Source organism: Arthrobacter cupressi, assembly GCF_900099975.1.
GTDB classification, from domain to species: domain Bacteria; phylum Actinomycetota; class Actinomycetes; order Actinomycetales; family Micrococcaceae; genus Arthrobacter; species Arthrobacter cupressi.
Genome location: NZ_FNEI01000014.1, coordinates 56,040 through 112,977 on the forward strand (window position 1 = coordinate 56,040; position 56,938 = coordinate 112,977).

53 protein-coding genes (2 of these 53 only partly in view) are annotated in these 56,938 nt (G+C 67.1%); 36 read left to right on the top strand and 17 right to left on the bottom strand.

What is annotated here, in order from left to right; genetic code table 11:
• Nucleotides 1-1,689, bottom strand: the 5' portion of a protein-coding gene (locus tag BLP88_RS15080) for an AMP-dependent synthetase/ligase (protein ID WP_074590513.1). It extends 123 nt beyond the left edge of the window; the window shows 1,689 of its 1,812 coding nt (coding positions 1-1,689); its start codon is at nt 1,687-1,689; its stop codon lies off the left edge, out of view.
• 202 nt (nt 1,690-1,891) lie between these two features.
• Between BLP88_RS15080 and BLP88_RS15085 the strand changes: the two genes are divergently transcribed.
• The gene (locus tag BLP88_RS15085; protein WP_084111273.1) at nt 1,892-3,013 is read left to right on the top strand and encodes an ROK family glucokinase; all 1,122 of its coding nucleotides are present in this window, start codon (nt 1,892-1,894) and stop codon (nt 3,011-3,013) included.
• Nucleotides 3,014-3,033: 20 nt separating this feature from the next.
• On the opposite strand, the gene BLP88_RS15090 is transcribed toward BLP88_RS15085, so the two are convergent.
• Genes BLP88_RS15090 through BLP88_RS15100 form a run of 3 tightly spaced genes read right to left on the bottom strand, consistent with a single transcriptional unit; the run spans nt 3,034 to nt 5,149 of the window.
• Nucleotides 3,034-3,555, bottom strand: coding sequence for a hypothetical protein (locus tag BLP88_RS15090; RefSeq protein WP_074590514.1), 522 nt, complete (start codon nt 3,553-3,555; stop codon nt 3,034-3,036).
• On the bottom strand, nt 3,552-4,364 hold the full coding sequence (locus BLP88_RS15095; RefSeq protein WP_074590516.1) for an alpha/beta hydrolase: 813 nt from the start codon (nt 4,362-4,364) through the stop codon (nt 3,552-3,554). Before BLP88_RS15095 ends, BLP88_RS15090 begins: the two co-directional genes overlap by 4 nt.
• Nucleotides 4,361-5,149: an alpha/beta hydrolase gene (locus BLP88_RS15100; protein WP_074590518.1), complete on the bottom strand. Its 789-nt coding sequence runs from the start codon at nt 5,147-5,149 to the stop codon at nt 4,361-4,363. Before BLP88_RS15100 ends, BLP88_RS15095 begins: the two co-directional genes overlap by 4 nt.
• Before the next feature lie 109 nt (nt 5,150-5,258).
• On the opposite strand from BLP88_RS15100, the gene BLP88_RS15105 reads away from it, so the two are divergent.
• Both BLP88_RS15105 and BLP88_RS15110 read left to right on the top strand, forming a co-directional pair.
• Nucleotides 5,259-5,972, top strand: a complete 714-nt coding sequence (locus BLP88_RS15105) for a lysophospholipid acyltransferase family protein (protein ID WP_074590519.1) — start codon at nt 5,259-5,261, stop codon at nt 5,970-5,972.
• 95 nt (nt 5,973-6,067) lie between these two features.
• The gene (locus BLP88_RS15110; RefSeq protein ID WP_074590521.1) at nt 6,068-7,438 is read left to right on the top strand and encodes a class II 3-deoxy-7-phosphoheptulonate synthase; all 1,371 of its coding nucleotides are present in this window, start codon (nt 6,068-6,070) and stop codon (nt 7,436-7,438) included.
• Between the two features lie 67 nt (nt 7,439-7,505).
• On the opposite strand, the gene pknB is transcribed toward BLP88_RS15110, so the two are convergent.
• Complete coding sequence (pknB, locus tag BLP88_RS15115) at nt 7,506-9,581, bottom strand: Stk1 family PASTA domain-containing Ser/Thr kinase (protein WP_074590523.1); 2,076 nt, start codon at nt 9,579-9,581, stop codon at nt 7,506-7,508.
• A gap of 80 nt (nt 9,582-9,661) precedes the next feature.
• Nucleotides 9,662-10,978 carry a lytic transglycosylase domain-containing protein gene (locus tag BLP88_RS15120; RefSeq protein WP_074590524.1) on the bottom strand — a complete coding sequence of 439 codons (1,317 nt, stop codon included), beginning with the start codon at nt 10,976-10,978 and terminating at the stop codon, nt 9,662-9,664.
• A 271-nt stretch (nt 10,979-11,249) separates the two neighbouring features.
• On the opposite strand from BLP88_RS15120, the gene BLP88_RS15125 reads away from it, so the two are divergent.
• Nucleotides 11,250-11,603, top strand: a complete 354-nt coding sequence (locus BLP88_RS15125) for an Rv2175c family DNA-binding protein (RefSeq protein WP_074590526.1) — start codon at nt 11,250-11,252, stop codon at nt 11,601-11,603.
• Between the two features lie 83 nt (nt 11,604-11,686).
• Here the strand turns inward: BLP88_RS15125 and BLP88_RS15130 are convergent, their stop codons facing one another.
• On the bottom strand, nt 11,687-12,778 hold the full coding sequence (locus BLP88_RS15130) for a polyprenyl synthetase family protein (protein WP_074590527.1): 1,092 nt from the start codon (nt 12,776-12,778) through the stop codon (nt 11,687-11,689).
• Nucleotides 12,775-13,272: a hypothetical protein gene (locus BLP88_RS15135; protein ID WP_074590529.1), complete on the bottom strand. Its 498-nt coding sequence runs from the start codon at nt 13,270-13,272 to the stop codon at nt 12,775-12,777. Before BLP88_RS15135 ends, BLP88_RS15130 begins: the two co-directional genes overlap by 4 nt.
• Nucleotides 13,273-13,469: 197 nt before the next feature.
• On the opposite strand from BLP88_RS15135, the gene dinB reads away from it, so the two are divergent.
• The 24 genes from dinB (at nt 13,470) to dnaE (ending at nt 41,167) form a co-directional block, all read left to right on the top strand.
• The gene (gene dinB / locus BLP88_RS15140) at nt 13,470-14,687 is read left to right on the top strand and encodes a DNA polymerase IV (RefSeq protein ID WP_074590599.1); all 1,218 of its coding nucleotides are present in this window, start codon (nt 13,470-13,472) and stop codon (nt 14,685-14,687) included.
• A 235-nt stretch (nt 14,688-14,922) separates the two neighbouring features.
• Nucleotides 14,923-15,285 carry a DUF3040 domain-containing protein gene (locus BLP88_RS15145; protein ID WP_074590531.1) on the top strand — a complete coding sequence of 121 codons (363 nt, stop codon included), beginning with the start codon at nt 14,923-14,925 and terminating at the stop codon, nt 15,283-15,285.
• 317 nt (nt 15,286-15,602) lie between these two features.
• On the top strand, nt 15,603-16,034 hold the full coding sequence (mraZ, locus tag BLP88_RS15150) for a division/cell wall cluster transcriptional repressor MraZ (RefSeq protein ID WP_074590532.1): 432 nt from the start codon (nt 15,603-15,605) through the stop codon (nt 16,032-16,034).
• Between the two features lie 175 nt (nt 16,035-16,209).
• Nucleotides 16,210-17,208, top strand: coding sequence for a 16S rRNA (cytosine(1402)-N(4))-methyltransferase RsmH (gene rsmH / locus BLP88_RS15155; RefSeq protein ID WP_074590534.1), 999 nt, complete (start codon nt 16,210-16,212; stop codon nt 17,206-17,208).
• Nucleotides 17,205-17,897 (top strand): cell division protein FtsL, encoded by a 693-nt coding sequence (ftsL, locus tag BLP88_RS15160; protein WP_074590536.1) that lies wholly within the window; start codon nt 17,205-17,207, stop codon nt 17,895-17,897. The genes rsmH and ftsL overlap by 4 nt, the downstream gene beginning before the upstream one ends.
• Before the next feature lie 122 nt (nt 17,898-18,019).
• Complete coding sequence (locus tag BLP88_RS15165) at nt 18,020-19,738, top strand: peptidoglycan D,D-transpeptidase FtsI family protein (protein WP_139163411.1); 1,719 nt, start codon at nt 18,020-18,022, stop codon at nt 19,736-19,738.
• 201 nt (nt 19,739-19,939) lie between these two features.
• A complete protein-coding gene (locus BLP88_RS15170) occupies nt 19,940-21,577 on the top strand; it encodes a UDP-N-acetylmuramoyl-L-alanyl-D-glutamate--2,6-diaminopimelate ligase (protein WP_074590601.1) in 1,638 nt (545 codons plus the stop codon).
• A 6-nt stretch (nt 21,578-21,583) separates the two neighbouring features.
• Entirely contained in the window at nt 21,584-23,071 is a 1,488-nt protein-coding gene (locus tag BLP88_RS15175; RefSeq protein WP_074590540.1) for a UDP-N-acetylmuramoyl-tripeptide--D-alanyl-D-alanine ligase, read from the top strand.
• Nucleotides 23,068-24,177, top strand: coding sequence for a phospho-N-acetylmuramoyl-pentapeptide-transferase (gene mraY, locus BLP88_RS15180; RefSeq protein WP_074590542.1), 1,110 nt, complete (start codon nt 23,068-23,070; stop codon nt 24,175-24,177). The genes BLP88_RS15175 and mraY overlap by 4 nt, the downstream gene beginning before the upstream one ends.
• Nucleotides 24,159-25,766 (top strand): UDP-N-acetylmuramoyl-L-alanine--D-glutamate ligase, encoded by a 1,608-nt coding sequence (gene murD, locus BLP88_RS15185; RefSeq protein WP_074590543.1) that lies wholly within the window; start codon nt 24,159-24,161, stop codon nt 25,764-25,766. The genes mraY and murD overlap by 19 nt, the downstream gene beginning before the upstream one ends.
• Before the next feature lie 2 nt (nt 25,767-25,768).
• Nucleotides 25,769-27,037: a putative lipid II flippase FtsW gene (gene ftsW / locus BLP88_RS15190; RefSeq protein WP_074590544.1), complete on the top strand. Its 1,269-nt coding sequence runs from the start codon at nt 25,769-25,771 to the stop codon at nt 27,035-27,037.
• Nucleotides 27,038-27,043: 6 nt separating this feature from the next.
• Nucleotides 27,044-28,180 carry an undecaprenyldiphospho-muramoylpentapeptide beta-N-acetylglucosaminyltransferase gene (gene murG / locus BLP88_RS15195; RefSeq protein ID WP_074590546.1) on the top strand — a complete coding sequence of 379 codons (1,137 nt, stop codon included), beginning with the start codon at nt 27,044-27,046 and terminating at the stop codon, nt 28,178-28,180.
• Nucleotides 28,177-29,547: a UDP-N-acetylmuramate--L-alanine ligase gene (murC, locus tag BLP88_RS15200; protein ID WP_074590548.1), complete on the top strand. Its 1,371-nt coding sequence runs from the start codon at nt 28,177-28,179 to the stop codon at nt 29,545-29,547. Before murG ends, murC begins: the two co-directional genes overlap by 4 nt.
• The gene (locus BLP88_RS15205; RefSeq protein WP_074590549.1) at nt 29,540-30,397 is read left to right on the top strand and encodes a cell division protein FtsQ/DivIB; all 858 of its coding nucleotides are present in this window, start codon (nt 29,540-29,542) and stop codon (nt 30,395-30,397) included. The genes murC and BLP88_RS15205 overlap by 8 nt, the downstream gene beginning before the upstream one ends.
• A 224-nt stretch (nt 30,398-30,621) precedes the next feature.
• Nucleotides 30,622-31,866, top strand: a complete 1,245-nt coding sequence (ftsZ, locus tag BLP88_RS15210) for a cell division protein FtsZ (protein WP_074590551.1) — start codon at nt 30,622-30,624, stop codon at nt 31,864-31,866.
• A gap of 18 nt (nt 31,867-31,884) precedes the next feature.
• Entirely contained in the window at nt 31,885-32,574 is a 690-nt protein-coding gene (locus BLP88_RS15215) for a purine nucleoside phosphorylase YfiH/LACC1 family protein (protein WP_074590553.1), read from the top strand.
• Complete coding sequence (locus BLP88_RS15220) at nt 32,567-33,322, top strand: YggS family pyridoxal phosphate-dependent enzyme (RefSeq protein WP_074590555.1); 756 nt, start codon at nt 32,567-32,569, stop codon at nt 33,320-33,322. Before BLP88_RS15215 ends, BLP88_RS15220 begins: the two co-directional genes overlap by 8 nt.
• A gap of 85 nt (nt 33,323-33,407) precedes the next feature.
• Complete coding sequence (locus BLP88_RS15225) at nt 33,408-33,941, top strand: cell division protein SepF (RefSeq protein ID WP_074590557.1); 534 nt, start codon at nt 33,408-33,410, stop codon at nt 33,939-33,941.
• A 103-nt stretch (nt 33,942-34,044) separates the two neighbouring features.
• On the top strand, nt 34,045-34,332 hold the full coding sequence (locus tag BLP88_RS15230; protein WP_074590558.1) for a YggT family protein: 288 nt from the start codon (nt 34,045-34,047) through the stop codon (nt 34,330-34,332).
• A gap of 161 nt (nt 34,333-34,493) precedes the next feature.
• Nucleotides 34,494-35,216 carry a DivIVA domain-containing protein gene (locus tag BLP88_RS15235; protein WP_074590560.1) on the top strand — a complete coding sequence of 241 codons (723 nt, stop codon included), beginning with the start codon at nt 34,494-34,496 and terminating at the stop codon, nt 35,214-35,216.
• A gap of 95 nt (nt 35,217-35,311) precedes the next feature.
• Nucleotides 35,312-35,947, top strand: coding sequence for a signal peptidase II (lspA, locus tag BLP88_RS15240; protein WP_084111276.1), 636 nt, complete (start codon nt 35,312-35,314; stop codon nt 35,945-35,947).
• On the top strand, nt 35,940-36,866 hold the full coding sequence (locus BLP88_RS15245) for an RluA family pseudouridine synthase (protein ID WP_074590561.1): 927 nt from the start codon (nt 35,940-35,942) through the stop codon (nt 36,864-36,866). The genes lspA and BLP88_RS15245 overlap by 8 nt, the downstream gene beginning before the upstream one ends.
• A 110-nt stretch (nt 36,867-36,976) precedes the next feature.
• Nucleotides 36,977-37,585 (top strand): hypothetical protein, encoded by a 609-nt coding sequence (locus tag BLP88_RS15250; protein ID WP_074590563.1) that lies wholly within the window; start codon nt 36,977-36,979, stop codon nt 37,583-37,585.
• A gap of 24 nt (nt 37,586-37,609) precedes the next feature.
• Complete coding sequence (gene dnaE, locus BLP88_RS15255) at nt 37,610-41,167, top strand: DNA polymerase III subunit alpha (protein ID WP_074590603.1); 3,558 nt, start codon at nt 37,610-37,612, stop codon at nt 41,165-41,167.
• 46 nt (nt 41,168-41,213) lie between these two features.
• Here the strand turns inward: dnaE and BLP88_RS15260 are convergent, their stop codons facing one another.
• Entirely contained in the window at nt 41,214-41,717 is a 504-nt protein-coding gene (locus tag BLP88_RS15260) for a flavin reductase family protein (RefSeq protein ID WP_074590564.1), read from the bottom strand.
• 134 nt (nt 41,718-41,851) lie between these two features.
• Here BLP88_RS15260 and BLP88_RS15265 point away from each other — a divergent pair, with 134 nt between their 5' ends.
• The 3 genes from BLP88_RS15265 to nrdR all read left to right on the top strand — a co-directional run bounded on the left by BLP88_RS15265 (nt 41,852) and on the right by nrdR (nt 44,466).
• Complete coding sequence (locus BLP88_RS15265) at nt 41,852-42,412, top strand: hypothetical protein (RefSeq protein ID WP_139163412.1); 561 nt, start codon at nt 41,852-41,854, stop codon at nt 42,410-42,412.
• A gap of 9 nt (nt 42,413-42,421) precedes the next feature.
• Nucleotides 42,422-43,795 carry a histidinol dehydrogenase gene (gene hisD, locus BLP88_RS15270; RefSeq protein ID WP_074590568.1) on the top strand — a complete coding sequence of 458 codons (1,374 nt, stop codon included), beginning with the start codon at nt 42,422-42,424 and terminating at the stop codon, nt 43,793-43,795.
• A gap of 161 nt (nt 43,796-43,956) precedes the next feature.
• Complete coding sequence (nrdR, locus tag BLP88_RS15275; RefSeq protein ID WP_074590570.1) at nt 43,957-44,466, top strand: transcriptional regulator NrdR; 510 nt, start codon at nt 43,957-43,959, stop codon at nt 44,464-44,466.
• Nucleotides 44,467-44,531: 65 nt separating this feature from the next.
• Here the strand turns inward: nrdR and ppgK are convergent, their stop codons facing one another.
• Both ppgK and map read right to left on the bottom strand, forming a co-directional pair.
• Nucleotides 44,532-45,335: a polyphosphate--glucose phosphotransferase gene (ppgK, locus tag BLP88_RS15280; protein ID WP_074590572.1), complete on the bottom strand. Its 804-nt coding sequence runs from the start codon at nt 45,333-45,335 to the stop codon at nt 44,532-44,534.
• Between the two features lie 74 nt (nt 45,336-45,409).
• Nucleotides 45,410-46,288, bottom strand: coding sequence for a type I methionyl aminopeptidase (gene map / locus BLP88_RS15285; RefSeq protein WP_074590574.1), 879 nt, complete (start codon nt 46,286-46,288; stop codon nt 45,410-45,412).
• A 156-nt stretch (nt 46,289-46,444) separates the two neighbouring features.
• Between map and BLP88_RS15290 the strand changes: the two genes are divergently transcribed.
• On the top strand, nt 46,445-46,609 hold the full coding sequence (locus BLP88_RS15290) for an SPOR domain-containing protein (RefSeq protein ID WP_139163413.1): 165 nt from the start codon (nt 46,445-46,447) through the stop codon (nt 46,607-46,609).
• A 20-nt stretch (nt 46,610-46,629) separates the two neighbouring features.
• On the opposite strand, the gene panB is transcribed toward BLP88_RS15290, so the two are convergent.
• Nucleotides 46,630-47,568 carry a 3-methyl-2-oxobutanoate hydroxymethyltransferase gene (gene panB, locus BLP88_RS15295; protein WP_074590576.1) on the bottom strand — a complete coding sequence of 313 codons (939 nt, stop codon included), beginning with the start codon at nt 47,566-47,568 and terminating at the stop codon, nt 46,630-46,632.
• Between the two features lie 192 nt (nt 47,569-47,760).
• Here panB and glnA (BLP88_RS15300) point away from each other — a divergent pair, with 192 nt between their 5' ends.
• Together glnA (BLP88_RS15300) and BLP88_RS15305 are read left to right on the top strand one after the other, a co-directional pair.
• The gene (glnA, locus tag BLP88_RS15300) at nt 47,761-49,101 is read left to right on the top strand and encodes a type I glutamate--ammonia ligase (protein WP_074590578.1); all 1,341 of its coding nucleotides are present in this window, start codon (nt 47,761-47,763) and stop codon (nt 49,099-49,101) included.
• A gap of 9 nt (nt 49,102-49,110) precedes the next feature.
• Nucleotides 49,111-52,122: a bifunctional [glutamine synthetase] adenylyltransferase/[glutamine synthetase]-adenylyl-L-tyrosine phosphorylase gene (locus BLP88_RS15305; protein WP_074590579.1), complete on the top strand. Its 3,012-nt coding sequence runs from the start codon at nt 49,111-49,113 to the stop codon at nt 52,120-52,122.
• 24 nt (nt 52,123-52,146) lie between these two features.
• Here the strand turns inward: BLP88_RS15305 and BLP88_RS15310 are convergent, their stop codons facing one another.
• Together BLP88_RS15310 and BLP88_RS15315 are read right to left on the bottom strand one after the other, a co-directional pair.
• A complete protein-coding gene (locus BLP88_RS15310; RefSeq protein ID WP_074590581.1) occupies nt 52,147-52,632 on the bottom strand; it encodes an NUDIX domain-containing protein in 486 nt (161 codons plus the stop codon).
• Nucleotides 52,633-52,646: 14 nt separating this feature from the next.
• Nucleotides 52,647-52,973, bottom strand: a complete 327-nt coding sequence (locus tag BLP88_RS15315) for a hypothetical protein (RefSeq protein ID WP_074590583.1) — start codon at nt 52,971-52,973, stop codon at nt 52,647-52,649.
• A gap of 98 nt (nt 52,974-53,071) precedes the next feature.
• Here BLP88_RS15315 and BLP88_RS15320 point away from each other — a divergent pair, with 98 nt between their 5' ends.
• Nucleotides 53,072-53,287, top strand: coding sequence for a death domain-containing protein (locus BLP88_RS15320; protein WP_074590585.1), 216 nt, complete (start codon nt 53,072-53,074; stop codon nt 53,285-53,287).
• A 108-nt stretch (nt 53,288-53,395) separates the two neighbouring features.
• On the opposite strand, the gene glnA (BLP88_RS15325) is transcribed toward BLP88_RS15320, so the two are convergent.
• Nucleotides 53,396-54,820 carry a type I glutamate--ammonia ligase gene (gene glnA / locus BLP88_RS15325; RefSeq protein ID WP_074590586.1) on the bottom strand — a complete coding sequence of 475 codons (1,425 nt, stop codon included), beginning with the start codon at nt 54,818-54,820 and terminating at the stop codon, nt 53,396-53,398.
• Between the two features lie 318 nt (nt 54,821-55,138).
• On the opposite strand from glnA (BLP88_RS15325), the gene BLP88_RS15330 reads away from it, so the two are divergent.
• Nucleotides 55,139-55,576, top strand: coding sequence for an RDD family protein (locus tag BLP88_RS15330; RefSeq protein ID WP_074590588.1), 438 nt, complete (start codon nt 55,139-55,141; stop codon nt 55,574-55,576).
• 80 nt (nt 55,577-55,656) lie between these two features.
• Here the strand turns inward: BLP88_RS15330 and BLP88_RS15335 are convergent, their stop codons facing one another.
• Nucleotides 55,657-56,412, bottom strand: a complete 756-nt coding sequence (locus tag BLP88_RS15335; protein WP_074590590.1) for a DUF4191 domain-containing protein — start codon at nt 56,410-56,412, stop codon at nt 55,657-55,659.
• A 76-nt stretch (nt 56,413-56,488) separates the two neighbouring features.
• Nucleotides 56,489-56,938: part of a lipoyl synthase coding region (lipA, locus tag BLP88_RS15340; RefSeq protein ID WP_074590592.1), annotated on the bottom strand (this coding region is incomplete at its 5' end). 510 nt of the annotated region lie beyond the right edge of the window; the window shows 450 of its 960 annotated nt.

Below are 56,938 nucleotides of genomic sequence, written 5' to 3' on the forward strand. Positions count from 1 at the left end.
GACAATGCGGAAGGACTTAATGGCCTCCGCCTGGGACACGGACTGGTTTGCCTTGCTGATCAGCTCCTGCACCGCAGCCCGGACCACGGGATTGCCGGCGGCCTCCTGGAGCGAGGTGCCCGCGGGCAGCCCGTGGCGTTCCAGCCAGCCCGGGAGGGCTTCCTCGTCCAGAGTCACCAGGGCGCCGATGAACGGCCGGTTGTCGCCGAGCACCACCACCTGGGAGACGAGGGCGTCGGCGCGGATCTGGTCCTCCAGCAGCGCCGGGACCACGTTCTTGCCGCCGGCGGTGACGATGATTTCCTTCTTGCGGCCGGTGATCTTCAGGAAGCCCTGCTCATCCAGTTCCCCTATGTCGCCGGTGCGGAACCAGCCGTCCACGAAGGTCTCGTCCTGCAGGTCTTCCCGCTTGTAGTAGCCCTTCATGACGCAGACGCCCTTGGCGAGGATTTCGCCGTCGTCCGCGATCCTGACCGCGTTGCCCGGCAGGGGAGCGCCCACGGTGCCGATCTTGATCAGGGACGGGGTGTTCACGGAGACGGGGGCCGTGGTTTCCGTCAGGCCGTAGCCTTCGAGGATCTGCAGGCCGATGCCCTGGAAGAAGTGGCCCAGGCGTTCGCCCAGCGGGCCGCCGCCGGAGACGGCGTGGGTGACCTGTCCGCCCATCGCTGCCCGGAGTTTGCCGTAGACGAGGCGGTCGAACAAAGCATGCTGGAGCCGCAGTCCCAGGCCGATGGAACCGGTCTGGCGTGCCTTCGAGTAGGCGATCGCGGTGTCGGCCGCTTTGTGGAAGATGCCGCCCTTGCCGCCGTCTTCGGCCTTGCTCAGTGCGGAGTTGTACACCTTTTCGAAAACCCGCGGCACGGCCAGGATGAAGGACGGCTTGAAGCTCTGCAGGTCCGCCAGCAGGTTCTTGATGTCCGGGGTGTGGGCCACCTGCGCGCCGGCGGCGACGGCCAGGACCGAGATGAAGCGGGCGAACACATGGGCGAGGGGCAGGAACATGATGGTCCGGGCACGTTCGTTGACCACGTCTCCCAGGGAGGCCAGGGCGTTGTCTGACAGTTCCACGAAGTTGCCGTGCGTCAGTTCGCAGCCCTTGGGACGTCCGGTGGTGCCCGAGGTGTAGATGATGGTGGCGGTGTCCGCCAGGACCGCCTTGCTGCGGCGGGCTTCCAGTTCCTCGTCGCTGACGCCGGTGCCCGCGCTGCGCAGCAGGTCCAGCCCGCCGCCTTCGAGCTGCCAGACGTTGGCCACGGTGCCCAGGTCCTGCCCGGCCACGGCCTGCCGAATGATGTCCTCGTGGTGGGCGGCTTCGGCGAAGGCCGCCACGGCGCCGGAATCTCCGAGGTTCCAGGCGACCTGGGACGGGGATGACGTCTCGTAGATCGGAACCGAGATACCGCCGGCGAACCAGATGGCGAAATCCACCAGGGCCCATTCGTAGCGGGTGCGGGACATGATGCCCACGCGGTCACCGGCCTGCACGCCGTTGGCGATCAGGCCTTTCGCCAGGGCGGAGACGTCGGCAAGGAACTCGCGGGCATGGATGTCCTGCCACTGGCCGGCCCCGTTCAGCTTGGCAAAGAGCGCGGGGTTGGAAGGCTTGTCTGCCTGCCGGATCACGAGGTCCGTGATGTTGGTTTCAGGGGCGACATTTACAAGGGGCGGGACACTGACTTCACGCACGATAGCTCCTTTGATATCAACAGACCAATGCAGGGCTGCTCTAACTCTAATACGCCCGCCGTCCGGGTGTGTCGCAGTTCACCTACTGGCGAGTAACTTTACGGTGCAGCCCGGAAAACCGCCAACGGACGGGCGTTTCGAAGTGTGGCGTCCCGTTCCGTGGATCTCCGCGCCTGCCCTGCCGCCGGAATAGGATGGCGGGATGCTGAGAACCACACCGACGGCTGACGCGAAGACACGCAAGGCGTCCTGGTCAGCCTCTGCCGCCCGACGCCGCGTTCCCCTGCGCCACGCCACCGCGTCCTGGACTCCCGGGGCGGGAAGCCGGCTGGCGGCGTCCGCGGGACGCTCCCGGTTGGGGCGGCGCGGCCTGGCCATCGGGATCGACATTGGCGGCACCAAGGTGGCCGCCGGCGTCGTCGATGCCGAAGGGCGGGTCCTGGACGAACGGCGCCGGGCCACGCCCGGCAGCGATCCCCGCGCCGTCGAGCGTGTGATCGTGGACCTCGTGCGGGAACTGGGCGAAAACCACCGGATTGCCTCGATCGGCATCGGCGCGGCCGGCTGGATGGACCTCGACGGCGGCACGGTGCTGTTCAGCCCGCACCTCGCCTGGCGCAACGAACCGCTGCGGGACAACCTCCAGAAGCTGCTCCGCCGACCCGTCCTCCTGGCCAACGACGCCGACGCCGCCGCCTGGGCGGAATGGCGCTTCGGTGCGGGGCGGGGCGAGAGCCGCCTGGTGTGCATCACCCTGGGCACAGGCATCGGCGGGGCGATGGTGATGGACGGCCGCCTGGAACGCGGACGCTTCGGAGTCGCGGGGGAGTTCGGCCACCAGGTGGCCGTTCCGGGCGGCCACCGCTGTGAGTGCGGCAACCGGGGCTGCTGGGAACAGTACGCTTCGGGGAACGCCCTGGGCCGCGAAGCCAGGGAGCTCGCACGCCGGAAGTCTCCGCTGGCCTACGAACTGCTTAAGGCCAGCGGCGGGGTCGCCGATGACATCACCGGTTTGACCGTGTCGCAGTTGGCCAAGTCCGGCGATCCGGCGTCGAAGGAACTGCTGGAGGAGGTCGGGCAGTGGCTCGGCCTTGGCCTGGCGAACCTGGCGGCGGCCCTGGATCCCGGAACGTTCGTGATCGGGGGCGGATTGTGCGACGCCGGCGAGCTGCTGGTGGGCCCGGCGCGGCAGGCCTTCACCCGGAACCTCACCGGCCGCGGCTTCCGCCCCCCGGCGGCGATCAGGCTCGCCGAACTCGGCCCGCGGGCGGGGATGATCGGCGCGGCCGATCTCTCACGGGTCAGCGGCAGGCTACAGGGTTAGGCGACCGGAACAGCGGGCACCTAGATGCGGGCGCCGTCGTCGTGGTCGTCCTTCTCGCGGGGAAGCCGCATGATGAGGTAGACCACCGCGGCGAGGAACGCCGCCACCATCCCGAGGACAGCCGGCAGCGGTGCCGAACGCCAGAACATCGCGGTGAACAGCAGGGCCAGCGGGCCGCCCACCGCACCCACCCATGCCAGCATCAGCATCGGTTCGGTCCCGGCGAGGCTGGGCGGCTCCTCCGGAACAAAGCCCCCGTCGTCCTCGGCCGCCTCGTAGTCGCGCGGCCCGGTGCCGGGCGCGGCGTCGCCGGCGTCCGTCCCGCCGGAAAGGCCGCGGGAAAGTCCCAGCGGGTCGTAGTCGCTGAAGCTGCCCGGCAGGTAGCTTCGGCCGGCCGCATCCGGAATGTCACTGGTAGTGTCGTCGCCGGCGTCCAGGGTTTCGTCCGGCATTGCTTCGAGCCTGGCCACAAGGTCAAGCCAGACGGCGTCGTCGTCCTTGTTCGCGCTCTGGTCCGCGGAGTCGGGCCCCGGCCTGTTCATTGGTGGCGTCCTTCGGGTCCGGAGTCTTCCAGCGCGGGGCGGGAATCCTCCGTGGTGAGTCCGGCTACGGTCTTTCGGATGAACTCCGCGGAGGCCTTGAAGATTCCCGGGGCGTCGTTGTCCAGCGTGGCAACGTGGTAGCTGTTTTCCAGCGCGGTCAGTTCCAGGGGAGCGGTGACGAGGCGGCGAAGTTGTCGGATGCTGGCGTCGGACATCACGTGGTCCACCGACGACCGGAACACGCGCACCGGCGCCGAAATCCGGGGCAGCAGCACCTGGGTGTCCTTGTACAACTTCTTCAGCTCGTGCCCGGCGGCCACCGGGGTGCGCGGGTAGGCGCCTTCGTCCATGCCGGGTTTGCGGATGTCGTTGGCAATGGCGGGCGCGGTCTTCATGACGTACTTGAGGAGGCCCACAACGGCGGAGCGGGGATCATCGATGATCAGGCCCGGGTTGACGACGATGGTCCCGGCCACCGGCCGGGTGGCGGCAATTCGGAGTGCAAGTGTGCCGCCCATGGAGAGTCCGGCGGCGAACACGTAATCGCATTCGGCCTGCAACTCCAAGTAGGCGGAGTCCACGGCGTGGTGCCATTCCTGCCAGCGCCGGGTAGCCATGTCCTGCCAGCTGGTGCCGTGGCCGGGAAGCAGTGGCAGCCGGACCGCGAAACCCTCCTCGGCCAGGTACCGGGCCCAGGGCCGCATGCTGTGCGGACTGCCCGTGAACCCGTGGCACATCACCACCCCGACGCTCGGGCCGGAACCGGTGAAGCTGCTCGCGAACGGCGAAAAATCGGGGACAGTGTTCATGATGACTCCGAGGCTACTCTGTGGGCGGCATGCCGCAGGAAAAATGCAGTGGATTCTTCGAGGATCAGCGGAGCGTCGAGGTCCAGCGTCGCGACGTGTCCGCTGTGCGGCAGGGGCACCACCCGCAGGTCCCTGCTGCCGATGCGTTTGCTGATCATCGCAAGGGAGCTGGGCGGCACCACAGCGTCCTGCGCGGACTTGAACACCAGGGCCGGTGCCGTGATCGCCGGAAGCGAGCGGGAGGCGGAGCGGAACAGTTTCTTGAGTTCATGCACGGCCGCCAGCGGGGTGCGGGAGTAATCGCCGTCGTCGGTGGGCTCCGACGTCGGGTTTTCCTCCTCGATCGGCACCGTGGTGCGCATGACATGCTTCAGCGCTCCGATGTAGCGGACCCGGCGGTCGTAGAAGCTCAGCCCGGGATTCACGACGGCGACCCCCGCCACCGGGTGCCGGGCCGCTGCCCGCAGCGCAACGGCGCCGCCCATGGACAGTCCCGCGACGAAGCAGCGGGAGGTCCGGCCTGCCAGTTCCAGGTAGCTGTGCTCGAACGCTCCGTACCAGTCCTTCCAGGACGTCCTGGCCAGGTCCTGCCAGTGCGTTCCGTGCCCGGGAAGCAGCGGGACCGTGACCGCGAAGCCCTGGGCGGCGAGGTGTTCGGCCCACGGCATGATGCTGAGCGGGCTGCCGGTGAAACCATGGCAAAGGACGATTCCGGTGCGCGCGTTGTCTCCGTGGCCCGCGTACCCGAAGGCCCGGGGACCGCCCGGGACGCTGCTTTCCGTCATGTGTCCATCGTGTCACTGTTCCCGGAAATTCACACAGGAGTAGGGTGGCAATTGAGCGCCGGACGGAGGCGTCCGGCCATATTTACATGCCACCCGGGGAGGAACCACGGTGTTCTATTGGGTCATGAAGCGGATCTTTCTTGGTCCCATCCTCAAACTGCTGTTCCGTCCATGGGTCAAGGGGCTGGACAATGTCCCGGACGAAGGCGCAGCCATCCTCGCTTCGAACCATTTGTCCTTTTCCGATTCGATCTTCCTGCCGCTGATGGTGCGCCGTCCGGTGATCTTCCTGGCGAAGGCCGAGTACTTCACCGGCACGGGCCTCAAGGGCAGGTTGACGGCGCTGTTCTTCCGGCTCACCAAGCAGTTGCCCATGGACCGCTCGGGCGGAGCGGCCTCCGAAGTGTCGCTGGGCGCTGGCAGGGACGTGCTGCTGGGCGGAGGCCTGCTGGGGATCTATCCGGAGGGAACCCGCAGCCCCGACGCGCGGCTGTACCGCGGCAAGGCGGGCGTGGCGAAACTGGCGCTGCAGACCCGCGTCCCTGTGATTCCCGTTGCCATGATCGGCACCGAGAAGGTGCAGCCCATCGGCAAAAGGGTGCCGAACATCCGGCGCATCGGCATGATCATCGGCCAGCCGCTGGATTTCAGCGAGCACTATGGCCGTGAGGAAGACCGCACCGTGCAGCGCACTGTCACCGACCGGGTCATGTACGAGATCATGCGGCTCTCCGGGCAGGAGTACGTGGACGAGTACGCCGCCGACGTGAAGGCCCGGCTCACCGGCCACGACAGCGACGGCGGAACGGGCGGAAAAGTATGACGGAACCGCAGCTGCGGGTTACGGCCGCCGTGTCCCCAAAGCGGGCAGCAGCCCACTAGTCTTGTAGGGTGACTGAGCTAATCCCCGCACCCTCGATGACCGGCCCCATGACCAGCACGGCGCAAAGCGGTGCCGCTGACTATCCGGGACTGGACGACTGGCGCCAACTGCCGATTTCGCAGCAGCCCACCTGGTCGGACCGGGACGTCTTCGACGCCTCCGTCAAGGAACTCTCCGTGCTGCCGCCTCTGGTGTTCGCCGGCGAAGTCGACGTCCTGCGCGAACGCCTCGCTGCCGCCGCCCAGGGCCGTGCCTTCCTGCTCCAGGGCGGCGACTGCGCCGAGACCTTCGAGGGCGCCACCGCGGACAAGATCAGCGCCCGCGTAAAGACCATCCTGCAGATGGCCGTGGTGCTCACCTACGGTGCCGCGATGCCCGTGATCAAGATGGGCCGCATGGCCGGCCAGTTCGCCAAGCCGCGCTCATCCAACGACGAAACCCGCGACGGCGTCACGCTGCCGGCATACCGCGGTGACATCGTCAACGGCTACGACTTCACGCCCGAATCCCGGGCCCACGACGCCGGACGCATGTTGCGGGCATACCATACCTCCGCCGCCACGCTGAACCTGATCCGTGCCTTCACCCAGGGCGGTTTCGCCGACCTGCGCCTGGTCCACCAGTGGAACAAGGGCTTTACCGAGAACCCGGCCCACGCCCGGTACGAATCCCTGGCCCGGGACATCGACCGCGCCATCCGCTTCATGGACTCCTGCGGAGCCGACTTCGAAGCCCTCAAGCGCGTCGAATTCTTCGCCAGCCATGAAGCCCTGCTGCTGGACTACGAGCGCGCCCTGACCCGCATCGACTCCCGCACCGGCCTGCCCTACGACACGTCCAGCCACTTCCTGTGGATCGGAGAGCGCACCCGCGAACTGGACCACGCCCACGTGGACTTCCTGTCCCGCGTCCGCAACCCGATCGGCGTGAAGCTCGGCCCGGGCACCAGCGGCGACGACGCCCTGCGCCTGATCGACAAGCTGGACCCGAACCGCGAACCCGGCCGCCTGACCTTCATCACCCGCATGGGTGCGAAGAACATCCGCGAAAAGCTGCCCGCCGTCGTCGAACGCGTCACCGCGTCCGGCGCGCAGGTGCTGTGGGTGACCGACCCCATGCACGGCAACACCGTCACCTCACAGAACGGCTACAAGACCCGCCGCTTCGACGACGTCATCGACGAAGTGCGCGGCTTCTTCGAGGTGCACCAGGCCCTGGGCACGGTGCCGGGCGGCCTGCACATGGAGATGACCGGCGACGACGTCGCCGAGTGCCTCGGAGGGTCGGACCCGATCGACGAGGACGCCTTCGCCGACCGCTACGAGTCCGTCTGCGATCCCCGCCTGAACCACATGCAGTCCCTCGAAGTGGCCTTCCTGGTGGCCGGGGCACTCGCAAAGCGCTAAACCCGAACGTACAGTTGAGGCCCCAAAACCGCGTGTTTTGGGGCCTCAGCTGTACGCTCGCGCTGAATCAGACCACGCGCAGGGTCACGGTGGACCCTTCCGGGGCCATGGTGTCCACGGGGTCCTGGCTCTGGACCAGGCCCAGGATGCCGCCGAACACGTCGAGCTCCACTTCGAAGCCGAGCTTCTTGAGCTCCCTTTCGGCCTGTTTGGCCGACTTGCCCACGAAATTCGGGACCTCGACCAGCCGTGGCCCCTTGGACAGGGTCAGGGTCACCGTGCCGCCGCGATTCAGGGTCCCGTCCGACGGCGACTGGCGGAGCACCGTGCCAGCCGGAGCCTTCTTGTCAAAGATCTCTTCGGCGGCGACTTTCGCGGTCAGCCCGGCATCGCTGATCGCCTTCACGGCCGCGGCCCTGTCCATTCCGCGTACGTCCGGAACCGGGAGCGGCTGCGGGCCCTTGGACACCACCAGGGACACGGCCGTTCCGTGCCGAACAGGGGTGTCCTTGGCCGGCGCCTGGGACAGGATGGTGCCGGCCGGTGCCTGCTCGTCGTACTTCTCCGAGACCCGGCCCAGCGTCATCTCGGCCCCTGCCAGTGCGTCCTTGGCCTGCTCCAGGCTCAGCCCGTCCAGGTTCGCCAGGGGAAACAGCTGCGGGCCCTTGGACACGAAGAGGGTGACGGGCAGGAACTTGCGGATTTCCACTCCTGCCGCGGGATCGGTGCCCACCGTGTAGCCGGCCTTCACTTCGTCGTCGAAGACGTCCTGGGGCCGGGACTGGAAGCCCGCAGTGCGGAGCAGCTGCTCGGCCTCCTGGGCCGGCCTGTTCTTCAGCGCCGGGATGGTTCCGGGTGAGCCTGGCCCCATCCCGAAGAACCAGCCGGCAGTACCGGCCAGGACGGCAAGCAGCAGGATCACCGAGGCCCAGATGACCGCGCGCCGCCGGACATTGCCCTCCCGGAGCGTCCGGGACGGGGTCGCGGCGGCCCGGGCGCGGTCCTTTTCGGCCTGGCGCGCGGCCCGCTTCTCCTCCCGCGGCGAAAGCTGCGCGGAGGACGCGTCCCGGTCGGTACCGGCGGGCAGTGGCCCCGCCGGCGGCAGCACCGACGTCGGGAAGGCCGCAGCCGAAATCCCCTGCGCCGGCTGCGGCAGCACGGACGTGGGGTGCTGGCCGGACGAGATGATTTCGGTGTGCGCGGCATCGGCGGACCCCAGGACCGTGGTGTCCAGCGACGCCGCCTGTTCCGCCGCTGCCAGGGACGGCCGGGCCGACAGCGGCGCGTAGTCCAGTTGCTCGTCGCTGAGTGTGGTGCGGATGTGCCGCAGTTCGGAAAGGAGGGCGCCCCCGTCGACGGGCCGCTGCTCGGGATCCTTGGCCGTGCACCACTGGACGAGTTCATCGAGGTCGGACACCAGGCCGGGCGCGGCGGCCGAGGGCGCTGGTATTTCCGCGTTGACGTGCTTGTAAGCCACCTGGATGGGTACCTCGCCGGAGTACGGCTGGGTGCCGGTCAGCATCTCGTAGAGCATGACGCCGGCCGAATAAATGTCGCTGCGCGCATCGGCCGCCTCGCCCAGGACGAGCTCGGGCGCCAGATAGGCGACGGTTCCGATCAGCGAACCGGTGCTGGTGGCGGCCGTGACCGCGCGGGCCAGGCCGAAGTCGCCCACCTTGATCCGGCCGTCGTCGGCGATCAGCACGTTTTCCGGTTTCACATCCCGGTGGATGAGGCCGGCAGAGTGGGCGGCGGCGAGGCCCTCGATGACCGGATCGATCAGGGCCAGCGCAAGGCGCGGGGAGAGGCCGCCCTTTTCCTGGAGGACATCCCGGAGCGTGTGCCCCTTGATGTATTCCATGACGAGGTAGGCAATATGGCCGTCCTGGCCCTGGTCGAGCACGCCCACCACATGGGGATGGGAGAGGCTGGCCGCGGCGCGTGCTTCCCGGCGCAGACGTTCCAGGAAGCTGGCGTCGTTCGCCAAGTGCGGGTGGAGGACCTTCAGGGCGACATCGCGGTCGAGCCGCTCGTCGGTGGCCAGGTAGACGGTGGACATCCCGCCGCCGGCGAGCCGGGTACGCACGAGGTACCGTTGGTCCACGAGGGACCCGAGAAGGTGGTCCGAGACTTGTTCCTGCACCCTACGATCCTAAGTGAGCATAGACAACGGGCCCGAATCGTCCGTGCGATCCGGGCCCGTGGCGAACTGTGCCAGGCGTCTTAGAACTGCTTCATCAAGGCCTTGACCGAGGCCACGTACTGCTTCGTATCCGCGTACATTCCGTGCTTGCTGACGGAGTACTGGCCCTGGTAGTAGCCTGCGATCGCCAGGTCAACGGTCTTGCTGGTGCTGACGAGTGCACGGATGATCGCTACGCCGGCGGTGGCGTTGTCGTACGGGTCCAGCAGGTTGAGCTTGCGGCCCACGAGGTCCGAGGCCCATTCACCCGAAGTCGGGATGACCTGCATGGTGCCGATGGCGTTGGCGGGGGAGACGGCGCGCTGGTTGAAGCCGGATTCCTGGTACGCGAACGCCAGCGCCAGCGAGGGGTTGACGCCCATGCGCCGCGCGGTGTCCGCCACGATGGCTTTCATCTGCTCACGGGTCGGAACCGGCGATGCTTCCAGGATGGCCTTGTTCTTGTTCGCCGAACTGACGACCGCGGCCGGGTACGTGTAGCCCAGGAAGGAGCTGGGGACCAGCTGCTTGGGGCTCGAGGCCGCCTGGATCGCGGATCCGCCGGGAATGGCCAGCTTCTGCCCGGGGTAGATGATGGTGGTGGCCTTGAGCCGGTTGGCCGACAGCAGCGCCGACAGGGAGACCTTGTGCCGGTAAGCGATCCCGCCGAGGGTGTCCCCGGCCTTGATCGTGTAGGAACCCGGCGAGGCCGCCTTCGCCGGGGCGGCGGGTGCGGCCTTGGCCGGGGCGGCCGCGGCTGCGGTGCCGCCGAGCTTGATCTTCTGGCCCGGGTAGATGATGGAGTTCGCGTTCAGGCCGTTCCAGCTGAAGACCTTGGACAGGCCCACCCCGTGACGGGCTGCGATGCCGCTGAGGGTGTCGCCCGGCTTCACGGTGTACGTGCGGCTGGGCGCGGCGGCCGATGCTGCAGGACGCGGTGCCGGAGCGGCCGGAGCAGCGCCGGTCAGCTTGATGCGCTGGCCCGGGTAGATGATCGAGGTGGCTGAAAGGCGGTTCAGCTTCAGCACGGCGTTGGTTCCGAGCCCGTGGCGTGCCGCGATGCCGCTGATGGTGTCGCCCGGCTTCACCGTGTAGCCCGAGGGAACCGAACGGAGGGCCGCCGGGAGGGTGGCGGCGACGGACGACGCCGGGATCACGCCGCCGGACGCCTGGGCCGCCTGCGCCTTGATTGCGGCGGCGAGCGTGGCGGGGATGCGTTGCGGCTGGGCAGCGGGCGCGGCGGCAGCCGCGGGCTGTGCCAGGGCCAGCGAGGAGAGCACGACGGCGGGCAACGCTGCTGTAGTGGCCGCAAGCACGGGCATGCTTGTTGTCTTCTTGGACGAGCGTGGGGTCGTCATAGGAAATCCTCATCTCAGCTGCGGGCTTCGCAGGACGCTGCTGCCAGTGATACCAATGTTACTAATGTGCACAAAGTTGCAATTGTGATCAAAGTGAATCTCTCACAGATTTGCAGCAGGCACAAGAAAAGTGCTGCTCATTGGCGCATTAGCTGCTCTCCAGGCAATAAGAATGAACCCGGACGGGTATGGGAATCCACCCGCCCGCGAATCAGGAAACAGCGCCGCCGCCGGCTAGGCGAAGCGGCCGGACCGTGGCAACCTTGTTTTCGTGAGTACTGTAGAAAGCCTCGTTTCCGAATGGCTGCCGCTGCCCGATGTTGCCGAAATCCTCGACGTTCCCATTACCAAGGTCCACGGACTCCTGGACGAGCGTGCACTGGTTGCGCTGCGCGTGGGCGAACGGAAGATCCGCAGCATCCCGGCCCTTTTCATCCAGGACGGCCATGTGCTGGACAGCCTGAAGGGCACCGTCGCCGTGCTCGGCGACGCCGGCTACACCGATGAGGAACTCATCGTCTGGCTCTTCACTCCGGATGAATCCCTCCGCGGCCGGCCGGTGGACGCCCTGCGCGAAGGACGCAAGACCGAGATCCGGCGGCGGGCGCAGTCCCTGGCCTGGTAACCGTCCCAAAACAAGAGGACGACGGCGGCAGGTTACCTGCCGCCGTCGTCCTCTGTTGTTAACCGACTGACCCGCGTGACTGTTCAGGCTGCGCGGCTCACGGCCGCCTCTGCTAGGCCGCGGAGTGCGGACATGGGAAGCTCCGCCAACGGCAGCCGCTCGAGGGCTTCGAAGGCGCGGCCGCTGAGTTCGTCAATCATGGCCTCCGTGGCGGCGAGTGCGCCGCAGTCCACCATGATCTGCCGGATCTTTTCGACTTCGCTTTCGTCCAGGTCCTGGCGGCCGAGCGCGGCATCAAGATACGCGGACACGGCCGGCTCGCTTAGGTTGATCGCGAAACCGACCAGCACGGTCCGTTTGCCCTCGCGCAGGTCATCGCCGGCAGGCTTGCCGGTGGTCCCGGGATCGCCGAAGACGCCCAAGACGTCGTCGCGCAACTGGAAAGCCTCGCCGAGGGGCAGTGCGAACGCCGAATAACCGGCCAACAACACGTCATCCGCACCGGCAAGCGCACCGCCGAGACCCAAGGGGTGCTCGGTGGAGTACTTTGCCGACTTGTACCGGATGATCGAGGTGGCACGCTCCACGGCGCCCGCGCGGTCCCGCACGGGTCCGGCCACCTCTTCGAGGATGTCCAGGTACTGACCGGCCATAACCTCGGCCCGCATCAGGTTGAAGATCCGACGGGCCGCAGTTCCCGACGCCGCGCGCGGGCCGATGCCGGCGAAGGCCTCTTCGCTGAAGGACAGGCAGAGATCCCCGGTCAGGATTGCGGCGGCATGGCCGAAACGTTCCTCGTCCAGCGCCCAGCCTTCGGCCTGGTGGAGTTGGCTGAAGCGGCGGTGAACGCTCGGACCGCCGCGCCGGGTATCGGAGCGGTCGATGATGTCGTCGTGGATCAGGGCAGCCGCCTGGAACAGTTCCAGGGCACAGCCGGCCGCGACGATGTCCGGGTGGGCGGCCTCGCCGCCGGCGCCGCGCCAGCCCCAATAAGCCATCAGGGCCCGGAGCCGTTTCCCGCCGGTAACCAGCTTCGAAATCGAATCCATAAGCGGCGCGACATCCGGGGAGATGCCGGCCATGACGGTCTCCTGTCCGGCCAGGAAGCTGTTGAGTCCGGCGGCGACGTCGGCGATGAATCGGCCCTGCTCGGCGGCGAGCTGCGGCGCGCTCACTTCAGCGACCCTGCAGCCACATTGGCGCCCACGGTGAAGGTGGTCAGCCCGGCTTCCTCGTCAACCGAGATGTTGGCCGTTTCACCGTTGGCCCGCACGAAATCCCGCGACTTGGTTCCGCCCACCTTGTCCCCGGGCGCCGCCTTGAACCCCTGGGCGGTGAGGGCCGAGGTATAGAAGGTGAAGACGGCGGAAGCCGGTGCCGCGATGGTGCCCACGAGGCCGGCGGAGGCAGGGGAGGAGTTCTTGTCGACACTGCTGGACTTGAGGCTCGCCTTGGGCATCAGCGGAATCAGCTTCTGCGGGAACCCCGGCGCCAGGGACGCGACGGCGGCGGCCGTGCCCGGAACAGGGGCAGTCGATGCGGCGAGGGAAGGCGACGACGACGGCGCGGACTGCGTCTGGCCCGCGTGGGCCGGCGTCGGGGTCCCTGGAGACGAGGGAGCGCCGCAGGCGGCGGCGGCCAAAGCGATGCCGGCGGCACAAGCGGCCATGGCTATGCTTTGGCGCCTTCGAAAGAACGTCACAGGGGATTCCTCCTGGGGGAGATGATGCCGGATGCTGCCTACAGTTTAGCCGCCGGGTCCCGGGCGGAACGCCGCAGCCGGTGCCCTGTCCCGCGGGTGCACGTTCCTTGCGGGCATAGGATTTTCCTGTGAGAACAGACGGAGTTTCGGGCGGCGGCGGGCCCATCGACCCGGCAACCTTGAAGGAACTCCGGCGCACCAGCATCCTGCACGTTGACATGGATGCGTTCTTCGTCTCCGTCGAACTGCGTTCCCGTCCGGAGCTGCGGGGCAAGCCAGTCATCGTCGGGTTTCCCTCCGAACGCTCGGTGGTGCTGTCCGCTTCCTACGAGGCGCGAGGAGTCGGTGTGAAATCCGCCATGCCCATGGCCGTCGCCATGCGCTTGTGCCCCACCGCAGTGATCCTCGAGCCTCGCCACCACATCTACTACGAGGTGTCGGCGGAACTCATGCGGATGTTTGAAACCATCACCGAACTGGTCGAGCCACTTAGTGTCGATGAAGCGTTCCTCGACGTCGGTGGAGCGATCCGCCGGCTGGGCCCGCCTGTCGAGATCGCCAAGCTGATCAGGCGGAAGGTGTCCGAGGACCTCGGGATCACCGCGTCAGTGGGGATCGCCGCCAACAAGTTCGTGGCCAAAATCGCCTCGACGCGCTGCAAGCCGGACGGCCTCCTCCTGATCGAGGCGGACCGCACGGTGGAGTACCTTCACAGCCTGCCGGTGAAGGCCCTGTGGGGAGTCGGGGCGAAGACCGCGGAGGTGCTGGCCCGGCTCGGCATCCGGACCGTTGCGGACGTCGCCGCCACGCCGCCGGCCGCCCTGCGGAAGATCCTTGGCGCATCCGGGGAGCACGTCCACCGCCTGTCAATGGGGCTCGACCCGCGTCCAGTAACCCCGGCCAGGCTGGAGAAGAGCATCGGTGCGGAGGAGACCTTTGCCGTCGACACCTTCGATGATGCACTGCTTCACCGGGAACTTCTCCGGCTCTCGCACCGTACGGCCACGAGGCTCCGGGCCGGCGGGATGCTGGCGCGAACCGTGGCGCTGAAGCTTCGCTACGCGGACTTCTCCACCGTCACCCGGAGCAAAACTGTCCACACGCCGGTGGACAGCGCCCAGCTTGTCTACCAGGTGGCCTCCCAATTGCTGGCTTCGCTGGGTGCCAGGCCGATGAGTGTCCGGCTGATCGGCGTACGGCTGGAACAGCTTGAAGCTGCAGGGGGAGCTGCGCTCCAATTGAGCCTGGACCGGCGCGACGACAACTGGCGTTCGGCGGAGCAGGCGCTGGACGAGGTGAGCCGGAAATTCGGGAGCAAAACGGTGCTTCCTGCCCGTCTTCTTGAGCCGGGCACCGAACGCGGTCCCGATGGTGCAGGATAGTACTGGAAAGCGGCTCCGGACGGGCCGGTGTGTCTTTCAGAACGGTGCCCGACAAACTATCCTAGAAATACACAGAATTAGATCGTCTGGACAAAGTGCCTCATCGCGTCTGGTTCCATGGACAAGGATTGGGAACCCTTTTTCGGGCCGGTCCGTTTAGGGAAACAGAGGCGGTGGGTGCCGCCTATCTGGACCCTGGCCGGTTACGAGCCCGGCCAATTACAAGGAGGTCGCGATGCCCCTCTCGGAGCACGAACAGAGGCTTCTCGAGCAACTTGAGAAGCAACTGCATGAGGACGATCCGAAGTTTGCCAATTCCATGGGCTCGGATCCCATACGTGCCTGGTCCACCCGGCACATCATTGTGGGGGTCCTTGGCACCATCGCCGGTGTCCTGCTCTTGTTGGTCGGTGTCTCCCTCCAGAACATCTTCCTGGGCGTGCTCGGGTTCATCGTGATGGGAGCCGGTGTCTATTTCGCCACCCTCCGCAGGATCTCCGGCGGCAAGCTGAAGCCCGGCAAAGCCCGGAAGCCGAAGAGTTCCTTCATGAACAACCTCGAAGAACGCTGGGATGAGCGCCGCCGCGGCGACGACTGACTCCAGCGAAGGAATCCTCCACTTCGCCCCACAGACCCCGCATCTGAAGAAAAAAGACCCGCTCGACGGGTCTTTTTCCGTTTAAGCGCCCCCGCCGGCTCCGTGCAACACCACCGTCCGCCACGGACTCGGGATTTCCCTCCACTTCCCGCCACACCCAGGATTCCGCGCGTCCAAGCGGCGAAATCCACGCTGAGTGGTGCCGAAACGGCCGCGCCTGCGTTGACTGTGGTGCCTTGTGGAGTAAAGTGGAGGACGTAAGAGGGTAGTGGCGGAGCGGGGCGGTACGGCACCTTTCACGGATAGGCGGTGGGCCAATGTTTCTTGGCACCCACTCGCCGCGTCTGGATGAAAAGGGACGGATCATCCTTCCCGCCAAGTTCCGGGAGGAACTTGCAGACGGTTTGGTCCTCACCAGAGGGCAGGAACGCTGCATCTACGTCTTCAGCCAGCGGGAATTCGAACGTATCCACGAGTCCATGCGGGAGGCCCCCATCTCCTCCAAGCAGGCGCGCGACTACATCCGGGTTTTCCTGTCTGGAGCCTCTGACGAGGTACCTGACAAGCAGGGGCGCGTGACGATTCCGCCGGCGCTCCGGGCCTACGCAGGACTCGGCCGGGAACTGGCGGTCATCGGGGCCGGCACCCGGGCCGAGATCTGGGACGCCCAGGCTTGGGAGGAGTACCTCGCCGAGAAGGAAGCCGCCTTCTCGGAAACCGACGACGACAACCTTCCCGGATTCATCTAGACGGATCATTCGGATTCCGGGCGGGACCCGCTTCTTGGACGGGATCTCCAGCCGCCCATTGCTTCGCCAACCTGGCTCACCTTCCCCGGAGCCAGGCGGATGTAGCGATAGGCGCGGATGGGGATCCGGCCCAAGAAGCATTTAAGAGCCAGTGAACGAAACCCGAGGAGGCAGCATGGATGAGCAGAACACGCCGAAGCCGACCTCGGAGCGCCATGTGCCGGTCCTGAAGGACCGGTGCATCAATTTGCTGGCACCCGGATTCGAGGCAGCCCGCAGCCGCGGCGAGGTCCCGGTAGTCATCGACGCGACCCTCGGCATGGGCGGACACTCCGAAGCCATGCTCCAGCGCTTCCCGGACCTGCACCTGGTGGGAATCGACCGCGACGAGGAGGCCCTGGCCCTCGCAGGGGAGCGGCTCAAGCCCTTCGAAAAGCGGACCGACCTCGTCCACGCCGTCTACGACGAAATCGAAGAAGTCCTGGAGGACCTTGGTCTTTCCGAAGTGCACGGCATCCTTATGGACCTCGGTGTCTCCTCGCTCCAGCTGGACGAGCGGGAACGCGGCTTCGCGTACTCCTATGATGCCCCCTTGGACATGCGGATGGACACGAGCCGCGGGCAGACCGCTGCCGACGTCGTGAACAACTACTCCGAAGAGGACCTCGTCCGGATCATCCGGAAATGGGGTGAAGAGAAGTTCGCGGGCCGGATAGCCAACCGCATCGTCGCTGCCCGGGCCGGGAAGCCCTTCACCACCACCGGGGAACTTGTCGAACAGATCCGCAGCGTGGTGCCCGCCGCGGCCGCGAAGTCCGGTGGACACCCGGCCAAGCGGACCTTCCAGGCGCTGCGCATCGAGGTCAACGAGGAACTCGACGTCCTGGAGCGGGCGGTGCCCGCCGCCGTCGACTCAATTGCCCTCGGCGGCCGGGTGGTGGTGATGTCCTACCACTCGCTCGAGGACAAGATCGTCAAGTCGGTCTTCCAGAAGCGGTCCAAGTCCTCCGCTCCGCTGGGGTTCCCCGTGGAGCTTGAAGAACACAAACCCGAACTCAAGACACTGACCAAGGGCACCGAGGTGCCCACCGCCGAAGAAATCGCGGAGAACCCCCGGGCGGCCTCAGCCCGGCTCCGGGCCGTTGAACGAATCAAAGCAAGGAGAAACGCATGAGCACCGCCGCCGCGAAGGCAACGCCGTCCACCGTGGGCAACACTGCGCGCGCCCTGCCGCTGCGTTCTCCCGACGCCGGACGCAGAGTCCGCACGCCCCTCTCCGTGGTCCGCGGCACCCCGGGCAAACGCCGGGTGCCGTTCTTCGTCTTTTGCTTCGGGGTGCTCGCGGCGGCGCTGCTGACCGTCTTGGTCCTCAACATCTCCGTCTCCACCGCGCAATACGACCTGGTCCAGCTGAAGGCGCAGGCCGCCACCTTGACCAAGCAGAACCAGGAACTGACACAGCAACGCCAGGCATTCGAAGCTCCCCAGAATCTGGCCGCCAAGGCTGCACAATTGGGAATGGTTGCTTCCACTGCCAAAGGCCAGATCAATCTGGAGACCCTCGCGATCACCGGCACCGCGACGCCGGCACCCAAGGGCGCAGGCCTTGGTGCCGTCATTGCCGCTCCGGCGATTACCGGCCAGCTTGATGTTGTCCCGCCGGCCAGCACGAAGGATCCATTGGAGAGCCACGCCCCGTCCACGGACGCGGACGCCAAAGCCGATGCGAAGGATGCGAAGGCCGCGGGGAAGGATGACGCCAAGGCGAAGCCTGCTGAGAAGAAGGACGAGCCGAAAGCCCCGGCGGTGAACCTCAACGGAGGTTCGGTGCCGGCTCCGCAGCAGAAGGCGCCCGGGCAGTAAGCCTCCGGCCGAACGGACAGCAAGGCAAGCAGCAAGGAAACGACGTGGCGCAAAACTCCGCGAAATCGAAAACGAAGAAGGCGTCAACGGCCAGGCGGAGGCTGCGGGTAGGCCTTGCGTTGATGCTGACCTTGCTCCTGGTGGTCGGTGGCAAGCTGTTCCTCGTCCAGGGCCTCGACGTCGGTGGCATGGCCGAAGCCGGGATCAACAAGCGCCTCACACCCGTCGAGCTCCCGGCCGAGCGCGGCCAGATCCTTGATTCCAACGGCACGGTGCTGGCCAGCAGCGTGATCCGCTATGACATCGTGGCGGACCAGAGGGTTAACACCAACACCCCGGAATTCGGGCGCTACAACTCATCCACCGAGAAAGTGGACACCGTCAGCCGCGAACAGGGCATCAAGGACCTGGCCGCGGCACTGGGAACCGACGCGGCGGCGTTGACCACCTCGCTCACGGGGGACAAACCCTATGTGGTCCTGGCCCGCGAGGTGAAGCCGGACCTGGAGGACGTCATCTCGAAGCTGTCCATTCCCGGGGTCGTGTCCAAAGCCATCAGCAAACGCGTGTACCCCAACGGCAGCGTGGCCGGCGGTGTCATCGGCTTCCTCCAGGACGGCACCTCCGGCCAGGCCGGCATCGAACAGACGCAGGACGAAGCGCTGCGCGGAACTCCCGGCAAGCGCGTGTTCGAGATCGGCGCCGACGGGCTGCGCATTCCGGTGGCGACCGACGAACTCACGCCCGCCGTCGACGGCAAGGACGTGAAGCTGACGCTCAACACGGACCTGCAGTACTTCGCGCAGCAGGCCATCCAGACCCAGGTGAACAACCTCAACGCGCAATGGGGTTCGATCGTCGTCATGGACGCCAGGACGGGCAACATCATTGTCATGGCCGACACCAACGCTCCCGACCCCAACAACCCGGGTGGCGTCGCCGCTGAGGACCGGGGCGTACGGTCGGTCACGGCGGCCTACGAGCCCGGCTCGGTGGAGAAGATGATCACCGCTGCCGCCGCGATCGAGGAAGGCAAGGCCAGCCCGCTGGACACCTTCACGATCCCGCCGGCGTACACGATCGACGGCGAGACTTTCACCGATGCCTTCGACCACGGCACCGAGAAGCGGACCCTCGCCGGCATCCTGGGCTGGTCGATGAATACCGGAACGGTGATGGTCGGCAGCCGGCTGAGCAAGCAGCAGCGCTACGACTGGCTCAAGAAGTTCGGCATCGGGGAAGCTCCGGACATCGGCCTGCCCTCCGAAGCCAAGGGCATCCTGGCCAAGCCGGACCAGTGGGACAACCGCCAGCAGTACACGGTGCTGTTCGGCCAGGGCGTCTCTCAGTCCACCTTGCAGACCGTCCGGGCCTACCAGAGCGTCGCCAACGACGGCGTCATGCTGCAGCCCCGGCTGATCGACAGCTACATCTCCCCGGACGGCACGGAAGAAAAGGTCCCCGCCAAGGAATCCCGCCGGACCGTCAGCAAGGAAACCGCCAAGAAGGTCCGCGACATCCTCGAGAGCAACGTCACCGAAGGCCAGATCAAGGAAGCCGCGGTGGACGGTTACCGGGTGGGCGCCAAGACCGGCACCTCCCAGGCTCCCCGAGAGGACGGCCTTCCCGGCTTTGACGGCTACACGGCCTCCATGGTGGCCATGGCCCCCATGGACAACCCGCGCTTCATTGTCGAGGTGGTGGTCCAGCGCCCGAAGGGGAACATCTACGGCATCACCAACGGGCCGGTCCTGCGTTCAGTCCTCGGCCAGGTCCTGCGCACCTACAACGTTCCACCGTCCACCGGGACCCCGGCCCGGTTCCCCCAGTTCGCCAAATAAGCCAGTCCGAGAAGTAGCCGCACAGCCCGCCGAGTAAGCTTGTGTGGCAGTTGCCCGGCCACACCCTGAGTCCATTTACACCGATCCATCCGCGCCGCGTAGCGCGGCCGTCCGCCTGAAACATCGGGCCCGGCAGCACGCGGCCAGTTCCACGAGCACCATCGGAGACCCACCTTGCCAGAGCAGAATGACGCCGTTCAGATCCCACCCGGGACCCATACGACGGCGGGAAGCACGGCCGCCGGGCACAGCGGGTTCCGGCCCGCCCGGGTGGTTCCGGTGCCGCTGCGCGAGATCGCCGCGTCGCTGGGAGTCGAGGTCTCCGAGGCGGACGCGGCCGTTACGGTCACGGGCGTCTCCCTCAACTCCCGCGCCGTGGAGCACGGCGACCTGTACCTCGCCTTGCCCGGCGCGAGCCGGCACGGGGCGGAATTCGCGGCGCAGGCGGTAACCGCGGGGGCGGTCGCGATCCTCAGCGACCACGACGGCGCCAAGCGGCTGCTGGCCGACGGCGGCCCGGGCGTTCCGGTGCTGTCCGTCCGCGAGCCGCGTACCGCCGTCGGGCCGGTTTCCGCGCTGGTCTACCGCAGCCAGCCGGCGGGGGAGGACTCGCCGACCCTCTTCGGCGTGACCGGCACCAACGGCAAGACCACCACCACCTACTTCATCAACTCCCTGCTGCGCGCCCTGGGCAAGACACCGGGCCTGATCGGGACCATCGAAATCCTGGCCGGCGCCGAAGCGATCCCCAGCCTGCTGACCACCCCTGAATCCCCGGACGTGCACGCCTTGCTCGCCCTGATGCGGGAGCGGGGGCTGGACGCGGCCTCCATGGAAGTCTCCTCCCACGCGGTGTCCTACCGGCGCGTGGACGGGGTGATGTTCGACGTCGCCGGCTTCACCAACCTCACCCAGGACCACCTGGACCTGCACGGCAGCATGGAGGAGTACTTCCGCACCAAGGCGGAGCTGTTCACCCCGGCACGCTGCCGCCGCGCGGTGGTGATCGTCGACGACGAGTGGGGCCGCACCCTCGCCGCCGAAGCGACGGTTCCGGTCACCACGCTGTCCCTGCAGGGCAAACGCGAGGCGCCGGACGCGGACTGGACCCTTGTCTCCAGCACCCCGCGCGGCCTGGGGAACGGTTTCGTGCTCCGGCACCGCGACGGCGGGGAACTGCGGGCGCGCACGGCCCTGCCCGGGGACTTCAACATCGCCAACGCTGCCCTGGCCACCATCATGGTCCTGGCCTCCGGTGTAGGCCGTGACGCACTCCAGGCCGCTCTCGACGAGCAGGACCCGTTCGCGGTCGCCGTGCCCGGCCGCATGCAACTGGTGTCCGAAGCGCCGGCCTCGGTGGTCGACTTCGCGCACAACCCCGATGCCCTCGCCCGCGCCCTTGAAGCGGTGCGCTCCCGCGAGGAAGGCTCCCGGGTGATCGTCGTCTTCGGCGCCACCGGCCAGCGCGACCAGGGCAAGCGCCCCACTATGGGCGCGATCGCCGCCCGGCTGTCCGACGTCGTGATCATCAGCGACGACGACCCCCACGACGAGGACGCCGCCGCGATCCGCGCCGAGGTGCTGGCCGGCGCTGTCGCCGCCCGGGACGCCGAGCAACTGCGCTGCGAAATCGTCGAGTCCTTCCCGCGCGACGTGGCGATCCGCAAGGCGGTGGAACTCGCCACCGAAAAGGACACCATCCTGGTGGCCGGGCGCGGCCACGAAATCTGGCAGGAAGTCAAAGGGGTCAACCTCGCCCTCGATGACAGGGAGGAACTGAAGGCCGCCTTGACAGCCAGGGGATTCCGGGTTCCAGCAGACGAGCGGATAGAGTCCTAGACCGAGATGATTGCACTGACAGCGGCGGAAATCGCCCACATCACCAATGGAACCCTTGCCTCCGATCCGGGGATTGTCCCCCTTTCTGTGGTGACGGACTCCCGCGAAGCAGAAGCCGGGTCGCTCTACGTCGCCAAGCCGGGAGAACACGCGGACGGTCACAACTTCGTCGGAGCCGCCTTCGACAACGGGGCCGTGCTGGCCCTCTGCGAACGCGAAGTGACCGACGCCGAAGGCCGGCCGTACCCCGCGGTCATCGTCGAGGACGCCGTGCTGGCCATGGGCGCCCTCGCCGCCGAAGCAGTCCGCCGGATCCGCGCCGAACGTGCGGCTGCCGGGGAAGAGTTCACCGTGGTCGGGATCACCGGTTCCGCGGGCAAGACCACCACCAAGGACCTGCTGGCCGGAATCCTCTCCAAGGCCGGGCAGACTGTGGCGCCCAAGGGTTCCTACAACGGCGAAGTCGGCGTCCCCCTGACGGTGTTCACGGCAGACGCCGGCACCCGGTACCTCGTGATCGAAATGGGCGCCACCGGAATCGGCCACATCGAATACCTGGCCGGCATGGTCAAGCCCGATATCGGCGTCGTGCTCGTGGTGGGCACGGCCCACGCCGGCGAGTTCGGCGGCGTCGAGAACATCGCCAAAACCAAGGGCGAACTGCTCGAGGCCCTCGGCACGGACGGCACGGCCGTCATCAACCTGGACGATCCACGGGTTGCCGCCATGGCCCCGCGTACCGTTGCCCCGATCCTGGGCACCAGCTCCGCCGGCGCGCCAGGTGCCGCCGTCGAGGCCCGCAACGCGGACATCGACGCCCTGGGCCACCCGGAGTTCGACCTTGTACTGCCCGACGGCGCCGGGCCACGTCCAGTGCGCAGCAGGCTGATCGGCGCACACCACCTGGGGAACCTGCTCGCGGCCGCGGCTGCCGCCTACGCCGCGGGCATTCCCGGCGACGACATCGCCGCCTCGCTCTCGGAGCAGACCGCCGCGAGCCGCTGGCGCATGGAACGCACCGAACGCGCGGACGGCGTCACCGTGATCAACGACGCCTACAACGCGAACCCGGAATCCATGCGGGCCGCCCTGCGCACCCTGGCGGACATCGGCCAGGGCCGGCGCACCTGGGCCGTCCTGGGTGCCATGCTCGAACTTGGCGAGGACTCGATCCGGGAACACACGGCCATCGGCACCCAGGTGGTGCGGCTGAACATTTCGCGGCTCCTGGTGGTGGGGCGTGAGGCGCGGGCCCTGTACATTTCGGCCATCCAGGAGGGCTCCTGGGGCGACGAATGCGTCTTCACCGAAACCGCTGACGAAGCCTTCGCGCTCCTCCAATCGCAGCTGGAACCGGGGGACCTCGTGCTGTTCAAGTCCTCGAACGGCGTGGGGCTGCGGCATCTGGGGGATCGGATAGCATTAGCCCCACGGGCGGGGACGATCGTGGACACTGCGGCTGTGGCTGCCAATGAAGGGAACGAGCTGCTGTGATTGCACTGTTGATCGGCGCAGGCGTCGCCCTCCTTGTGGCCTTGATCGGCACCCCGCTGTTCATCCGTTTCCTGGTCCACAAAGGCTACGGACAATTCATCCGCGACGACGGGCCCACCTCGCACCACACCAAACGCGGAACCCCCACGATGGGCGGCACCGTGGTGGTCGCGGCGGTGCTCATCAGCTATGCCGTGACCCACCTGATCATGTGGATGATGAACCCTCGGTCGCCCGGTCCTTCCGCCTCCGGGCTGCTCCTGCTGTTCCTCATGGTCGGCATGGGCTTCGTGGGCTTCCTGGATGACTTCATCAAGATCTCCAAGCAGCGCAGCCTCGGCCTGAACGCCAAGGCCAAGCTGATCCTGCAGGCCGTGGTTGGCATCGCCTTCGGCATCCTGGTGCTGCAGTTCCCCAACGCGGACGGCATCACCCCCGCGTCCTACCAGATCTCCCTGGTCCGCGACATTCCCTGGCTGAACCTTGCCTTCGGCGGCACCGTGCTCGGGGCTATCCTCTTCGTGGTCTGGTCGAACCTGATCGTCACCGCGGCCACCAACGGCGTCAACCTCACCGACGGTCTCGACGGGCTCGCCGCGGGTGCCTCCATCATGGTTTTCGGCGCCTACACCCTCATGGGGATCTGGCAGAACAACCAGGCCTGCGGCTCGCCCAGGGAAACAGGCAGCGGCTGCTACCTGGTCCGCGACCCCCTGGACCTCGCGCTGCTCGCAGCCATCATGAGCGCCGCCCTGGTGGGCTTCCTGTGGTGGAACACCTCTCCGGCGAAGATCTTCATGGGCGACACCGGTTCCCTGGCCATCGGCGGCGCCGTGGCCGGCTTCGCCATCCTGTCCCGCACCGAACTGCTGCTGGGCATCATCGGGGGACTGTTCGTGCTGATCACCCTCTCGGTGATCATCCAGGTGGGCTACTTCAAGGTCACCAAGGGTAAACGCTTCTTCAAGATGGCCCCGCTGCAGCACCACTTCGAGCTCAAGGGCTGGGCCGAGATCACCGTGGTGGTGCGCTTCTGGATCCTCTGCGGCCTCTTCGTCGCCGCCGGGCTCGGTATTTTCTACGCTGAATGGGTGGTGCTGCTGTGAACACGAACGACCGGCACGGAAACGACCGGCTCAAAGACCTCACTAGCTGGGACGCGGACTGGCGCGGCCTGCGCGTAGTGGTCACCGGCATCGGCGTCTCCGGATTCTCCGCGGCCGACACCCTGATCGAACTCGGTGCCCGCGTGGTGGTGGTCGACGCCGCCACCACGGCGAAAGCCGAGGCCCAGGCGGACACCCTGAAGATCGTCGGCGCCGTGGACGTCCTCCTCGGACCGAACGCCGTGCTCACCATCCCCGAGATCGACGGCGAGAAACCCGAGCTCGTGGTGACCTCGCCGGGATGGCGGCCGGACCAGGCCCTGCTCGCCGCGGCGAAGCGCGCGCACATCCCGGTGTGGGGCGACGTCGAACTCGCCTGGCGGCTGCGGGAGCGCAAGGGCCGCAAGACGGCGGACTGGCTCACCATCACCGGTACGAACGGCAAGACCACCACGGTGGGCATGACCGAATCCATGCTGCAGGCCGCGGGCCTGAAGGCGATCGCTGTCGGCAACGTCGGCACCCCGATCCTGGACGCCCTGCGCGACCCGGTCGACTACGACGTGTTCGCCGTCGAGCTTTCCAGCTTCCAGCTGCATTGGAGCCACACCCTCTCCCCGGCGGCGAGCGTCTGCCTCAACGTGGCCGAGGACCATGTGGACTGGCACGGCTCCTACGACGCGTACCTGGCGGACAAGGCCAAGGTCTTCGAGAACACGCGGATCGCCTGCATCTACAACGCCGAGCAGATCGAAACCGAACGCATGGTGGAGAACGCCGACGTCATTGAGGGCTGCCGGGCTGTCGGCTTCACCACGGTGACCCCGGCCATCAGCATGCTCGGCGTCGTCGAGGGCCTCCTGGTGGACCGGGCATTCATCCCCGAACGCAAGGACTCCGCCGCGGAGCTCGCCGCCCTGTCCGACCTCGGCCCGGTAGCGCCCCGCCACCTCGTGGCCAATGCGCTGGCCGCCGCGGCGCTGGTGCGGGCCTACGGCGTGGAACCGGCAGCGGTGCGTGAAGGCCTCAAGCACTACCTCCCCGGCAAGCACCGCATCCAGCCCGTCAGCAAGCACGGCGACGTCCTATGGATCAACGATTCCAAGGCCACCAACCCGCACGCCGCTGCCGCAGCCCTCGCCGCCTTCGAGAACGTGGTGTGGATCGCCGGCGGACTGTCCAAGGGCGTCAACTACGACGACCTCGTCAGGGACCAGGCCCACCGGCTCAAGGCCGTGGTGCTCATCGGCACCGACACGGCCGCCCTGGAAGCCTCCCTTCAGCGACACGCAGCGGATGTCCCCGTGATCGGGCAGCCCAGGAGCGAAACTGAAGAGGCGCGGACCTCCGGTACAGATGGATCGGGCAAGGACGTTCCGCCGATCTTCGGGGACACCGTGATGGCCCAGGCCGTCGCCGCGGCCGCCCGGATCGCCGTCCCGGGCGATACGGTGCTGCTGGCACCGGCGGCCGCGTCCATGGACCAGTTCTCTTCCTACGCCCACCGGGGAGACGCTTTCATCCAGGCAGTTCGCGATCTCGTGGAAGGCGATCCCGCGGAAGGCAAGGCACAGACCACCGAGGAGTAGCAATGGTCACCACGCCCACCCGCCAGGCGCCGGCCAGGAAGCCGGCCCGGCAGAGGCCGGGGCTTCGGGACCGGTTCCGGAGGCTCTGGGACGGCATCGAGGGCAAGGGCGCGGTAGCCAACAGCTCCACCTACTACCTGATCCTGGGCTGTACCCTCGCGCTCACCGCGATCGGCATCATGATGGTGCTCTCCGCCTCCAGCGTGGAAGCCATCTCGGTGGGCCGGTCGCCCTACGCGGACGCCATGAAGCAGGCCACCTTCGGCGTGATCGGCGTGATCGCGATGTACCTCATTTCGCGGACCAACGTGACGTGGATGAAGCGGCTTTCGTGGCCGGCCCTGGGCATCGTCATGGTCCTCCTGGTCCTCGTCCAGGTGATCGGCCGCAAGACCCTCGGCAACCAGAACTGGATCGATGTCGGCGGCGTCAGCATCCAGCCCTCGGAAATCGCCAAGCTCGTCCTCTGCGTCTGGATCGCCACGGTCCTGGCCCGGAAGGAGAAACTGCTCCACCGCTGGATGCACGTGATCATCCCGGTGGTGCCGGGAGCCGGCCTGGTTCTTGGCCTCGTCCTGCTGGGCAACGACCTCGGTACGGCCATCGTGGTGATGGCAATCATCGCGGCGGGGCTGTTCTTCGCGGGCGTGCCCGGGAAGATGCTGGCCATCGCGGGTGCGGCCGGGGCGGTCGCGGCCACCGTCCTCACCCTCAGCAGCCCCAACCGCATCTGCCGCATTACCTCCTGGCTTGGCAATGCCTCGGACAGCTGCAAGGCGCAGTTCGACTTTGACTTCCAGTCCACCAACGGGATGTATGGCCTGGCCCAGGGCGGCTGGACCGGCCTTGGCCTCGGCCAGAGCCGGCAGAAATACAACTGGCTCCCCGAAGCCCACAACGACTTCATTTTCGCAATCATCGGCGAGGAACTGGGCCTGCTGGGCACCATCGTGGTCCTGCTGCTTTTCGCGATCCTGGGCATCGCGATCTTCCGCGTGGTGATCCGCCAGACCGATCCCTTCCAGCGCACCCTGGCCGGCTCGATCATGGTCTGGCTGCTGGGCCAGGCAAGCATGAACATGGCCGTCGTCACCCAGCTCCTGCCGGTCATCGGTGTGCCCCTGCCCTTCATTTCCTACGGCGGCTCGGCCCTGTTGATGTCCCTGTGCGGCGTGGGCGTAGTGTTGTCCTTGGCCCGCGCCCAGATCGCGCCAGGCAAACGTCCCGGCCTGTGGCGCCGATCCAACAAAACTGCACGAAAGCGTAAATAGCACTTCATGAATTCCCAGCCCGAGGAAACCCAAACCAGGCGAACACAGCCCAAACCACTGTCCGTGGTGCTTGCCGGAGGCGGAACCGCCGGCCACATCAGCCCGATGCTCGCCATCGCCGACGCCCTGAAGGCCATCCGCCCGGACGCCGCCATCCTCACGGTCGGCACCGCCGAAGGCATGGAGACCCGGCTGGTCCCGGCCGCGGGCTACGAACTGGCCACCATCGGCCGGGTCCCGTTTCCGCGGCGGCCGTCCCTCGCGGCGCTGAAGTTCCCGGCCCGTTTCGCCGGGGCCGTGAAGCAGGCCGGCCGCATCCTGGACCAGGCCCGGGCCGATGTGCTGGTGGGCGTTGGAGGCTACGTGTGTACCCCGATGTACCTGGCCGCCCGGAAACGGAAGATCCCCATCGTCATCCACGAAGCGAACAGCCGCCCCGGGCTGGCGAACAGGGTGGGGGCCCTGTTCAGCCACCACGTTGCCGTTGCCTTTCCCGAAACCAAGCTGAGGCATGCCCGCCACGTGGGCATGCCCATGCGCAAGGCGATCTCGGGCCTGGACAGGACCTCGGCCCGCGCGGATGCCCGCCGCGCCCTGGGCCTGGACGACGAACGGCCGGCCCTGGTCGTGACCGGCGGATCCTCCGGTGCCCAAAGCATCAACCGCACCATCGCGGACGCCCTGGCCGCCCTCGCGGCAGCCGGAGTCCAGACCCTGCACATCACCGGCCGCGGCAAGGAAGTCACGGACGACGCCGGCGCGCCGCTCAGCGCCGAGGGTTACCGGCAGGTCGAATACGTGGATGGCATGGAGAACGTCTACGCCGCCGCCGACGTCCTGCTGGCCCGTGCCGGCGCCGCGACGGTAAGCGAGGTGGCCGCCGTCGGCGTTCCCGCCGTGTTCGTTCCGCTCCCGGTGGGCAACGGTGAACAGGCATTGAACGCCCGGGCGCTGGTGGCGGGCGGCGCCGCGCTCATTGTTGACGACAAGGCACTCACCGCCGGTTGGCTCGAGCGGGAGCTCATCCCGTTGCTGCGCGACCGGCAGCGCCTGGAAGACATGGCCGCCAGGGCCGAAAGGCTCGGCATCAGAAACGCCGATCAGCGCATGGCTGATCTTGTCCTGGAAGCGGTATCGGAATGACCCAGCCCATCGCAGACCTCAGCTCCCTCGGCCGGGTGCACTTCATCGGGATCGGCGGCGTCGGAATGTCCGCCGTCGCCCGGATCATGGTCGCCCGCGGCGTCACCGTCAGCGGCTCCGACGCCAAGGATCTTCCCGTGATGCGCGAGCTGGCCACGGCAGGCGCGCGCATCGCCGTCGGCTACGCGGCGGAAAACCTGGGCGACGCCCAGACCGTCGTGGCAGGTTCCGCCATCCGGGAGGACAACCCGGAACTGCTCGCCGCCCGGGCCGCCGGCCTGCCGGTGCTGCACCGCTCGGAAGGACTTGCCGCCACCATGGGCACAGACCGCGTGGTGGCTGTCGCCGGAACCCACGGCAAGTCAACCACCACCTCGATGGTGACGGTGCTGCTGCAGCAGGCGGGCCTGGATCCCTCCTTCGCGATCGGCGCCAACGTGCCGGCGCTCGGCGTCAATGCCGCCAGCGGCAGTTCCGACATCTTCGTGGCCGAGGCCGACGAATCCGACGCGTCCTTCCTGAACTACCGCCCGTTGATCTCCATCGTCACCAATGTCGAGGCCGACCACCTTGACCACTACGGCACGCCCGAAGCCGTCTTCGCCTCCTTCGACGCCTTCGCTGCGCTGCTGCCGGAACACGGGCTGCTGCTCACCTGCGCTGACGACGACGGCGCACGCGCCCTCGCTGCCCGGGTCCGGGCCGCCGGCACCACGCGGGTCATGACGTACGGGACTGCCGAGGACGCCGACATCCGCCTGGAGGACGAAGGCGCAGGGGGCAGCTGGATCAGCCTGGCGGGCGAAAAGCAGCGCCTCGTGCTGCAGGTCCCCGGCCGCCACAATGCGCTCAACGCGGCAGCTGCTTTCGCCGCCGCCGTCGAGCTCGGGGTTGAACCCGCGGCTGCCGCCGCCGCCCTGGCCCACTTCAGCGGCGCGGCCCGCAGGTTCGAATTCAAGGGCGAAGGCAGGGGAGTGCGGGTCTACGACGACTACGCCCACCACCCCACGGAGGTCCGCGCCGCCCTTTCCGCCGCGCGCACCGTCGCGGCCGGCAACAAGGTACACGTTCTTTTCCAGCCGCACCTGTTCTCCCGGACCCGCGAATTCTCCCGGGAGTTCGCGGAGGCCCTGAACCTGGCGGACACGGCACTGGTCCTGGACATCTATCCCGCCCGGGAGGACCCCATTCCCGGCGTCACCAGCGCGCTGATCACGGAGCACCTGCGCTCCGGCCGGCTCGTCGGCGCCGATGACGCCGTCGGGCAGATCGTCGCCAGGGCAGGGGAGGGCGACATCATCCTCACCGCCGGCGCCGGCGACGTCACGGCCTACGGGCCCCTCATCGTGGAGCGGCTGGGTGGCTAGCACCCGGAAGCCCACCTTCAAGCCGGGCTCCGGCGATAAGGCGGGGGCAAATGCAGGAGCCGGGGTGATCAGTGCCGAGCGGACGGTTGAGACGCCTGCGCCTGGTTCCCCGCCCGCAGCGAAGGACAAATCCGCGAAAGTCCTCGCCTTCCCGGAACCCAAGGGGCGGAAACGGAAACGGATCGTCCTCACCGCTGCCGCCGTGGTGATCGCCCTGGTGGCGGCGCTGCTGGCCGCCGCCGTCTACTCACCCATGCTCGCCGTCCGCACGGTCACCGTGGACGGCACCAAGCTGCTGAAGGCCGACGCAGTGCGGAAGGCGCTCGCCCCGGTGGAGGGGACGCCCCTGCCGCAGATCGACGACGCCGAAATCACCCGGCTGCTCAAGCCGCTGGTCCAGGTGCGTTCCGTCAGCACCGAGGCCCGGCCGCCGTCGACCCTCCTTGTCCACGTCGTGGAACGGGTGCCGGTGGCGCTGCTGAAAAAGGGCGGCAGCTACCTGCTGGTGGACGTGGACGGGGTCCAGCTGGGCTCCACCACGGACCCGGCTTCCGTACCGCTGCCCCTGATCGAGGGCAACGCCGCCAAGGCCGAGCTGTTCACGGCAATCACGGCCGTTCTCGCAACCCTGCCAGCGGACGTCCTGGCGAAGATGGCCAGCGCCTCGGCCAAGTCACCCGACGCCGTCGAGCTCAGGCTCATCGACGGCAAGACAGTTGTGTGGGGCAACGCGGAGGAGAAGGAGCTCAAAGCCCGCGTGCTCGAAGCGCTCCTCAAGGCGCCGGCGGATCCGAAGGTTCCGGTGAACGTCTATGACGTTTCCGCGCCGCGGCACCCGCTGACGAAGTAGCCTTTCGGGGGCGGGAGAGCAGGGCAACGCGCAGGCGGCAGGGGCTAATTTCGGGACTTTCACACGACACGCTGAGCGGGTCATTGAATGTGTGATTCCCAGCCCATACCGTCGCATAAGAGTTACTTGACATAACTATAACCTTCAACTAGAGGGTTAAGGTCCAAGGATTCAAGTTGGACTCGATCAGTTTCGCTATAGGACACAAGCAAGGGGCACGAAACGTGGCAGCACCGCAGAATTACTTGGCCGTCATCAAGGTCGTCGGCATCGGCGGCGGTGGCGTGAACGCAGTCAACCGGATGATCGAGGTCGGCCTTCGGGGCGTCGAGTTCATCGCCATCAACACCGACGCGCAGGCGCTTCTCATGAGCGACGCCGACGTCAAGCTCGACGTCGGACGCGAACTCACCCGCGGCCTCGGCGCGGGTGCCAACCCCGACGTCGGACGCCAGGCCGCCGAAGACCACGCCGACGAAATCGAAGAGGTCCTGCGCGGCGCGGACATGGTCTTCGTGACCGCCGGCGAAGGCGGTGGCACGGGCACTGGCGGCGCCCCCGTGGTTGCCCGCATCGCACGCTCCCTCGGTGCGCTGACCATCGGCGTGGTGACCCGCCCCTTCACCTTCGAAGGCCGCCGCCGCGCCAACTCCGCCGAGAACGGCATCGACGCCCTGCGCGACGAAGTCGACACCCTCATCGTCATCCCCAACGACCGCCTGCTTTCCATTAGCGACCGGAACGTCTCTGTCCTCGACGCCTTCCGCTCCGCCGACCAGGTGCTGCTCTCCGGTGTCCAGGGCATCACCGACCTCATCACCACCCCCGGCCTGATCAACCTCGACTTCGCCGACGTGAAATCCGTCATGCAGGGCGCAGGCTCCGCGCTCATGGGCATTGGCTCCGCCCGCGGCGAAGACCGCGCGGTCAAGGCGGCGGAACTCGCCATCGCCTCCCCGCTGCTCGAAGCGTCCATCGACGGCGCCCATGGCGTGCTGCTCTCCATCCAGGGCGGCTCAGACCTCGGCCTCTTCGAAATCAACGAGGCAGCCCGCCTGGTCCAGGAAGTGGCGCACCCCGAAGCCAACATCATCTTCGGCGCCGTCATCGACGACGCCCTGGGCGATGAAGCGCGGGTCACCGTCATCGCGGCAGGCTTCGATGACGTCAAGGCCACCTCGCCGTCCATGAACCAGCCCGCAGGGCAGTCGGCGGCCCCCGCGCAGCCGGCAGCCCAGCCACAGGCTCCCGCTGCCCCGGAACGCGCGGCCAGCCCGGCCCCGGCCTACCAGGCACCGCAGCACGTTGCCGCCGGCGTCGCCAGCTCCGGCCTGAGCAACTGGGGCCAGCAGCGCCCGGCCGCCCTGCCCGCCGATTCCGGCTTCGACGTCGACCTTCCCGCCGTCGTCGAACCGGACCTGTCCGGCGGCCGCAGCGACGACCTCGACGTCCCCGACTTCCTGAAGTAACCCGGGAGCCAGTCAGCAGTGTTTTGGTGGCGCAATGAAGTGCGGCCCGGATTGTGGGTCGCCTTCACCGATACCGACGCCGGCAACCTCGCCCTGCACGTCGGCGACGACCCGGATGAGGTCCTGGTACGCCGGGCCCGGCTGGAATCAGCAGCCGGGCTCGGCGGCCGCCGCTTCCAGTACATGTCCCAGGTGCACGGCACCACCGTGAGCTTCATCGGGGACGACCCCGAACCGCCCACCGCGGACGCGATGGTCTCCACCGGGCAGCCCCTTGCCGTGATGGTGGCCGACTGCGTTCCCGTGGTCCTGGCAGGTGAAAGTGCCGAGGGGTCGGTCCTGGCCGTGGCCCACGCGGGCAGGCCCGGGGTCGCCTCCGGAATCGTGCCCGCAACCGTCAGGGAAATGCGGCAGCGGGGTGCGGAAGGGATCACGGCATGGATTGGTCCGTCGATCTGCGGGCAGTGCTACGAGGTTCCCGGGGAGCTCCGCGCCGAAGTCGCGGCAGCCGTGCCGGAAAGCTGGGCCGTGACATCCTGGGGCACCCCGGCATTGGACCTGCCGGCAGGCGTCCGTGCTCAACTCGGCGCCCTCGGCGTCGCCGTCGACTACTCGGGCGAATGCACCAGGGAGTCGCCGGGCCTGTTCTCCTACCGGCGCAGGCAGCAGACCGGCCGCTTCGCCGGCCTCGTATGGACCCATGACTGAATCCGGCCTGACAGGGACCGGACGGGAAGGTGAAATGGACGAACGGGCACTCCAGCTCCAGGACAGGCTTGCCGCCGTGCGTGCCAGGATCACGGCAGCGTCCCGGGCTGCGGGCCGCGACGTGGAGCCCGGGCTGATCGTGGTCACGAAATTCCACCCAGCAGCCGATGTCTCCCGCCTGGCCGGCCTCGGAATCCGGGACGTGGGGGAGAACCGCGACCAGGAAGCGTCCGCCAAGGCCGCCGAACTGCCGGGGCTGGGACTGCGTTGGCACTTCATTGGCCAGCTCCAGAGCAAGAAGGCCAAGTCCGTCGTCAAATACGCGCATTCAGTGCAATCCGTCGACCGGCCCCAGCTCGCCGAAGCCCTCGCCAAGGCGATCCTGCGCGCCCAGGAGGAGACCGGCCGGCCGGACCTCGACTGCTTCATCCAGGTCAGTCTCGACGACGACGCCGGCGAGCACCGCGGCGGGGCCGCTCCGGCCGCCGTCGGGCAGCTCGCGGACAGCATCGCTGAGGCCCCCGGGCTCCGGCTCGCCGGGGTGATGGCGGTTGCGCCGCTCGGCGGGCGTCCGGAGGACGCCTTCGAGAGGCTCGCCGGAATTTCGGCGGCGCTGCGCGAAGCCCACCCCGGGGCGGACGCGATCTCCGCGGGCATGAGCCAGGACCTCGAAGCAGCCGTCCTCCACGGAGCGACACACCTGCGAATCGGCTCGGATATTCTCGGTTCCCGTCCCGCCGTGGGGTAGCGTCAAAGTATTGGAAGCGACGGGCCGACGCCTCCATGTCAAGCCACGGGCGGCCCGCCAACTGCAGACACGATTGGAGTCCAGCATGGCTGGCGCATTGCGCAAGACAATGGTTTATCTTGGGCTCGCCGACGGCGATGAGCACTACGAGTCTGAGCACCACCTGCCGCGCAGGGAAGAGGAGCACGCCGGCGCCGCCGAGCAGGAAGAGCGCCGTGCCCCCGCACCTGTCCGGGAAGCCGTCCGTGAAGTACCCCAAGCCGCCGCCGAAGAGGAATACCGCGCCCCCGTGACACCCATCAAGCGTGCGGCCTCGAGCCGCGAAGACAGCTCCGGACTCCGCCAGATCACCACGGTCCACCCCCGCTCCTACAACGATGCCAAGATCATCGGTGAGAGCTTCCGGGACGGCATCCCTGTGATCATGAATGTCACCGACATGGGTGAGGCGGACGCCAAGCGCCTGGTGGACTTCTCCGCCGGCCTGGTCTTCGGCCTGCACGGAAGCATCGAGAGGGTCACCAACAAGGTGTTCCTGCTGTCGCCGTCGTATGTCGAGGTCCTCGGCGACGACAAGAAGGCCAGCGAAGGGCAGGCCTCGTTCTTCAACCAGAGCTGACCGGCAAACCAGCCGAGACAGATGCCAGGCAGGCAACTGCCTGGCATCTGTGTTGGAATAGAGAACATCAGCCGTTTGCGATCGAGGAGAACTGAGCTAAGCCGTGGGCATTGTTTTTGGCCTTATTTACATCGCATTGCTGTTGTTCCAGATTTCCCTCATCATCAGGATTGTCTTTGACCTGGTGCAGATGTTTGCCCGCCAATGGCGCCCGCGCGGTGCCGCCCTGCTCGCAGCCCATGCTGTGTACTCCGTCACGGACCCGCCCATCAAGCGGATCCGCCGCCTGGTGCCGCCCCTGCAGCTCGGCGGGATTTCCCTCGACCTGGCATTCCTGATTGTTTTCATCGTCGTGGTGATTGCGATGGGATTCGTCTGGACGCTGGTGTAGCTTTCTTCTAGGACTTGGACCTTCGGCAGCTCCGGCGGCCCGGCCCGGTTCCCGTGATTAACGCCAAGGGTGTTGAATTGGGGGAATCAGATGATATTTAGGTACCGTAGTTTTGAACGGCCGGAAGGCCTCCTGACTGACTAGACCAACGAGGTGACCAGATGGCTTTGACGCCAGAAGACGTTGTCAACAAGCGCTTTCAGCCGACTAAGTTCCGTGAAGGCTACGACCAGGATGAGGTAGACGATTTCCTTGATGAGATCGTCGTCGAACTGCGCCGTCTGAACCAGGAAAACGACGAGCTCCGCAAGAAGCTCGCCGAGGCCGGAAACCCCGCCGCCGCCAACGCCACCCCGGCACCCGTCGTCGAGAAGGTCCCTGCTCCGGTCAAGGCCGACAAGGACGCCGAAGCCAAGGCCAAGGCCGAAGCCGATGCAAAGGCCGAAGCCGAAGCCAAGGCTGCCGCTGAAGCAGAAGCCAAGAAGAAGGCCCAGGCCGCCGAAGCTGCCGCCCCGGCTCCCGCAGCCCCTGCAGGAACCGCCGCGTCTCCGTCCGCCGAGTCCGCTGCCGGCCTGCTGGCGATGGCCCAGCAGATGCACGACAAGCACGTCGCAGACGGTGAGCAGCAGAAGGAAAAGATCATCGCCGAGGCGCAGATCGAAGCCTCCACGCTCGTCAACGACGCCCAGGACAAGTCCCGCAAGATCCTCGGTGCCCTTGAGCAGCAGCGTTCCGTGCTCGAGCGCAAGGTCGAGCAGCTGCGTGGCTTCGAACGCGACTACCGCTCCCGCCTGAAGGCCTACATCGAAGGCCAGCTGCGTGACCTCGATGCCCGTGGTTCGGTTGCCGCTCCCGAGGTCGGCGAAGCAGCCGCAGAGGTCTAAGCAAGTATTCTGAAAGCCGGTGGCTGAGGACTCCTCGGCCACCGGCTTTCGCTGTTAAGAGCAGCACACCCCACGGCCACCCGGATGAAAGCACTATGAGCGACGAACACTACAGCGGCACCACGGAGCCGGAACGCACTACCCGCCGGATGCGGCGCCCGGCACTGCTCTGGCTTTTCGCGGGCTTCGCGGTCTTCGCCTACGCCTTCGACCAGCTCACCAAGCTGTGGGTCACCGGCACCATGGTGGAGGGGGAACGGATCCCCGTGCTCCCGCCCCTGCTGCACTGGTACTACATCCGCAACTCCGGGGCGGCCTTCTCGATCGGCGAGAACGTCACATGGGTTTTCACGCTCGTCATGGCCGGTGTTTCCGTGGCCATCTTCTTCCAGCTGCGCAAACTCGGCTCGGTCTGGTGGGCCCTGGCGCTCGGCCTGCTGCTCGGCGGCGCCCTGGGGAATCTGACGGACAGGCTCTTCCGCGAACCGGCTTTCGGCATGGGGCACGTGGTCGACTTCATCCAGCTGCCCAACTTCGCGATCTTCAACATCGCCGATTCCGCCGTCGTGAGTGCGGTGACAGTGATCTGCCTGCTGACCCTGCGCGGCATCGGCCTGGACGGCAGGAAGCAGCAGCACGCACCGAAGCACGAAGGCTCCGGGCGGGCCGATGCGGAGCAGGATGACGCAGACCGTGCCGAGAAGGACCGGGGGGCATCCGGCGATGCCTGAGTCGTTCCCCGTGCCGGCGGAGCTGGGCGGCGCCCGCGCCGATGCAGGGCTGGCGAAGCTCATGGACATCTCCCGGTCAGCCGCAGCACTGCTGCTCGCCGAAGGCAATGTCCGGGCAGGCAATGCGGTCCTCGCGAAGTCCGCCAAGCTCACCGCCGGCACCGTCTTGTCAGTAACCATTCCCGAACGCCGGGACCCCTTGGAAGTCGTGGAGGAAGTAGTGGAAGGCCTGAACATCCTGCTGGACGATGAGGACTTTGTCGTCATCGACAAGCCCGTGGGTGTTGCGGCGCATCCTTCGCCCGGCTGGGTGGGACCCACCGTGGTCGGCGGACTGGCAGGTGCCGGCTACCGTATTTCCACTTCGGGCGCGGCTGAACGGGCCGGCATCGTGCACCGGCTCGACGTCGGAACTTCCGGCGTGATGGTGGTGGCCAAAACCGAACACGCCTACACGGTGCTGAAGAGGGCCTTCAAGGAGCGCACCGTGGACAAGGTCTACCATGCCGTCGTCCAGGGTCTGCCCGAGCCGCTCGAAGGAACCATCGACGCGCCGATCGGCCGCCACCCCGGCCACGACTGGCGCTTCGCCGTCATCGAGGACGGCCGCCCTTCCGTGACGCACTACGAGGTCATTGAAGCCTTCGGCAAGGCCAGCCTCGTGGAGGTGCACCTGGAAACCGGCAGGACCCACCAGATCCGGGTCCACTTCTCGGCCCTGCGGCACCCCTGCGCCGGCGACCTCACGTACGGTGCCGACCCTCGGCTGGCCGCAACCCTGGGCCTTACCCGGCAGTGGCTGCACGCACGCAGGCTCGGCTTCAGCCACCCCCGCAGCGGCGACTGGGTAGAGGTCACCAGCCAGTACCCCGCGGACCTGCAGTACGCGCTGGACCTGCTGGCCAGCGGGGACGCCTGAGCCCCGCCCCGCGCAGTCCTGAGGCCACCTTGGTCCGTTGACCCCGTCCCGGGCCGGGGTTACCGTGTGTGCATCATTGGCGTGTCCAGCCGCGAGGCAGGAGGCATGGGGTGCAGACAAAGCAGCGTGGGAGCCTTTTCCGGCCGGCGGCAGCCGCGATTGCCGGAACGGTGGTTTGGTTTGCCGGCATTACGCCGGCGCAGCGCGTGTACACCACCCGGGACGCGGCACTCCGCCTGGCGATCCTTGAGCGCTCCGGGCCGCGATGGGTCGCCGGGCAGCATGTGGCCGCGATGGGAACGGCCGCGGTGCCGGTGGCTTATGCCGCGCTGGCCCGTGGACTTCCCCAAGGGAAGGCCCGTGGCCTGGCGGGGACTGCCGCGGCCGCCCTGCTCGCCGGCGCTCCGATGTTCATCTGGTGCCTGGCGGACCGGGGCAGTGACCTCGAGCGCTTCGCGTACCGCCGCGGGGCCGGCTGGCCGTTCGCCTTCTACGCCTGGTCCCACGTGGCCGCCCTCGCCGCATTGGCCGGCGCCTTCGCCGCCCTGCCCGCTCCGCGCCCCACCCGCACCGCGCTGGCCCTCGCGGGGACGTCGGCCGCGTCCGCCGCCGTGCTGGCCGCCACCGGTGACATCCCACCGTTCGTGTTCTACCTCGCGGAGGGTGCCGCGGCCGCCGTGCTGCTCCGCCGGACAGCCGACGACGGCGGGGACGCCTGAGCCGCTCGACGGTAGACTGACGTGGTGACTTCCAGCAATGCCTCGTTCGTCCACCTGCACACCCACACCGAGTACTCCATGCTGGACGGGGCGGCCCGGCTTGGCGAGCTGTTCAACGAGACCGAACGCCTGGGGATGCCGGCCCTGGCCACAACCGACCACGGTTACCTCTTCGGCGCTTTCGACTTCTGGAAGAAAGCCACGGACAAGGGCATCAAGCCGATCATCGGCGTCGAAGCCTACGTCACTCCCGGCACGGCCCGCACGGACAAGGAGCGCGTGCGCTGGGGCGATGAGAGCCAGCGCAAGGACGACGTTTCGGGTGGTGGCGCCTACACCCACATGACGCTGCTCAGCTACAACAACGCCGGCATGCGGAATCTCTTCCGGGCCTCCTCGATCGCTTCGCTCGATTCGGTTTTCGGCAAATGGCCCCGCCTTGACCGTGAACTGCTGAACACCTACTCCGAGGGCCTCATCGCCACCACCGGCTGCCCCTCCGGCGAGATCCAGACCCGCCTCCGCCTCGGCCAGTACCGCGAGGCTGTCGAGGCAGCTGCCGAGTTCCGGGACATCTTCGGCGCGGAGAACTACTTCTGCGAACTCATGGACCATGGCCTGGACATCGAGCGGCGGGTCACCGGCGACCTGCTGCGCCTGGCCAAGGAACTGAACATCCCGCTGGTGGCCACCAACGACCTCCATTACACGCACGAGCACGACGCCAAGGCGCACGAAGCCCTGCTGGCCATCCAGTCCGGCTCGACCCTGCTGGAACCCACGTACGACCAGGGCGGTTCGCGCTTCGCGTTCTCCGGGAGCGGCTACTACCTGAAGTCACCGCAGGAAATGCGGGAACTGTTCCGCGACCATCCCGAGGCCTGCGACAACACCCTCCTCATCGCTGAACGCTGCGAAGTCTCCTTCAACACGGGCGCCAACTACATGCCGCGCTTCCCCTGCCCGCCGGGGGAGGACGAGACCTCCTGGCTGGTCAAGGAAGTGGCCAAGGGCCTGGAATACCGTTACCCGCAGGGCATCCCGGACAAAGTCCGCAAGCAGGCGGACTACGAGCTCGACGTCATCACCTCGATGGGCTTCCCCGGCTACTTCCTGGTGGTCGCGGACTTCATCAACTGGGCCAAGAACAATGGCATCCGGGTGGGTCCGGGACGTGGTTCCGGTGCCGGCTCCATGGTGGCCTACGCCATGCGCATCACCGACCTGGATCCCCTGGAACACGGGCTGATCTTCGAACGCTTCCTCAACCCGGACCGTGTGTCCATGCCCGACTTCGACGTCGACTTCGATGACCGCCGCCGCCCCGAAGTCATCGACTACGTGACCCGGAAGTACGGCGACGAGCGCGTGGCCATGATTGTCACTTACGGCACCATCAAGACCAAGCAGGCGCTCAAGGACTCCTCGCGCGTGCTCGGCTACCCCTTCAGCATGGGCGAGACCCTCACCAAGGCCCTGCCGCCGGCCGTCATGGCCAAGGACATCCCGCTCGCGGACATCCAGAACCCGCAGGCCAAGCGTTACGGGGAAGCTGGGGACTTCCGGCAGCTGATCTCCACGGATCCCGAGGCCGCCAAGGTCTTCGAGACCGCCCTCGGCATCGAGGGCCTGAAGCGGCAGTGGGGCGTCCACGCGGCCGGCGTGATCATGTCCTCGGACCCGATCATCGACGTCATCCCGATCATGCGCCGCTTCCAGGACGGCCAGGTCATCACCCAGTTCGACTACCCCACGAGCGAAGGCCTCGGCCTGATCAAGATGGACTTCCTGGGCCTGCGGAACCTGACGATCATTTCCGACGCCCTGGAGAACATCAAGCTCAACCGCGGCGTCGACCTGGACCTGGAAACCCTGGCCCTGGACGATGCGGCGTCCTACGAACTGCTGGCCCGCGGTGACACCCTGGGCGTGTTCCAGCTCGACGGCGGGCCCATGCGGTCGCTGCTCAAGCTGATGAAGCCTGACAACTTCGAAGACATTTCCGCCGTGCTGGCCCTGTACCGTCCGGGCCCCATGGGCGCCAACGCGCACACCGACTACGCCCTGCGCAAGAACAAGATCCAGGAAGTCGTTCCCATCCATCCCGAGCTGGCCGAGCCGCTGGAGGACATCCTCGGCGGGACCTTCGGCCTGATCGTGTACCAGGAACAGGTCATGGCCGTGGCGCAGAAACTGGCGGGCTACTCGCTCGGCCAGGCAGACATCCTGCGCCGTGCCATGGGCAAGAAGAAGAAGGAAGAACTGGACAAGCAGTTCGCCGGCTTCTCCCAGGGCATGCAGGACAACGGCTACTCCATGGAAGCGGTCAAGACCCTCTGGGACATCCTGCTGCCGTTCTCCGACTACGCCTTCAACAAGGCACACTCCGCGGCCTACGGCGTGATCTCGTACTGGACGGCCTACCTGAAGGCGCACTACGCGCCTGAATACATGGCCGCGCTGCTGACTTCCGTGGGCGACGACAAGGACAAGTCAGCCATCTACCTGAACGAATGCCGGCGCATGGGCATCACCGTGCTGCCGCCGGACGTCAACGAATCCGCACTGACCTTCACCCCGGTGGGCACCGATATCCGTTTCGGCATGGGCGCCATCCGCAACGTCGGTTCGAACGTCGTCGACTCCATGGTGACGGCCCGCCAGGAGCAAGGCCGCTACGAATCGTTCTCCGACTTCCTGATGAAGGTTCCGGCCGTCGTGTGCAACAAGCGCACCATTGAATCCCTCATCAAGGCCGGTGCCTTCGACTCACTAGGGCACTCGCGCCGCGCCCTGGCGATGATCCATGAGGAAGCGATCGACTCCGTCATCACCCTCAAGCGCAACGAGGCGATCGGCCAGTTCGACCTGTTCGCCGGCTTCGAAGACGACAAATCCGAGCCCTCCTTCACCACGGACATCCCGGACCTGCCGGAATGGGAGAAGAAGGACAAGCTCGCCTTCGAACGGGACATGCTGGGGCTCTACGTCTCGGACCACCCCTTGCAGGGCCTGGAAGGGGTGCTCAGCCAGCACGCCGAACAGTCCATTTCCTCGATCATCGCCGAAGACGGCCCGCACGACGGCGCGATCGTCACCATCGCGGGCATGATCACCTCGCTGAGCCGCCGGATCGCCAAGGCCAGCGGCAATGCCTACGCACGGGCCGAGATCGAAGACCTCGGGGCCTCGATGGAAGTCATGTTCTTCGGCCAGGTCTACGGACCGATCGCCTCGGTCCTGGCCGAGGACCTGATCGTGGTGGTCAAGGGCCGCCTCCAGCGCCGCGACGACGGTGCCGTCACCCTGAACTGCATGGAGCTTTCCGTCCCGGACCTGAGCGAGGGAGTGAACGGGCCGCTGGTCATCACCATGCCCACGCACAAGGCCACCGAGGCGGTCGTCACCGAACTCAGGGATGTGCTGGGCAACCACCGCGGCAACTCCGAGGTCCGGCTGAACCTCCACGGGGACACCAAGATCGAGGTGATGGCCCTGCCGATCCATCTGCGGGTGAACCCGAACCCTGCCCTGTTCGGGGACCTGAAGGTGCTGCTGGGGCCGGCCTGCCTGGACGGCTGAACCGGCTGGACACCAGAGCGGGCCCGGAGAGGTGGGCGGCTCCCGCTCAGATTTCGTAGTCGAGCGGGACAGGTTGCCCGTAGCTGCCCGAGTGGTACAGCAGCGGGCTGCCGTCCTCGCCCACCTGCCCGTCCACCACTTCGACGACGACCACCGCGTTGTTCTCGAAGGAGAGCCGCATCTGGATTTTCCCGATGAGCCAGCCGGTGACGTTTTTCAGCAGCGGCACCCCGAAAGGCCCGGGCTCCCAGTGGTCGCCTTCGAAGCGCTCTCCGCCGCCCCGGGCGAATCGGTCGGCCAAGGCCTCGTTTTCGTGGCCGAGCATGTGCAGCCCGATGTAGGTCGAGTTCGCGATGGCCGGCCAGGAGCTTGAACTGCGCGACATGTTGAAGGTGAAGCGGGGCGGCTCGGCGGACAGTGAAGCCACCGACGTCGCCGTGAAGCCGAAGGGGCTGCCGGCCAGGTCCGCGGTGATGATGGAAACGCCCGCGGCGTGCCGCCGGAACATCTCCTTGAAGGTTCCCACGAAGGATGGGACGTCCGCAGTCATGGCCAGCTCCTGCTCAATATCGTGATCCGGTTCTTGGGATCAGCGTATTCCCATGCACAGCCCTGCGGGTATTCCGGGCCGGCCGGCGGCGCCTTGTTGCGGCGGGTAACGCAATCTTTGTTAATGTGTCATCCATGACCCTGCCAGCGTATGAGAGCACCGGACACGCACCGAACGGGATTCCCCCCGCTGAGGGCAGGGGCGCGGTGCGGCGTGGCCGCACCTGGCGCTGGGTTGCGGTACCCGCGGTTTCCGGCGCACTGCTCGGCATCGCCTGGTGGCTGCTGGCCCCTGGCGGTGCCAATCTGCTCACCGGCGACCCCGCCCTCGCGGATCCCGCCGCTCCGGTCACGCGGCTTCCCCGGGACCTTGTTCTGGCCGGCCTGCTGCTCCTGGCGGGCTGTTTCACCGCCGTGTGGCTCGATTCGAGCAAGCCGGAGGAAGGACGCGGACTGCGGACCATCCTGGCCACTGCCGGCGGGCTGGCCGGCGGGACCGCCGCCTGGCAGCTGGGCATGCTGGCCGCGCAATGGTGGGCGCCATCCGGGACCCTTCCCGAGGGCGAAGACGGCTTTACGCTCCGTTCCTTCGTGGTCCTGCTGGTCTGGCCGCTCACGGTGGCGGTGCTCGCCTTCCTGTACAACCTGGTCAGCCTGCTGGGCAAGGGAACACGCGTCGCCGGCGATGCACACTAAAATGGCCGGGTGACCATTTCTCCGGAGAACCCAGCCACCACTGTTACCGCGTCCCTTGATTTCCGCAGCATCGACCTGCGGGGCCGCGCGCTGTCCCTCGCGGAACTGCGTGCCGCCGTACCGCGGGCACAGCATCAGACGGTTGCCGACGCCGAACAGAAGGTCCTGGACATCATCGCCGCCGTCCGCTCCCGCGGCTTCGCGGCCCTGGGCGAATTCGCGCTGGCGTTCGACGGCGTCGAACAGTCCCACCCCCGGGTCCCGGCGGCGGCACTTGCCGAAGCCCTCGACAGCCTCGATCCGGCCGTTCGTTCCGCCCTGGAGGAATCCATCAGCCGTGCCCGCCGGTTCGCAGCAGCGCAGCGTCCCGCGGACGTCGACGTCGAACTCGGCGACGGCGCCGTCGTCAGCCAGAACTGGGTGCCGGTCGGCCGCGTCGGGCTCTACGTGCCAGGCGGCCTGGCGGTCTACCCGTCGTCCGTGATCATGAATGTGGTCCCGGCGCAGGCGGCCGGAGTGCCCTCGGTGGCCCTGGCGTCGCCGCCGCAGAAGGAGTTCGGCGGCCTGCCGCATCCCACCATCCTGGCCGCCGCCGCGCTGCTGGGCATCGACGAGGTCTACGCCATCGGCGGCGCGCAGGCCGTGGCCGCCTTTGCCTACGGCATCCCGGGCCCGGGCGGTGAGGAGACCCTTGAGCCCGTGGACGTCGTCACCGGTCCGGGAAACATCTTCGTGGCCACGGCCAAGCGCCTCGTCAAGGGCGTCGTCGGCATCGACTCCGAGGCCGGCACCACCGAGATCGCCATCCTCGCCGACGCCACCGCCCGTCCGGACCTCGTGGCCGCGGACCTCATCAGCCAGGCCGAACACGACCCGAAGGCGGCCTCGGTGCTCGTCACGGACTCGGCCGAACTCGCCGCGGCGGTGGATGCCGAGCTCAAGCGCCAGGCCGCCCGGACCAAGCACAGCGAACGCGTGGTGACGGCCCTCTCGGGGCCGCAGTCCGGCGTCGTACTGGTCGACAACTTGGAGCAGGGGATCGCGGTGTGTGACGCCTACGCGGCCGAGCACCTGGAAATCATGACGGCGGACGCGCCGGCGGTGGCCGCGCGGATCCGGAACGCGGGGGCGATCTTTGTCGGCGACTACAGCCCGGTCAGCCTCGGCGACTACTGCGCCGGCTCCAACCACGTGCTGCCCACCAGCGGCACGGCGGCGTTCTCCTCGGGGCTCAACGTCACCACCTTCCTGCGCGCGGTGCAGCTGATCAACTACTCCCGCCCTGCCCTGGAAGAGGTTAGCCGGCACATCGTAAGCCTGGCCGGTGCCGAGGACCTGCCCGGGCACGGCGACGCCGTCACGATCCGGTTCGCTGGAGAGTAAAAAACACTACATATACGGCGCGCAGCACTACATGTAGTAATTACATTCTTGTCATTATGATGCGTGCGAACGTAAAATGGTGGCGGAAGCACTGCTTCCGCCACCATGCTTTTCCGGCCGGACGGCCGGAAACCACGACGGGATGATTTAGGGAGGCCGGCGTGTATTGTCCGTTCTGCCGTAACCCCGACTCGCGCGTGGTGGACAGCCGCATGGCCGAGGACGGTTCCTCCATCCGCCGCCGCCGGCAGTGCCCTGAATGCGGCCGCCGGTTCACCACGGTGGAAACCACCAGCCTGTCCGTCGTCAAGCGCTCGGGCGTGGGCGAACCTTTCAGCCGGAGCAAGATCATCAACGGCGTCCGCAAAGCCTGCCAGGGGCGTCCCGTCACCGAGGACGACCTCGCCATGCTCGCCCAGGAAGTCGAGGAGAACATCCGGGCCTCGGGCGCGGCGGAGATTGACGCCCACCAGGTGGGGCTCGCCATCCTCGGTCCGCTGCAGAAGCTCGACCAGGTGGCCTACCTGCGTTTTGCCAGCGTCTACCAGGCGTTTGAATCCCTGGAAGACTTCGAATCCGCCATCGCCCTGCTCCGGGAAGAAGCCCAGCTACGGCAGGAAACTGCCGGGAAGAACGGCCGCAGCAAGGCCGGCGCCAAGGGCTCCCGGTAACTTTCCGCAGACTCCGGTGGTGGCGGCGGAGGGGAAGCCCCCGCCACCACCGGCACCAGGAATCCCTACTTGACCAGCTTGTGGTGGAAAGCGACTTCCAGCGCGGCACCGACGATGCCGGCGTCGTTCTTCAGCTCGGCGGTGACAATCTTGGTCCGCAGGTCCAGGTGCGGGAAATACTCGTCCGAGCGCTTCGAGATTCCGCCGCCGACGATGAACAGCTCGGGGGAGAAGAGGAACTCGACGTGCTGCAGGTAGCGGTTGAGCTTGACCCCGTACTCGTCCCAGCTCAGGCCGTCGCGCTCACGGGCGACGGCTGAGGCCTTGGTCTCGGCGTCGTGGCCGTCCACCTCCAGGTGGCCGAGTTCGGCGTTGGGGACCAGCTGGCCGTTGAAGATGAACGCGGAGCCGATGCCGGTGCCAAGGGTGATCACCAGGACCGTGCCGTCAACGCCTTCGCCGGCACCGTAGCGGGCTTCGGCAAGGCCGGCGGCGTCGGCGTCGTTGATCACCTCGACCGGGCGCCCCAGGCGGGCGCTGAACAGGCTGTCGACGTCCGTGTCCAGCCAGGACTTGTCCACGTTCGCCGCGGAGCGGACGACGCCGTGCTGGATGATGCCCGGGAAGGTGACGCCGACCGGCGAACCTTCCGCCGGAGCGTCGGGACGGCTTGAGAGTTCTTCGACGATCTGGGCCACGACCTCGGCCACGGCTTCCGGGGTGGAAGGCTGCGGGGTGGGGATCCGGAAGCGCTCACCGAGGAGCTTGCCCTTCTTCAGGTCCACGATCCCGCCCTTGATACCGGTACCGCCGATGTCGATTCCGATCAGGGGGGCGTGCTTGTGGGTCGTCGAGTCCTTCTTCGTCAATGCATATCCATTCTTGGCAGGTGGTTGGGCGGCAAAGAGTCGGGCGGGGTGCAGCCGGGAGCCGGCGGCCCGGCTCAGGGCAGTGTGAGGATTTCCGCGCCGTTGTCAGTAACCAGCAGGGTGTGTTCGAACTGTGCGGTCCGCTTGCGGTCCTTCGTCACCACGGTCCAGTTATCCGGCCACATGTCCCATTCGACGGTGCCGAGGGTGAGCATGGGCTCGATGGTGAAGACCATGCCCGACTCGATGACCGTGTTGTAGGCCGGTGCGGCGTCGTAGTGCGGAATGATCAGGCCCGTGTGGAAGGCCTCGCCCACTCCGTGGCCCGTGAAATCACGAACCACTCCGTAACCGAAACGCTTTGCGTAGGATTCGATGGCCCTGCCGATCACGTTGATCTCGCGGCCGGGTGCCACTGCCTTGATGGCCCGGTTGAGGGACTCCTGCGTCCGCTCCACCAGAAGACGGGACTCCTCGTCCACGTCGCCCACCAGGAAGGTGTAGTTGGTATCACCGTGCACGCCGTTGATGAACGCGGTGATGTCGATGTTCAGGATGTCGCCGTCCCGGACCACGGTGGAGTCCGGGATGCCGTGGCAGATGACTTCATTGAGTGAGGAACACAGCGACTTGGGGAAGCCCCGGTAGCCAAGGGTGGACGGATAGGCGTTGTGGTCCATGAGGAACTCGTGGCCGATCCTGTCCAGCTGGTCCGTGGTGACCCCGGGCTGGATGTGCTTTCCGACCTCCACGATCGCCTGCGCGGCGATCCGGCCCGCGATGCGGATCTTCTCGATGGTCTCCGCCGACTTTACTTCCGAGCCGGTGAACTTCGCCGGCGCCGGCTTGCCGACATACTCGGGGCGTGCGATCGACGCCGGAACCGGCAGTTGCGGGCTGACGGTTCCTTGGGTGAGCGTGCCGATGGGTGCAGTCAAAGCGGGGGAAGGCATACGCTGATCCTACTAGGGTGCAAGGAGACCCAGCTAACAATGTGCCCGGCCGGGCCGGTGCCGCCACGAAAGTTACGTGCCGTGGCGCCCCGGCGCTGCAGCCGCCGCGGGCACTGACCGGCGGGCCTACGGCACCGGGGCATGGAAGGAGCCACCGTGACGGAGTACTGGTACAACGTGCAGACCCACAAGGTCGAGGAGGACGCGATGTCCGACTGGACCCAGCTGATCGGGCCGTACAAGACCTGGGAGGAAGCCGAACACGCGCTCGAGAAGGTCCGTGCCCGCAACGAGGCTTGGGAAAAGGACGACGAAGACTAGGTTTAAATGCGAACTAGTCGCTAGAAGGAGTGTTCCGGCCCCGGGAAGCTGCCCGAACGGACCTCGTCGGCGTAACTGCGCGCGGCCTCGGAGAGGATTCCGCGCAGGTCCGCGTACTGCTTGACGAACTTAGCCATCTTCCCGCCGCGCAGCCCGGCCATGTCCTGCCAGACCAGTACCTGGCCGGTGGTTGCGTTGCCCGCTCCGATGCCGATGGTGGGCACCTTGATCGCGGCGTCGACGGCGGCGGCGGTCTCTGCCGGGACCATTTCCATAAGGACACTGAAGGCGCCGGCATCAACGAGCGCCACGGCGTCGTCGATCAGGCGCTGGGCGTCATCCCCGCGGCCCTGGACCCGGTATCCGCCCAGGGCGTGTTCGCTCTGCGGGGTGAAACCGATGTGGGCCATCACCGGAATGCCGGCCTGCACCATGGCCCGGACCGTGGGTGCGTAGTACGCGCCGCCTTCGATTTTCACCGCCTGGGCCAGGCCCTCCTTGAGGAAGCGGACGCCGGTGGCCACCGCCTGCTCGGCGGAAATTTCGTAGCTGCCGAACGGCAGGTCCGCCACGATGAGGGCGCGCTTTGCCGAGCGGGCGACGGCGCGGCAGAGAGGCAGCAGCTCGTCCACCGTGACGGGGAGGCTGGTTTCGTTGCCGAAGACGTTGTTGGACGCCGAGTCGCCGACCAGCAGAACCTCGACGCCGGCTTGGTCGAAGATCTCCGCGGTGTACTGCTCATAGGCGGTCAGCATCGCGAAGCGGGCGCCGTTGGCCTTGGCCTGCTGGAGGTGGTGGAGGCGCACCCGGCCGGTCGGGACGGCCCCGGCCGTTCCGCCGGAGGCCGCCGCAGCCGCGGGGCCGGAACCGTACGGTGCCGGGGTTTCGGGACTGCTGCCCGTCCCGGAAGTGCGGCCGGATTCAGGGTGGTTGCGCGATTCAGCGTTGCTCGGGGCCATGACAAGAGCGTATGCGGTCCCCGTTCGGCTAGCCACCAGCGAGACAACGCTCCCGCTTTTGTAAACGCTGTGTTACGCCGGGCCCTGACATCGGCAATCGCGCACAATGCTTAGTAGAGTGAAGGCTGAGCTGCCGCGTCTCCGGAGAAAACTCCGCCTGCGGCGTGGACATTGAATCTGAAAAGGGGCCCCATGGACCGCCAGCAAGAGTTCGTACTGCGGACCATCGAAGAGCGTGACGTGCGCTTCGTTCGCTTGTGGTTTACCGACGTCGTCGGTTCGCTCAAGTCGGTGGCCCTTGCCCCGGCCGAGGTGGAAGGCGCCTTCGAAGAAGGCCTCGGCTTCGACGGCTCGTCCATCGAAGGACTTGCCCGCGTTTTCGAATCCGACATGCTCCTCCAGCCGGACCCGGCCACCTTCCAGATCCTGCCCTGGCGCGGCGATACCGAACAGACCTCCAGGATGTTCTGCGACATCCTCACCCCCGACGGCGAGCCGTCCGCCGCCGATCCGCGCAACGTCCTCAAGCGCACCCTCGCCAAGGCCGCGGACATGGGCTTCACCTGCTACACGCATCCGGAAATCGAGTTCTACCTCCTGAAGTCCAGCGAACTCGGGCCCAACGGCGCCCCGGTGCCCGTGGACGAAGGCGGGTACTTCGACCACGTTCCGGGAGGCGTGGCCCAGGACTTCCGGCGCACCGCCGTCACCATGCTCGAGTCCGTAGGCATCTCCGTCGAGTTCAGCCACCACGAGGCCGGCCCCGGGCAGAACGAGATCGACCTCCGCTACGCCGATGCCCTGCAGACAGCGGACAACCTCATGACGTTCCGCACGGTCATCAAGGAAGTGGCGCTGCAGCAGGGCACCTACGCCACTTTCATGCCCAAGCCGTTCACGGACCACCCCGGTTCCGGCATGCACACCCACTTCTCGCTCTTCGAAGGTGACACGAACGCCTTCTTCGAAGCCGGCTCGGAATTCCAGCTGTCCAAGACAGCACGCCAGTTCATTGCCGGCATCCTCAAGCACGCCCCGGAATTTACGGCCGTGACCAACCAGTTCGTGAACTCCTACAAGCGGCTCTGGGGCGGCGGCGAAGCCCCCAGCTACCTGAGTTGGGGCCACAACAACCGCTCCGCGCTGGTCCGTGTCCCGCTGTACAAGCCCGGAAAGGGCCAGTCCGCCAGGATTGAATACCGCGGCATCGACTCCGCCACCAACCCTTACTTGTCCTACGCCGTGCTGCTGGGTGCCGGCCTGAAGGGCATCGAGGAAGGCTACGAACTGCCGCCGGCGGCCGAGGACGACGTCTGGTCATTGACCTCCGCCGAGCGCAAGGCGATGGGCCATGCTCCGCTGCCCTCCAGCCTGCACGACGCCATCCGCGCCATGGAGGACTCCGAGCTCGTGGCGCAGATCCTGGGGGAGCAGGTGTTCGAACACTTCCTGCGCAACAAGCGCGCGGAGTGGCAGGACTACCGGCTCCAGGTCACCCCGTACGAGCTGCAGCGCAACCTCGGCATCCTCTAGGCGGACGGCATGAGCCTGGCACGCCGGCTCATCTCAGCCGGCTTCAGCGACCTCGACAAAGGGGAGCGGTTCCTTGGTGCCCGCGAACTCGACGGCATCGACCAGGAGACCCTCTTCGCGGGCCTGCACCTGAGCGCGAGCCCGGACACGGCCCTGCAGACCCTGGTGCGGCTGATCGAAAAGCACCCGGAGCTGCGGGACCTCGCGGCGGCCGAGCCGGAGCGCAGCGAAGCCCTGTACCGCCTGCTCGGAGCATCCGAGGCCCTCGGCGAGTTCCTGATCCGCCACCCCGAGCACCTCGACGTGTTCGACGGGCGGGTCAGCCCCGAGCCGCAGGCCCAGGACCCGGCCGTGCTGCGGTCCCGGCTGCTTGCTTCCGTCCGCGCCGACGCCGCCACCCCGCGGCCGGTGGCAGCCCTGACCGGCACGAAGGCATACGCCGCGCTGCGCACTGCCTACCGCCGCGGCCTGACCGAGCTGGCCATCAGGGACCTGTGCGCCGCCAGCCCGCAGGACGCGATGCCGATCGTCGGGGCCGAGCTGGCAGACCTCGCCGGTGCCGCCATCGAAGCGGCACTGGCCGTGTCCCGCGCCGAGGCGGCCGCCGCCTTCGACCCGGCGGACGTCGCCGCGGTCCGGCTGGCAGTCATCGGCATGGGCAAGTGCGGCGCCCGGGAGCTTAACTACATTTCCGACGTCGACGTCATCTATGTGATCGACGCCCCGGGGCTGGAGGACGCGCACGCCGCCACCATCGGAACCGCCCTGGCCAGCGGGATCTCGCGGGCAATTTCCTCCACCGCCCCGGAGCCCGGGCTCTGGGAAGTCGATGCGAACCTGCGCCCCGAAGGAAAGTCCGGCCCGCTGGTGCGGACCCTGCCCTCGCACCTGAGCTACTACGCCCGCTGGGCGGACAGCTGGGAATTCCAGGCACTCCTGAAGGCCCGCACCATCGCCGGCGACCGGGAACTGGGTGCCCGCTACGAGGAAGCCGTGCAGCCGCTGGTGTGGGCGTCATCGGGCCGCGAAGGCTTCGTCGAGTCCGTCCAGGCCATGCGCCGCCGGGTCACCGACAACATCGCCCCTGCGGAGGAACAGCGCCAGATCAAGCTCGGCCCGGGCGGGCTGCGGGACGTCGAGTTCACCGTGCAGCTGCTGCAGCTGGTCCACGGGAAGTCGGACGAGACGCTGCGCTGCCGGGACACGACGTCGGCCATCGCGGCGCTCTCGGCCGGCGGCTACATCGGGCGCGCCGACGCCGCCGCCTTCGACAGCGCCTACCGCTACCTCCGGTTGCTGGAACACCGCATCCAGCTCTTCCAGCTGCGCCGCACCCACCTGATGCCCACCAGCGAGGACGCCCAGCGCTTCCTGGCCAAGGCCGTGCTCGGGCCCTTCTCCACGGAACGCCCGCACCCGGATGCGCTGATCGGCACCTGGCAGAAGACCAAGCGCTCGGTCCGGGAACTGCACGAGCGCATCTTCTACCGCCCGCTGCTCAACACGGCGGCAAGCCTCAGCAGCGAAGACGCCCGCCTCAGCCCGGAGGCGGCACAGGGGCGCCTGGCGGCGCTCGGCTACCGCGACCCGCAGGGCGCCATGCGGCACATCGAGGCGCTCACCGCGGGCGTCAGCCGGCGTGCCGCCCTGCAGCGGCAGCTGCTGCCCATCCTGCTCGGCTGGCTCGCCGAGGGAGTGGATCCCGACGCCGGCCTGCTCGCCTTCCGCCGGGTCAGCGAGGCCCTCGGCACCACGCACTGGTACCTCGGAATGCTGCGTGACTCGCAGGCCGCGGCCGAACGGCTGTGCCACGTCCTGTCCAACTCGCGGCTGATCGCCGACCTGCTGGAAGTCTCCCCGGAATCGGTCGCCTGGCTCGGGAACGACAAGGAACTCAGGCCGGTTTCCTTCGAGGCCCAGTGGCAGGAAATCCAGTCGAAGATGTCCCGGCACGCCGACCCGGAAAGCGCCATGCGCCTCATCCGGCTCATCCGGCGCCGCGAAATCCTGCGGATTGCCATCGCCGACAGTTCCGGGCTGCTGGGCCAGGACGAAGTGGGCGAGGCGCTGGCAGACACCGACCGGGCAGCGATGCTGGGTGCCCTGCATGTGGCCGAAAACATCGTCACCGGCGGCGAACCCCTCAAGACCCACCTGCTGGTTGTGGCCATGGGCCGGCAGGGTGGCCGCGAAATCGGCTACGGATCCGATGCCGACGTCATGTACGTCCACCGCGCCCAGCCCGGCGCCACGGAAGAGGAGGCCCAGAAGCAGGCCCTGGCGATCGTCGCGCAGCTGTCGAGCCTGCTCACCCAGCCGCTGAAACCGGCGATCATGGCCGAACGTGTCCTCGCCGTCGACGCCGACCTGCGGCCCGAAGGCAAGAACGGTGCCATGGTGCGGTCCCTGGACTCGTACGCCGAGTACTACCGCCGCTGGTCCCTCATTTGGGAAGCCCAGGCGCTGCTGCGTGCCCGGCCGGTGGCGGGAGACGACCGGCTCGCTGCCGACTTCATCGAGCTGATCGATCCCATCCGCTACCCGGCGGCGCTCGAGGACACCGAGGTCCGGGAAATCCGCAGGATCAAGGCCCGTGTCGAATCCGAGCGGTTGCCCCGCGGGGCCGACCCCGCACGCCATGTGAAGCTGGGCCGCGGCGGCCTCAGCGACGTCGAGTGGCTCGTGCAGCTGCTGCAACTCCAGCATGCCGGGAAGCATCCCGAATTGCAGACCGCTTCCACGATGCAGGCGCTGGACGCCCTCGCAGGGCTGGGGCTGATCGGGAAGCAGGACGCGCAACTGCTGCGCACCACGTGGCGGCTGGCCAGCCGGATCCGCTCCGCCAACGTCATCTGCACGGGCCGTGCTTCCGATCTCCTGCCGGCCTCCCGCCGGGACTTGGAGGCCGTGGCGCGCTGGTGCGGCTACGCCCCGGGGCAGGCGGCGGTCTTCGAGGAGGACTACCTTCGGATGAGTCGGCGCACCCGGGCCGTGTTCGAGCGGGAATTCTACGGCCAGTAATCCCGGCAAATTGTTTGCGAGGGCCTAGATGATTTCCTCGCGGTCCTGGAGCTCCACGACACGGCCTTCGCGCAGCCCGGTGAGTGCCGAGGCGACATGGAATGCACCGTGGACGCCGAAGTGGGCGGGGAAGTCAGCCTCGGCGACGAACCGCCATTCGGTGAGTTCGGCCTCCTGCAGGACGATCCGTGCGCCGGCAGGCAGGACCCCGCCGTCGTAGAGGAAATTCAGGCCGTCACCGATGGGGGACGGAAACGCCGAGTGCCCGATGATGAGCAAAGCCCCGGGGACGATGTCCAGACCCAGCTCTTCGCGTCCCTCACGGCGTGCGGCGGCGCGGGGCGCTTCCCCTGCATCCACCGTGCCGCCGGGCAGGAGCCAGCCGTCCTTGTAGTTGGGCTTTACCGCCAGGACCCTGCCGCCGTCGTCGCGGATGACAAGCCCGGCGGCAACGCGGCGGCGCGGGAGAGTGCGGAAGTATTCGCGGCTTTCGGAGCTGAGATCGGCCATGCCCGCAACTCTACCTACTGCCCGCCGTGGTGACCCATCTGCGACTGGTTGAGCGCGGTGGGTACGTCATAAGGGTTCGGTTTCCGGTCGCTGTCCAGGCCGGTCGCATCACGGTTGTCATAGGAGCGGGGCGTGTTGAGGTCCCGGGAGCGCAGGCGGAGTCCGACCGCGAGCAGCCCGAGGGAGTCTGCCAGCAGGACCAGTCCGAGCACGAACATGACTGTTGTCCCGGCGTCGGCTTCTCCGCCCGCGACGGCGACGAGCGGCCGGGGGAGGATCACCACGCAGGCGGCGAACGCCAGCCCGGACAAAACCAGCAGGATGGTCCATTTCTTCTTCATTGCTTCCCCCAAGCGTCGGGCCGTTTACGTTCAACCCATTCAATCTGGAAGCAGGCCAAAACGAAAGCCGCGGCAGGCCGTCAACTTTTGTTGACGCCATGGAGGTGGACCGCATGAAGACCCTGGTCGGATCAATGGACGGCATGGGCCCTGCCGAGGCCCTCTATGCCGTGGCCGAGCTGCAGAAGGAAGTGGGCAGGACCGAAGCCCAGTTGGTGCGCGCTGCCCGGCAATCGGGGTTGTCCTGGGAAGCGATCGCCCTCTGCCTCGGCGTCAGCAAGCAGGCAGTGCACAAGAAGTACGGCAAGCAATAGTCCGCGCCCGCGTACGGGGCGATGGAACGCCAAAGGCCGGCCGCAGCGTGAAAGCTGCGGCCGGCCTTTGGTTTGTACAGGAAGCCTTGGCGGCTTCCGGCAGTCTGACTAGACGCCGTAGTAGAGCTCGAACTCGTAGGGGTTCGGGCGCAGCGACAGCGGCTTGATCTCGTTCTCGTACTTGTACTCGATCCAGGCGTCGATCAGGTCCTGGGTGAAGACGCCACCGGCCTGCAGGAACTCGTTGTCCTCACGCAGGGCTTCCAGTGCTTCTTCGAGGGAACCCGGAGCCTTCGGGATGTCCTTGGCTTCCTCGGCGGGGAGCTCGTAGAGGTCCTTGTCGATCGGAGCCGGGGGTTCGATGCGGTTGCGGATGCCGTCGATGCCGGCCATCAGCTGGGCAGCGAAGGCCAGGTACGGGTTCGAGGAGGGGTCCGGCGCGCGGAACTCGATGCGCTTGGCCTTCGGGTTGGAACCCGTGATCGGGATACGGATACCGGCGGAGCGGTTGCCCTGCGAGTAGACCATGTTGACCGGAGCTTCGAAGCCCTTGACCAGGCGGCGGTAGGAGTTCACCGTCGGGTTGGTGAAGGCGAGGACGGCGGAAGCGTGCTTCAGCAGGCCACCGATGTACCAGCGGGCGGTGTCGGACAAGCCGGCGTAGCCCTTCTCGTCGTAGAACAGCGGCTCGCCGCCGCTCCACAGGGACTGGTGGCAGTGCATGCCCGAACCATTGTCACCGAAGACCGGCTTCGGCATGAAGGTGACGGACTTGCCCCAGGCGTCGGCGGTGTTCTTGATGATGTACTTGAACTTCTGCAGGTCATCGGCGGCCGCGGTCAGCGTGGTGAACTTGTAGTTGATTTCGGCCTGGCCGGCGGAAGCGACTTCATGGTGCGAGCGCTCGACCACAAGGCCTGCCTTGTCCAGCTCAACGCACATGGCGTCGCGCAGGTCAGCCTGCTTGTCGGTGGGGGAGACGGGGAAGTAGCCGCCCTTGACCGGGGTCTTGTGACCCAGGTTGCCGCCCTCTTCCTTGCGGCCGGTGTTCCAGTAGGCTTCCTCGGAATCGATCTTGTAGAAGCTGCCCTGGGGGGAAGACTGGTACTGGACGTTGTCGAAGACGAAGAACTCGGCCTCGGGAGCGAAGAACGCGGTGTCGGCGATGCCGGTCGAGGCGAGGTAGGCTTCGGCCTTCTCGGCAACGCCGCGCGGGTCGCGGTGGTAGGGGTCGCCCGTGCGCGGGTTCACGATGGAGAAGTTCAGCGCGAGGGTCTTCTCGATACGGAAGGTGTCGATGAACGCGGAGGTCACGTCAGGGATCAGCTGCATGTCCGATTCTGCGATGCCCTGGAAGCCGCGGATGGAGGAACCGTCGAAGAGCTGGCCGTGCACGAAGAAGTCCAGGTCCACGCTCTTGGCCGGCACGTTGAAGTGCTGCTGGACGCCGGGCAGGTCGGTGAAGCGGATATCAACGAACTTGACGTCTTCTTCCTTGATGAACTGGAGAACTTCTTCCGCAGTCTTGAACATCTATGCTCCTAACGCATAACAGGTAACGGGCATTTGCCGTCTGATCCAGCGAAAACCGAAGCCGGCTGAGCACAAAAAAGTGCCCCCGGTGCGGTGGCTAGCAACTTCTACAACCTTAGGGAAAAGGGATTTCCCGGGAGTATCAGCTTTGTTTCAGGCAGGTTACAGAACTGCCTTCCGTGTAAACGCTACTTGCCCTGCTCGCCGAGGTCCATGTCGTCCGCGATGTGGCCCGGCGCCGCGCCGCCAGGCGGGGGGAAGGACGGCTGCGGGCTGCCGCCGTCGGGACGCTGCCAGTGATGCCGTTAAACTTGTCTCGTGGTTTCCCGTAAAGATCTCGGCTCATGGCTCACCGGCCCGGACACGTCCGGCATTTCGAAGTACCCGGGGGAGCGGCTGGGCCTTCCCGAATCCGGGCCCGGCTCCATGGCCCGGGCCGGGCGGCGCATCCTTGGCATTTGCATAGACTGGGGTGTGGCGCTGCTGATCAGCAACTTCGCCTTCGGCGGTAACCAGTGGGCCACGCTTGGCGTCTTCGCCATCGAGCAGATCCTACTGATCGGCACGCTCGGCTACAGCATCGGGCACCGGGTCGCCGGCATCCATGTGGTGAAGCTGGGCGGAGGACCGGCCGGCCCGCTCGCCGCCCTGGTGCGGACCCTGCTGCTGTGCCTGGTCATCCCCGCCGTCATCTTCGACCCGGACCAGCGCGGCCTCCACGACAAGGCCATGAACACCATCCTCATCAGGATGTGATCCCTCACTGCTGGAGAATTCCTGAAGACATGAAAGAACCGCCCCCGGCAACCAGGGGCGGTTCTTTAATGTTCGCGGAATCAGCGCCCGCGCTGCGGACGAGCCTTATAGGGGTCGATGCCCTTGGGGATCGGCAGTCGGTTGCTGGCCAGGGAAGAGATGCGCTTGCTGACCGCGTTGACCTCGACCTTGGTGAGCTCGTTCTTGAGCTTGTTCATGGTCTTGGCGATCTGGCTGATGGGAACCTGGCCTTCGCCGCGGCCGCTTTCGATGACGTGGATGGTGACGTTCGGCAGGATGCGGGAGAGCTTCTTGCGTTCGGCGTCCAGCAGCGGCTTGGCCCGGTGCGAGGGGCCTTCGCTGACGAGGACGACGCCGGGACGGCCGATGGCGCGGAACACGGCGTCCTGGGTGCGCGGGTTGACGGCGACCGGCTGCTCTTCGGTGATCCAGCCGCGGCGCAGGGTGCCGAGGGCGGCGCCGGACGCTCCCGGCTGGTTCTCGATCTGCGCGAAGGCGGCCCGCTCGGCTCGGCGGGACAGGATGAAAACGGCGGCCAGCAGGCCCAGCGGAATGCCGATGATCAGGCCGGTGATCGGGTTCTGCAGGAGCAGGCCGATGACCAGGCTGACGGCGATGACGCCCAGGAAGGCAAGAACCATCAGCCAGACGACCTGGGGGTCGCTGCGGCGGGTCATCTTGAAGACTTCGCCGATTTGCTTGAGCTGGCTGGGCTTCTTTGCCTTGGCTTCCTTGGGCTTGCGGGAGAACAATCCGCGCTTCGGAGCGTCGGCTGCCGACGGGGTCGGTTTGCTGGAATCAGGGGATTTCGCCATAGTGCCTTAATTCTACGTGATGACAAAGGACCGGACGCCTGCTGAAAGGCGTCCGGTCCCGTTGGCTTGATGGATGTTACGCGCCGTGGGTAAGGAGGGTGCGGGCTTCCTGGCGGGTGGTGCCGGAGTCCTGGATGCCTTCGGCGATGTGGGCAAGGTGGGCGGGGATGTCGCGGCCTTTCTTGCGCATGGCGGTGGCCCAGAGCCGGCCGGCCCGGTAGGAGGAGCGGACCAGGGGCCCGGACATGACGCCGAGGAAGCCGATCTGTTCGGCTTCGTCGGCGAGGTCGACGAATTCCTGGGGTTTGACCCAGCGGTCCACGGGCAGGTGCCGTTCGGAGGGGCGCAGGTACTGGGTGATGGTGACCAGGTCGCAGCCGGCCTCGTGCAGGTCGCGGAGGGCTTCGGAGATTTCTTCGCGGGTTTCGCCCATGCCCAGGATCAGGTTGGACTTGGTGACCATGCCGTGGTTCCGGCCCTGGGTGATGACGTCCAGGGAGCGTTCGTAGCGGAACGCGGGGCGGAT

What these genes read in the sequence shown, in the direction of transcription:
- BLP88_RS15085 (WP_084111273.1), top strand. Translation starts at nt 1,892, where the DNA reads ATGCTGAGAACCACACCGACGGCTGACGCGAAGACACGCAAGGCGTCC.
- BLP88_RS15090 (WP_074590514.1), bottom strand. Translation starts at nt 3,555, where the DNA reads ATGAACAGGCCGGGGCCCGACTCCGCGGACCAGAGCGCGAACAAGGAC.
- BLP88_RS15095 (WP_074590516.1), bottom strand. Translation starts at nt 4,364, where the DNA reads ATGAACACTGTCCCCGATTTTTCGCCGTTCGCGAGCAGCTTCACCGGT.
- BLP88_RS15100 (WP_074590518.1), bottom strand. Translation starts at nt 5,149, where the DNA reads ATGACGGAAAGCAGCGTCCCGGGCGGTCCCCGGGCCTTCGGGTACGCG.
- BLP88_RS15110 (WP_074590521.1), top strand. Translation starts at nt 6,068, where the DNA reads ATGACCGGCCCCATGACCAGCACGGCGCAAAGCGGTGCCGCTGACTAT.
- BLP88_RS15120 (WP_074590524.1), bottom strand. Translation starts at nt 10,978, where the DNA reads ATGACGACCCCACGCTCGTCCAAGAAGACAACAAGCATGCCCGTGCTT.
- BLP88_RS15135 (WP_074590529.1), bottom strand. Translation starts at nt 13,272, where the DNA reads ATGGCCGCTTGTGCCGCCGGCATCGCTTTGGCCGCCGCCGCCTGCGGC.
- BLP88_RS15145 (WP_074590531.1), top strand. Translation starts at nt 14,923, where the DNA reads ATGCCCCTCTCGGAGCACGAACAGAGGCTTCTCGAGCAACTTGAGAAG.
- mraZ (WP_074590532.1), top strand. Translation starts at nt 15,603, where the DNA reads ATGTTTCTTGGCACCCACTCGCCGCGTCTGGATGAAAAGGGACGGATC.
- rsmH (WP_074590534.1), top strand. Translation starts at nt 16,210, where the DNA reads ATGGATGAGCAGAACACGCCGAAGCCGACCTCGGAGCGCCATGTGCCG.
- ftsL (WP_074590536.1), top strand. Translation starts at nt 17,205, where the DNA reads ATGAGCACCGCCGCCGCGAAGGCAACGCCGTCCACCGTGGGCAACACT.
- BLP88_RS15165 (WP_139163411.1), top strand. Translation starts at nt 18,020, where the DNA reads ATGCTGACCTTGCTCCTGGTGGTCGGTGGCAAGCTGTTCCTCGTCCAG.
- BLP88_RS15175 (WP_074590540.1), top strand. Translation starts at nt 21,584, where the DNA reads ATGATTGCACTGACAGCGGCGGAAATCGCCCACATCACCAATGGAACC.
- murD (WP_074590543.1), top strand. Translation starts at nt 24,159, where the DNA reads ATGGGTGGTGCTGCTGTGAACACGAACGACCGGCACGGAAACGACCGG.
- ftsW (WP_074590544.1), top strand. Translation starts at nt 25,769, where the DNA reads ATGGTCACCACGCCCACCCGCCAGGCGCCGGCCAGGAAGCCGGCCCGG.
- murG (WP_074590546.1), top strand. Translation starts at nt 27,044, where the DNA reads ATGAATTCCCAGCCCGAGGAAACCCAAACCAGGCGAACACAGCCCAAA.
- murC (WP_074590548.1), top strand. Translation starts at nt 28,177, where the DNA reads ATGACCCAGCCCATCGCAGACCTCAGCTCCCTCGGCCGGGTGCACTTC.
- BLP88_RS15220 (WP_074590555.1), top strand. Translation starts at nt 32,567, where the DNA reads ATGACTGAATCCGGCCTGACAGGGACCGGACGGGAAGGTGAAATGGAC.
- BLP88_RS15225 (WP_074590557.1), top strand. Translation starts at nt 33,408, where the DNA reads ATGGCTGGCGCATTGCGCAAGACAATGGTTTATCTTGGGCTCGCCGAC.
- BLP88_RS15235 (WP_074590560.1), top strand. Translation starts at nt 34,494, where the DNA reads ATGGCTTTGACGCCAGAAGACGTTGTCAACAAGCGCTTTCAGCCGACT.
- lspA (WP_084111276.1), top strand. Translation starts at nt 35,312, where the DNA reads ATGAGCGACGAACACTACAGCGGCACCACGGAGCCGGAACGCACTACC.
- BLP88_RS15245 (WP_074590561.1), top strand. Translation starts at nt 35,940, where the DNA reads ATGCCTGAGTCGTTCCCCGTGCCGGCGGAGCTGGGCGGCGCCCGCGCC.
- BLP88_RS15260 (WP_074590564.1), bottom strand. Translation starts at nt 41,717, where the DNA reads ATGACTGCGGACGTCCCATCCTTCGTGGGAACCTTCAAGGAGATGTTC.
- BLP88_RS15265 (WP_139163412.1), top strand. Translation starts at nt 41,852, where the DNA reads ATGACCCTGCCAGCGTATGAGAGCACCGGACACGCACCGAACGGGATT.
- map (WP_074590574.1), bottom strand. Translation starts at nt 46,288, where the DNA reads ATGCCTTCCCCCGCTTTGACTGCACCCATCGGCACGCTCACCCAAGGA.
- panB (WP_074590576.1), bottom strand. Translation starts at nt 47,568, where the DNA reads ATGGCCCCGAGCAACGCTGAATCGCGCAACCACCCTGAATCCGGCCGC.
- glnA (WP_074590578.1), top strand. Translation starts at nt 47,761, where the DNA reads ATGGACCGCCAGCAAGAGTTCGTACTGCGGACCATCGAAGAGCGTGAC.
- BLP88_RS15305 (WP_074590579.1), top strand. Translation starts at nt 49,111, where the DNA reads ATGAGCCTGGCACGCCGGCTCATCTCAGCCGGCTTCAGCGACCTCGAC.
- BLP88_RS15310 (WP_074590581.1), bottom strand. Translation starts at nt 52,632, where the DNA reads ATGGCCGATCTCAGCTCCGAAAGCCGCGAATACTTCCGCACTCTCCCG.
- BLP88_RS15315 (WP_074590583.1), bottom strand. Translation starts at nt 52,973, where the DNA reads ATGAAGAAGAAATGGACCATCCTGCTGGTTTTGTCCGGGCTGGCGTTC.
- BLP88_RS15320 (WP_074590585.1), top strand. Translation starts at nt 53,072, where the DNA reads ATGGAGGTGGACCGCATGAAGACCCTGGTCGGATCAATGGACGGCATG.
- glnA (WP_074590586.1), bottom strand. Translation starts at nt 54,820, where the DNA reads ATGTTCAAGACTGCGGAAGAAGTTCTCCAGTTCATCAAGGAAGAAGAC.
- BLP88_RS15335 (WP_074590590.1), bottom strand. Translation starts at nt 56,412, where the DNA reads ATGGCGAAATCCCCTGATTCCAGCAAACCGACCCCGTCGGCAGCCGAC.